At 67.6% G+C, this 56,426-nt stretch carries 55 protein-coding genes and 5 pseudogenes (1 of these 60 running past the window's edge); 21 read left to right on the plus strand and 39 right to left on the minus strand.

What is annotated here, in order from left to right; genetic code table 11:
• The 3 genes and pseudogenes from A5781_RS26105 to A5781_RS07675 form a co-directional block, all read left to right on the plus strand.
• A pseudogene (locus tag A5781_RS26105) lies at positions 1–229 on the plus strand (hypothetical protein); the annotation flags it as partial.
• A gap of 444 nt (positions 230–673) precedes the next feature.
• Positions 674–1,534, plus strand: a complete 861-nt coding sequence (locus tag A5781_RS07670) for a cutinase family protein (RefSeq protein WP_067203470.1) — start codon at positions 674–676, stop codon at positions 1,532–1,534.
• 57 nt (positions 1,535–1,591) lie between these two features.
• Positions 1,592–2,212: a cutinase family protein gene (locus A5781_RS07675; protein WP_067203573.1), complete on the plus strand. Its 621-nt coding sequence runs from the start codon at positions 1,592–1,594 to the stop codon at positions 2,210–2,212.
• On the opposite strand, the gene truA is transcribed toward A5781_RS07675, so the two are convergent.
• From truA to infA, 8 genes are all read right to left on the minus strand, one after another.
• Entirely contained in the window at positions 2,209–3,060 is an 852-nt protein-coding gene (gene truA / locus A5781_RS07680; protein ID WP_156624460.1) for a tRNA pseudouridine(38-40) synthase TruA, read from the minus strand. The two genes, A5781_RS07675 and truA, sit on opposite strands and share 4 nt — an antisense overlap.
• The gene (rplQ, locus tag A5781_RS07685; RefSeq protein ID WP_067203472.1) at positions 3,047–3,685 is read right to left on the minus strand and encodes a 50S ribosomal protein L17; all 639 of its coding nucleotides are present in this window, start codon (positions 3,683–3,685) and stop codon (positions 3,047–3,049) included. The genes truA and rplQ overlap by 14 nt, the downstream gene beginning before the upstream one ends.
• 59 nt (positions 3,686–3,744) lie before the next feature.
• The gene (locus A5781_RS07690) at positions 3,745–4,788 is read right to left on the minus strand and encodes a DNA-directed RNA polymerase subunit alpha (protein WP_067203475.1); all 1,044 of its coding nucleotides are present in this window, start codon (positions 4,786–4,788) and stop codon (positions 3,745–3,747) included.
• Positions 4,789–4,865: 77 nt separating this feature from the next.
• Positions 4,866–5,471, minus strand: a complete 606-nt coding sequence (rpsD, locus tag A5781_RS07695) for a 30S ribosomal protein S4 (protein ID WP_067203477.1) — start codon at positions 5,469–5,471, stop codon at positions 4,866–4,868.
• A 9-nt stretch (positions 5,472–5,480) separates the two neighbouring features.
• Positions 5,481–5,897 carry a 30S ribosomal protein S11 gene (rpsK, locus tag A5781_RS07700; protein ID WP_067203479.1) on the minus strand — a complete coding sequence of 139 codons (417 nt, stop codon included), beginning with the start codon at positions 5,895–5,897 and terminating at the stop codon, positions 5,481–5,483.
• 6 nt (positions 5,898–5,903) lie between these two features.
• Entirely contained in the window at positions 5,904–6,278 is a 375-nt protein-coding gene (gene rpsM, locus A5781_RS07705) for a 30S ribosomal protein S13 (protein ID WP_007167900.1), read from the minus strand.
• A gap of 151 nt (positions 6,279–6,429) precedes the next feature.
• Complete coding sequence (gene rpmJ / locus A5781_RS24875) at positions 6,430–6,543, minus strand: 50S ribosomal protein L36 (protein ID WP_003879483.1); 114 nt, start codon at positions 6,541–6,543, stop codon at positions 6,430–6,432.
• 40 nt (positions 6,544–6,583) lie between these two features.
• Complete coding sequence (gene infA / locus A5781_RS07710; RefSeq protein WP_046182346.1) at positions 6,584–6,805, minus strand: translation initiation factor IF-1; 222 nt, start codon at positions 6,803–6,805, stop codon at positions 6,584–6,586.
• 274 nt (positions 6,806–7,079) lie between these two features.
• On the opposite strand from infA, the gene A5781_RS07715 reads away from it, so the two are divergent.
• From A5781_RS07715 to A5781_RS07750, 9 genes and pseudogenes are all read left to right on the plus strand, one after another.
• Positions 7,080–8,765 carry an FAD-dependent oxidoreductase gene (locus A5781_RS07715; RefSeq protein ID WP_067203481.1) on the plus strand — a complete coding sequence of 562 codons (1,686 nt, stop codon included), beginning with the start codon at positions 7,080–7,082 and terminating at the stop codon, positions 8,763–8,765.
• A 182-nt stretch (positions 8,766–8,947) separates the two neighbouring features.
• A pseudogene (locus A5781_RS26530) lies at positions 8,948–9,073 on the plus strand (hypothetical protein); the annotation flags it as partial.
• Positions 9,074–9,913: 840 nt separating this feature from the next.
• Positions 9,914–10,255, plus strand: a pseudogene (locus A5781_RS26535) (sensor histidine kinase); the annotation flags it as partial.
• A 29-nt stretch (positions 10,256–10,284) separates the two neighbouring features.
• Positions 10,285–11,127, plus strand: a complete 843-nt coding sequence (locus A5781_RS07725; protein ID WP_067203485.1) for an LLM class F420-dependent oxidoreductase — start codon at positions 10,285–10,287, stop codon at positions 11,125–11,127.
• 25 nt (positions 11,128–11,152) lie between these two features.
• Positions 11,153–12,019 (plus strand): LLM class F420-dependent oxidoreductase, encoded by an 867-nt coding sequence (locus tag A5781_RS07730; protein WP_067203487.1) that lies wholly within the window; start codon positions 11,153–11,155, stop codon positions 12,017–12,019.
• Between the two features lie 26 nt (positions 12,020–12,045).
• Complete coding sequence (gene rfbB, locus A5781_RS07735) at positions 12,046–13,041, plus strand: dTDP-glucose 4,6-dehydratase (protein WP_067203489.1); 996 nt, start codon at positions 12,046–12,048, stop codon at positions 13,039–13,041.
• Positions 13,042–13,650, plus strand: a complete 609-nt coding sequence (rfbC, locus tag A5781_RS07740; RefSeq protein ID WP_067203491.1) for a dTDP-4-dehydrorhamnose 3,5-epimerase — start codon at positions 13,042–13,044, stop codon at positions 13,648–13,650.
• Positions 13,651–13,801: 151 nt separating this feature from the next.
• Positions 13,802–14,890 (plus strand): annotated as a pseudogene (locus tag A5781_RS07745) (acyltransferase family protein); the annotation flags it as partial.
• Between the two features lie 686 nt (positions 14,891–15,576).
• On the plus strand, positions 15,577–16,713 hold the full coding sequence (locus tag A5781_RS07750) for an acyltransferase (RefSeq protein ID WP_082939255.1): 1,137 nt from the start codon (positions 15,577–15,579) through the stop codon (positions 16,711–16,713).
• Here A5781_RS07750 and A5781_RS24880 read toward each other — a convergent pair.
• The 15 genes from A5781_RS24880 to A5781_RS07820 all read right to left on the minus strand — a co-directional run bounded on the left by A5781_RS24880 (position 16,598) and on the right by A5781_RS07820 (position 31,691).
• A complete protein-coding gene (locus A5781_RS24880; RefSeq protein ID WP_156624462.1) occupies positions 16,598–17,008 on the minus strand; it encodes a hypothetical protein in 411 nt (136 codons plus the stop codon). The genes A5781_RS07750 and A5781_RS24880 overlap by 116 nt on opposite strands.
• A complete protein-coding gene (locus A5781_RS07755; protein WP_067203496.1) occupies positions 17,005–17,925 on the minus strand; it encodes a metallophosphoesterase in 921 nt (306 codons plus the stop codon). Before A5781_RS07755 ends, A5781_RS24880 begins: the two co-directional genes overlap by 4 nt.
• Positions 17,922–18,326: a cupredoxin family copper-binding protein gene (locus tag A5781_RS07760; RefSeq protein ID WP_067203497.1), complete on the minus strand. Its 405-nt coding sequence runs from the start codon at positions 18,324–18,326 to the stop codon at positions 17,922–17,924. The genes A5781_RS07755 and A5781_RS07760 overlap by 4 nt, the downstream gene beginning before the upstream one ends.
• A 30-nt stretch (positions 18,327–18,356) precedes the next feature.
• The gene (locus tag A5781_RS07765; protein WP_067203498.1) at positions 18,357–19,058 is read right to left on the minus strand and encodes a Rieske (2Fe-2S) protein; all 702 of its coding nucleotides are present in this window, start codon (positions 19,056–19,058) and stop codon (positions 18,357–18,359) included.
• Positions 19,055–19,603, minus strand: a complete 549-nt coding sequence (locus A5781_RS07770; protein ID WP_067203500.1) for an RNA polymerase sigma factor — start codon at positions 19,601–19,603, stop codon at positions 19,055–19,057. The genes A5781_RS07765 and A5781_RS07770 overlap by 4 nt, the downstream gene beginning before the upstream one ends.
• Positions 19,604–19,648: 45 nt before the next feature.
• Positions 19,649–21,076 (minus strand): NAD(P)-binding protein, encoded by a 1,428-nt coding sequence (locus tag A5781_RS07775; RefSeq protein WP_067203502.1) that lies wholly within the window; start codon positions 21,074–21,076, stop codon positions 19,649–19,651.
• Between the two features lie 43 nt (positions 21,077–21,119).
• Positions 21,120–22,223 carry a methyltransferase gene (locus A5781_RS07780; protein ID WP_067203504.1) on the minus strand — a complete coding sequence of 368 codons (1,104 nt, stop codon included), beginning with the start codon at positions 22,221–22,223 and terminating at the stop codon, positions 21,120–21,122.
• The gene (locus tag A5781_RS07785; RefSeq protein WP_231990661.1) at positions 22,216–23,484 is read right to left on the minus strand and encodes an NAD(P)/FAD-dependent oxidoreductase; all 1,269 of its coding nucleotides are present in this window, start codon (positions 23,482–23,484) and stop codon (positions 22,216–22,218) included. The genes A5781_RS07780 and A5781_RS07785 overlap by 8 nt, the downstream gene beginning before the upstream one ends.
• A gap of 127 nt (positions 23,485–23,611) precedes the next feature.
• Positions 23,612–24,646: a histidinol-phosphate transaminase gene (locus tag A5781_RS07790; RefSeq protein WP_067203579.1), complete on the minus strand. Its 1,035-nt coding sequence runs from the start codon at positions 24,644–24,646 to the stop codon at positions 23,612–23,614.
• Positions 24,646–25,665, minus strand: a complete 1,020-nt coding sequence (locus tag A5781_RS07795; RefSeq protein ID WP_067203506.1) for a 3-oxoacyl-ACP synthase III family protein — start codon at positions 25,663–25,665, stop codon at positions 24,646–24,648. Before A5781_RS07795 ends, A5781_RS07790 begins: the two co-directional genes overlap by 1 nt.
• On the minus strand, positions 25,662–26,333 hold the full coding sequence (locus A5781_RS07800) for a hypothetical protein (protein ID WP_067203508.1): 672 nt from the start codon (positions 26,331–26,333) through the stop codon (positions 25,662–25,664). Before A5781_RS07800 ends, A5781_RS07795 begins: the two co-directional genes overlap by 4 nt.
• Complete coding sequence (locus A5781_RS07805; RefSeq protein ID WP_067203510.1) at positions 26,314–28,071, minus strand: thiamine pyrophosphate-binding protein; 1,758 nt, start codon at positions 28,069–28,071, stop codon at positions 26,314–26,316. Before A5781_RS07805 ends, A5781_RS07800 begins: the two co-directional genes overlap by 20 nt.
• Positions 28,072–28,119: 48 nt before the next feature.
• Positions 28,120–28,881: an anti-sigma factor gene (locus A5781_RS07810; protein WP_067203581.1), complete on the minus strand. Its 762-nt coding sequence runs from the start codon at positions 28,879–28,881 to the stop codon at positions 28,120–28,122.
• A 227-nt stretch (positions 28,882–29,108) separates the two neighbouring features.
• Positions 29,109–30,449, minus strand: a complete 1,341-nt coding sequence (locus A5781_RS07815) for an FAD-binding oxidoreductase (protein WP_067203512.1) — start codon at positions 30,447–30,449, stop codon at positions 29,109–29,111.
• A 48-nt stretch (positions 30,450–30,497) separates the two neighbouring features.
• Complete coding sequence (locus tag A5781_RS07820) at positions 30,498–31,691, minus strand: NAD(P)/FAD-dependent oxidoreductase (protein ID WP_067203514.1); 1,194 nt, start codon at positions 31,689–31,691, stop codon at positions 30,498–30,500.
• A 215-nt stretch (positions 31,692–31,906) separates the two neighbouring features.
• Between A5781_RS07820 and A5781_RS07825 the strand changes: the two genes are divergently transcribed.
• The 3 genes from A5781_RS07825 to mmsB are packed head-to-tail and all read left to right on the plus strand — an operon-like array spanning position 31,907 to position 35,490.
• Positions 31,907–33,427 carry a CoA-acylating methylmalonate-semialdehyde dehydrogenase gene (locus A5781_RS07825; protein WP_067203516.1) on the plus strand — a complete coding sequence of 507 codons (1,521 nt, stop codon included), beginning with the start codon at positions 31,907–31,909 and terminating at the stop codon, positions 33,425–33,427.
• Positions 33,428–33,433: 6 nt separating this feature from the next.
• Complete coding sequence (locus A5781_RS07830) at positions 33,434–34,594, plus strand: acyl-CoA dehydrogenase family protein (RefSeq protein ID WP_067203519.1); 1,161 nt, start codon at positions 33,434–33,436, stop codon at positions 34,592–34,594.
• Between the two features lie 11 nt (positions 34,595–34,605).
• Positions 34,606–35,490, plus strand: a complete 885-nt coding sequence (gene mmsB, locus A5781_RS07835; RefSeq protein WP_067203521.1) for a 3-hydroxyisobutyrate dehydrogenase — start codon at positions 34,606–34,608, stop codon at positions 35,488–35,490.
• 98 nt (positions 35,491–35,588) lie between these two features.
• On the opposite strand, the gene A5781_RS07840 is transcribed toward mmsB, so the two are convergent.
• The 5 genes and pseudogenes from A5781_RS07840 to A5781_RS07860 all read right to left on the minus strand — a co-directional run bounded on the left by A5781_RS07840 (position 35,589) and on the right by A5781_RS07860 (position 40,569).
• Positions 35,589–36,101, minus strand: coding sequence for a MarR family transcriptional regulator (locus tag A5781_RS07840; protein ID WP_066945783.1), 513 nt, complete (start codon positions 36,099–36,101; stop codon positions 35,589–35,591).
• Positions 35,999–37,175, minus strand: a pseudogene (locus A5781_RS07845) (histidinol-phosphate transaminase). Before A5781_RS07845 ends, A5781_RS07840 begins: the two are co-directional and overlap by 103 nt.
• Positions 37,175–38,194: a 3-oxoacyl-ACP synthase III family protein gene (locus tag A5781_RS07850; protein WP_067203522.1), complete on the minus strand. Its 1,020-nt coding sequence runs from the start codon at positions 38,192–38,194 to the stop codon at positions 37,175–37,177. Before A5781_RS07850 ends, A5781_RS07845 begins: the two are co-directional and overlap by 1 nt.
• 4 nt (positions 38,195–38,198) lie before the next feature.
• On the minus strand, positions 38,199–38,846 hold the full coding sequence (locus A5781_RS07855) for a hypothetical protein (RefSeq protein ID WP_067203524.1): 648 nt from the start codon (positions 38,844–38,846) through the stop codon (positions 38,199–38,201).
• Positions 38,827–40,569, minus strand: coding sequence for a thiamine pyrophosphate-binding protein (locus tag A5781_RS07860; RefSeq protein ID WP_082939257.1), 1,743 nt, complete (start codon positions 40,567–40,569; stop codon positions 38,827–38,829). The genes A5781_RS07855 and A5781_RS07860 overlap by 20 nt, the downstream gene beginning before the upstream one ends.
• Before the next feature lie 116 nt (positions 40,570–40,685).
• Here A5781_RS07860 and A5781_RS07865 point away from each other — a divergent pair, with 116 nt between their 5' ends.
• Together A5781_RS07865 and A5781_RS07870 are read left to right on the plus strand one after the other, a co-directional pair.
• Positions 40,686–41,381 carry an ABC transporter ATP-binding protein gene (locus tag A5781_RS07865; RefSeq protein ID WP_067203529.1) on the plus strand — a complete coding sequence of 232 codons (696 nt, stop codon included), beginning with the start codon at positions 40,686–40,688 and terminating at the stop codon, positions 41,379–41,381.
• 89 nt (positions 41,382–41,470) lie between these two features.
• Positions 41,471–43,870, plus strand: coding sequence for an FtsX-like permease family protein (locus A5781_RS07870; RefSeq protein ID WP_231990664.1), 2,400 nt, complete (start codon positions 41,471–41,473; stop codon positions 43,868–43,870).
• Here the strand turns inward: A5781_RS07870 and A5781_RS07875 are convergent.
• The 8 genes from A5781_RS07875 to secY form a co-directional block, all read right to left on the minus strand.
• Complete coding sequence (locus A5781_RS07875) at positions 43,857–44,483, minus strand: class I SAM-dependent methyltransferase (protein WP_067203534.1); 627 nt, start codon at positions 44,481–44,483, stop codon at positions 43,857–43,859. The two genes, A5781_RS07870 and A5781_RS07875, sit on opposite strands and share 14 nt — an antisense overlap.
• Complete coding sequence (locus tag A5781_RS07880) at positions 44,470–45,045, minus strand: DUF4389 domain-containing protein (RefSeq protein WP_067203585.1); 576 nt, start codon at positions 45,043–45,045, stop codon at positions 44,470–44,472. Before A5781_RS07880 ends, A5781_RS07875 begins: the two co-directional genes overlap by 14 nt.
• Positions 45,046–45,062: 17 nt before the next feature.
• Positions 45,063–46,274: an NAD(P)/FAD-dependent oxidoreductase gene (locus tag A5781_RS07885; RefSeq protein ID WP_067203536.1), complete on the minus strand. Its 1,212-nt coding sequence runs from the start codon at positions 46,272–46,274 to the stop codon at positions 45,063–45,065.
• A gap of 15 nt (positions 46,275–46,289) precedes the next feature.
• Positions 46,290–47,018, minus strand: a complete 729-nt coding sequence (locus A5781_RS07890; RefSeq protein WP_156624468.1) for an anti-sigma factor — start codon at positions 47,016–47,018, stop codon at positions 46,290–46,292.
• 41 nt (positions 47,019–47,059) lie between these two features.
• On the minus strand, positions 47,060–47,605 hold the full coding sequence (locus A5781_RS07895) for a sigma-70 family RNA polymerase sigma factor (protein ID WP_082939258.1): 546 nt from the start codon (positions 47,603–47,605) through the stop codon (positions 47,060–47,062).
• A 158-nt stretch (positions 47,606–47,763) separates the two neighbouring features.
• Entirely contained in the window at positions 47,764–48,564 is an 801-nt protein-coding gene (map, locus tag A5781_RS07900) for a type I methionyl aminopeptidase (protein WP_067203544.1), read from the minus strand.
• 2 nt (positions 48,565–48,566) lie between these two features.
• Positions 48,567–49,112, minus strand: coding sequence for an adenylate kinase (locus tag A5781_RS07905; protein ID WP_067203546.1), 546 nt, complete (start codon positions 49,110–49,112; stop codon positions 48,567–48,569).
• The gene (secY, locus tag A5781_RS07910) at positions 49,109–50,434 is read right to left on the minus strand and encodes a preprotein translocase subunit SecY (RefSeq protein WP_067203547.1); all 1,326 of its coding nucleotides are present in this window, start codon (positions 50,432–50,434) and stop codon (positions 49,109–49,111) included. The genes A5781_RS07905 and secY overlap by 4 nt, the downstream gene beginning before the upstream one ends.
• A gap of 221 nt (positions 50,435–50,655) precedes the next feature.
• On the opposite strand from secY, the gene A5781_RS07915 reads away from it, so the two are divergent.
• On the plus strand, positions 50,656–51,561 hold the full coding sequence (locus A5781_RS07915) for a class I SAM-dependent methyltransferase (protein ID WP_067203549.1): 906 nt from the start codon (positions 50,656–50,658) through the stop codon (positions 51,559–51,561).
• Between the two features lie 42 nt (positions 51,562–51,603).
• Here A5781_RS07915 and A5781_RS07920 read toward each other — a convergent pair whose 3' ends face one another.
• Both A5781_RS07920 and A5781_RS07925 read right to left on the minus strand, forming a co-directional pair.
• Complete coding sequence (locus A5781_RS07920; RefSeq protein WP_067203551.1) at positions 51,604–52,269, minus strand: GNAT family N-acetyltransferase; 666 nt, start codon at positions 52,267–52,269, stop codon at positions 51,604–51,606.
• Between the two features lie 9 nt (positions 52,270–52,278).
• A complete protein-coding gene (locus tag A5781_RS07925) occupies positions 52,279–53,640 on the minus strand; it encodes an FGGY-family carbohydrate kinase (protein ID WP_067203587.1) in 1,362 nt (453 codons plus the stop codon).
• A 30-nt stretch (positions 53,641–53,670) separates the two neighbouring features.
• Here A5781_RS07925 and A5781_RS07930 point away from each other — a divergent pair, with 30 nt between their 5' ends.
• From A5781_RS07930 to A5781_RS07940, 3 genes are read left to right on the plus strand one after another with little or no spacing between them, the layout of a single operon-like run.
• Positions 53,671–54,651 carry an NAD(P)-dependent oxidoreductase gene (locus A5781_RS07930; RefSeq protein ID WP_067203589.1) on the plus strand — a complete coding sequence of 327 codons (981 nt, stop codon included), beginning with the start codon at positions 53,671–53,673 and terminating at the stop codon, positions 54,649–54,651.
• A complete protein-coding gene (locus tag A5781_RS07935; RefSeq protein WP_156622590.1) occupies positions 54,648–55,310 on the plus strand; it encodes an L-fuculose-phosphate aldolase in 663 nt (220 codons plus the stop codon). The genes A5781_RS07930 and A5781_RS07935 overlap by 4 nt, the downstream gene beginning before the upstream one ends.
• Positions 55,310–56,227 carry an MBL fold metallo-hydrolase gene (locus A5781_RS07940; protein ID WP_067203553.1) on the plus strand — a complete coding sequence of 306 codons (918 nt, stop codon included), beginning with the start codon at positions 55,310–55,312 and terminating at the stop codon, positions 56,225–56,227. Before A5781_RS07935 ends, A5781_RS07940 begins: the two co-directional genes overlap by 1 nt.
• On the opposite strand, the gene A5781_RS07945 is transcribed toward A5781_RS07940, so the two are convergent.
• Positions 56,228–56,426 carry the 3' portion of a cytochrome P450 gene (locus A5781_RS07945; RefSeq protein WP_067203555.1) on the minus strand. Its footprint extends 1,028 nt past the window's final position, so 199 of the gene's 1,227 nt are visible here — the last part of the coding sequence; the start codon falls outside the window, past its right edge — the gene reads right to left on this strand; it ends in the stop codon at positions 56,228–56,230.

Raw genomic sequence — 56,426 nt, forward strand, 5'->3', positions numbered from 1 at the left:
ATGCGATCGTCGGCAGCGTCAGATGTGTATAAGAGACAGGTATTGGAACGAGTACGGCAACGCCAGCCGCCAACTTCGCACCGTGTCCGCGCCAGGAGCCGTGGATTGCAACACTGTCCCCGGCGCCATATGCGACGGCACCAACTTCCTAATGCAATGCGTGGCTTACGGTTCCGACGACTGGATCACATGCACTGGCGGCCGCAGTGCACGTGTTTACCTCTACTAATCTGCCGCCAAGTGTCGCCGCATCGAGACGTCTTCGTTGGAATCGTTAGACCCGTGTTGGTTGGATGCTGATGTTGACATCAAGACCCATTCGCTATCTGCAGTTCGTCCGACCCCGTACGCGATTTAAAGTCGGTTGTCGCAGAGCGCTATTCACTTGCCGATTCTGATCTGGGCAGGCCGAGCCGCGCGCTTTTCCGATGACTACAGTCCGGCGACCGACGCAAGTACCGGTATTGGCACGACGCTTCCGCTAGAAGCAGCTGTAAAAGGCGCGGTTGAACTGACCGACGCTGCTGGAGCTGGAAGTGAACACCCCAGATCGCCCGGAAATTGTCAAATCCGTCTCCTGATTTGGGTTGAAATCGCACGTCCGCGCGAGCGCTTAATTGATCCACAGGTCAGCGAACTTTCGAACCGTGCTTAGGGTAGGTAAAGTTACGGCGTGCGTTCTCACCGGATAGGTCGCTGCGTCGGGCTCGGGGCCTCTGCACTGGTCACCGCGTCTGGCCTGCTGTTGTCCCCCGCCGCGGCGCCCATCGCCTCCGCCTTCGACTGCCCGGACGTCGAGGTCATCTTCGCCCGCGGCACCAACGAGCCGGCCGGCCTGGGCCGCGTCGGCGACGCGTTGGTGGACTCGCTGCGCCAGCAGACCAGCCTGAACATCCTGCCCTACGGGGTGAACTACGCCGCCAGCAAGCTGCAGCTGCACGGCGGCGACGGCGCCAACGACACCATCGACCGCGTCAAGAAGAGCGTGGAGACCTGCCCGAACACCAAGATCGTGCTGGGCGGCTACTCGCAGGGCGCGTCGGTGATGGACATCGTGGCCGGCGTCCCGATCGGCGGCATCAGCTGGGGCAACAAGCTGCCCGCGCAGTACGCCAACAACATCGCGGCCGTCGTCACGTTCGGTGACGTGGCCGACCGCGCCGGCGGCACGCTGCCCAGCCAGAGCGCGCTGCTGGGCTCGAAGGCCGCCGACTATTGCAACCCCAACGACCCGATCTGCCACGCCGGGGCCGGTAACGAGTGGAGCGGGCACACCGAGGGCTACGTCCCCGTGTACACCACCCAGGCCGCGGCGTTCGTCGCCCAGAAACTGGCCGGCTCGAGCCCGTCCAGCCCCGCGTTCGGGCCGCCGCTGGGCCCCGTTCCGAACCAGCCCGGCGGCACGCCGTCACCGGTGTACGGCCAGAACCCGCCCGGGTCGGCGCCGTCGATCCACGGCGGAACCGACCCGGCGCCCGCGCCGGCCGCGCCGGCCGCGCCGACCACGGTGACTCCGCAAGCTCCTCTCGTCTGAATCGTTACCGGCACGAGACCAACGCGCCCCTAACATCGTGGGGTGCGGCTCATTCCATTGACGCTAGGCGCCGGGCTGCTCGCGGGCGCCGCGATAGTGGTTGCTCCCCAACTGCTTCCGCAGGCCTTCGCCTCGTGCCCCGGCGTTGAGGTGGTGTTCGCCCGCGGAACCGACGAACCGCCCGGCGTCGGCAAGGTCGGCGGGGCGTTCGTGAACTCGCTGCGCCAGCAGACCGGCAAAAGCGTTGGCTCATATGGGGTGAACTATCCGGCAAACAAGGACTTCCTGGCCGCCGCGGACGGCGCCAACGACGCCAGCAACCACATCCAGCAGATGGCGGGCAACTGCCCCAACACCAAGCTGGTGCTCGGCGGCTACTCGCAGGGGGCCGCCGTCGTCGACATCGTCACGGCCGCACCGTTGCCCGGCCTGGGCTTTCGCCAGCCGCTGCCGGCGGCGGCCGCCGATCACGTCGCCGCCGTCGCCCTGTTCGGGAATCCGTCGAGCCGGGCGGGCCAGCTGATGAGCGCGCTAACCCCGGAATTCGCCGGCAAGACCATCGACCTGTGCAACCCGGGCGACCCGATCTGCTCGGGCGGCACCCGGTGGGCATCGCACCTGAGCTACGTGCCCGGATTGACCAACCAGGCGGCCAATTTCGTCGCGGCCAAGGTTTAGCGACTGCGCAGGTCCCGGGTGACCTGGTTGCGCGCCTCCAGCTGGTCATCGGGCGGATAGTCGACGCTGACCAGCGTCAGCCCGTGCGCCGGCGCGGCCGCGTAGTCACTGGAACGGCTGGTGGCGGTGAGCAATTCACGACACCACGACACCGGGCGGCGGTGCTCGCCCACGGCCAGCAGCGCCCCCACCAACGAGCGCACCATCTGCCAGCAGAACGCGTCGGCGCTGACGTGCGCGGTGATCAGGTCACCGTCGCGCGACCAGTCCAGGCGCTGCAGGTCGCGGATGGTGGTGGCGTTGGGCCGATGACGGCAGAACCCGGCAAAGTCGTGCAACCCCAACAGGTCTCGCGACGCGGCGGCCATCGCGTCCACATCCAGGGGGCGCGGCCACGCGGTGACGTAGCGGGCCCGCTGCGGCTCCACCCCGTAGGGCGCCGTCGACAGCCGGTACACGTAATGACGCCGCAGCGCCGAGAACCGGGCGTCGAAACCCGCTGGAGCGCGGGCGATGTCGAGCACCCGGACATCGGTGGGTAGGAACCGGCCGAGCCGGCGCACCAGCGGCTCGAATTCCGTTTCCCCGACACGCGACGAGCGCGGGTAGGCGTGCGGCAGCGCGGCCGGCGGCACATCCACGTGGGCCACCTGACCGGTGGCGTGTACCCCGGTGTCGGTGCGCCCGGCCGCCCGCAACCGCATCGACGCACGGAAGACCGTCGTCAGCGCCTCGTCGAGCACTCCGGCGACGGTGCGCTGGCCGGACTGGGGTGCCCAGCCCGCGAATTCCGTTCCGTCGTAGGCGATGTTGAGCCGCAGACGGACGGCGTCGCTAACTCTCGTCAGCCTCGTCGTCCGCCTTCTCGGCGGCCTCGGCTTCGGCCCTCGCGGCGACGGCCTTATCGGCCTTCTCCTCGGCCTTGGCCTGGGCTTCGGTGGTCTCGCCGGCTTCGGCTTCCGACGTCTCGGCCGGCTCGGTCACCTCGTCGGCGGTCGGGCCGACGGCTTCCTCGGGCTCGACCGCCGCCTGAGGCGCCGCCGCGGCCGCGACGGGCGCGTCAGACTTCTTGGAAGACTTCGCCCGGCGCGCCCGGTCGGCCTCCGAGGTCACCGTCTTCTCCAGCACCAGCTGAATCACGGCCATCGGGGCGTTGTCGCCCTTGCGCGGTTCCACCTTGATGATGCGGGTGTATCCGCCGTTGCGGTCGGCGAAGAACGGCCCGATCTCGTCGAACAGCTTGTGCACGACGTCCTTGTCGCGGATCTTCTTCAGCACCTCGCGACGATTGTGCAGCGTGCCCTTTTTCGCATGCGTGATCAGCTTCTCCGCATACGGCCGCAGCGCCCGCGCCTTCGGCTCGGTCGTCTTGATCTGGTTGTGCTCGAAGAGCGATGTCGCCAGGTTGGCCAACAGGGCCTTCTGGTGGGAAGACGACCCGCCGAGACGGGGGCCCTTGGTGGGCTTGGGCATTGCACTATCTCCTCATTGGGGGCCGGCCCCCGTATCAGGTAGGGCCGGGACGGAATTCTTTACAGCTGTTCGGTTTCCGCGTAGTCCTGGTCGTCGTAGGCGCCCTCGGTGGACCAGGTGCCCGTGGCCACGTCGTAGCCCGCGACCTGCGACGGGTCGAAGCTCGGCGGGCTGTCCTTGAGCGACAGGCCCAGCTGGTGCAGCTTGACCTTCACCTCGTCGATGGACTTCTGACCGAAGTTGCGGATGTCGAGCAGGTCGGACTCGGTGCGGCTCACCAGCTCGCCGACGGTGTGCACGCCCTCGCGCTTGAGGCAGTTGTACGACCGCACCGTCAGGTCCAGGTCGTCGATCGGCAGCGCGAACGAGGCGATGTGGTCGGCCTCGGCCGGCGACGGCCCGATCTCGATGCCCTCGGCCTCGACATTGAGTTCGCGTGCCAGGCCGAACAATTCGACCAGGGTCTTACCGGCCGATGCCAGCGCGTCGCGCGGGGTGATCGAACTCTTGGTCTCGACGTCCAGGATCAGCTTGTCGAAGTCGGTGCGCTGCTCGACACGGGTGGCGTCGACTTTGTAGGTCACCTTGAGCACCGGCGAGTAGATGGAATCGACCGGGATGCGGCCGATTTCGGCGCCGGAGGCCCGGTTCTGCACGGCCGGGACGTAACCGCGGCCACGCTCGACGACGAGCTCGACCTCGAGCTTGCCCTTGTCGTTCAGCGTCGCGATGTGCATGTCGGGGTTGTGCACCGTGACACCGGCGGGCGGGACGATGTCACCCGCGGTGACCGCACCCGGGCCCTGCTTGCGCAGGTACATGGTGACCGGCTCGTCCTCCTCGGAGGACACGACCAGGCTCTTGAGGTTCAGGATGATCGCGGTGACGTCTTCCTTCACCCCGGCGACGGTGGTGAACTCGTGCAGCACGCCGTCGATGCGGATGCTGGTGACGGCCGCGCCGGGAATCGACGACAGCAGCGTCCGGCGCAGCGAATTGCCCAGGGTGTAACCGAATCCGGGCTCCAGGGGCTCGATGACGAACTGCGAGCGGCTGTCGGTGAGGACTTCCTCCGACAGTGTGGGTCGCTGAGAGATCAGCATGGTGTTTCTTCTTCTCCTTCTCGGCACCCGCTATTTGATGCCGTTCAGACCTGCACCGGGTTCGGTGCAGGGTGCTCTTACTTCGAGTAGAACTCGACGATCAGCTGCTCGGCGAGCGGCACGTCGATCTGCGCCCGCTCGGGCAGCTGGTGGATCAGGATGCGCTGACGCTCCCCCACCACCTGCAGCCAGCTCGGGATCGGGCGGTCGCCCGCCGTCTCCCGCGCGATCTGGAACGGCACCGTGTTCAGCGAGCCGTCCCGCACATCGATGATGTCGTACTGCGACACCCGGTAGCTGGGGACGTTCACGTGCACGCCGTTGACGCTGAAGTGGCCGTGGCTGACCAGCTGGCGGGCCATCCGGCGCGTGCGGGCCAGCCCGGCGCGGTACACGACGTTGTCCAGTCGGCTTTCCAGGATCTTGAGCAGCTCCTCACCCGTCTTGCCGGACTGCCGGGAAGCCTCTTCGTAGTAGCGGCGGAACTGCTTCTCCATGACGCCGTAGGTGAAGCGGGCCTTCTGCTTCTCCTGCAGCTGCTGCAGGTATTCGCTCTCCTTGATCCGCGCGCGGCCGTGCTGACCCGGCGGGTAGGGGCGCTTCTCGAAGGCCTGGTCGCCACCGATGAGGTCGGTGCGCAGCCGGCGCGACTTGCGGGTGATGGGTCCGGTGTAACGAGCCATGATTGTTTCCTAGACCCTTCTGCGCTTGGGCGGACGGCAGCCGTTGTGGGGCTGCGGGGTGACGTCGGAGATCGCGCCTACCTCGAGGCCCGCGGCCTGCAGCGAGCGGATCGCCGTCTCCCGGCCCGAGCCCGGGCCCTTGACGAACACGTCGACCTTCTTCACGCCGTGCTCCTGCGCCTTGCGCGCGGCGTTCTCGGCGGCGAGCTGCGCGGCGAATGGGGTCGATTTCCGCGAACCCTTGAAGCCGACGTGGCCCGACGACGCCCAGGCGATGACGTTGCCCTGCGGATCGGTGATGCTCACGATCGTGTTGTTGAACGTGCTCTTGATGTGCGCGGCACCGTGCGGGATGTTCTTCTTTTCCCGCTTGCGGGTCTTCTGCCCCTTCTTGGGCGCAGAGGATGCCTTCTTGGCTGGTGGCATGGGCGATTACCTGGCCTTCTTCTTGCCGGCGATGGTGCGCTTGGGGCCCTTGCGGGTGCGCGCATTGGTCTTGGTCCGCTGGCCGCGCACCGGCAGTCCGCGGCGGTGCCGCAGGCCCTGGTAGCAGCCGATCTCGATCTTGCGGCGAATGTCGGCCTGCACCTCGCGGCGCAGGTCACCCTCAACCTTGAGGTTCGCTTCGATGTAGTCACGCAAGTGGGTCAGCTGGTCGTCGGTCAGGTCCCTGGTGCGCAGGTCCTTGTCGATCCCCGTAGCTGCCAGGATCTCGTTCGACCGGGTACGGCCGACGCCGAAGATGTAAGTCAGCGCGATCTCCATCCGCTTGTCACGCGGCAGATCGACGCCTACTAGTCGAGCCATAGGTGGCGTTTCCTCTTTTTCTCGGCGGAGGTCTTTTCCCAGCCCGTTCCCGCTTTGCGGGGCCCGGCCTCCGTCCGGGCGTGGATGAGCGGCCTATCCGCTCAGTGGTGCTGGGAGGTCTGCATTCAGTTGTGTAGCAAGCGCTTAGCGGCTAGCCCTGGCGCTGCTTGTGGCGCGGATCGGAGCAGATCACCATGACCCGCCCATGCCGACGGATCACCCTGCACTTGTCACAGATTGGCTTGACGCTCGGGTTCACCTTCACGGCTGATCGATCCTGTTCTTTCTCGTTGTCAGATTCGGGCTTACTTGTACCGGTACACGATGCGGCCCCGGGACAGGTCGTAGGGAGACAGCTCCACCACCACCCGGTCCTCGGGCAGGATGCGGATGTAGTGCTGCCGCATCTTGCCGCTGATGTGGGCGAGCACCTTGTGACCGTTCTCCAGCTCAATGCGGAACATCGCATTGGGCAGGGGCTCGACCACGCGGCCCTCGACCTCTATGGCGCCTTCCTTCTTGGCCATAACTTCTCAGAAATCCTCGTCTTTGGTTTCGTATCCTTGTGTGCGCCCATATCGGCGCAGCATTCGCCCGACTAGAAACGTGAGCCAAGGGCAGGAAATTCCAGGAAATTCCTAAGACAGGGCACGCAAAAAGTCGGCGCGGATGACGCACCGTTGTCCCACGATACCTGGTCAGCGCCCTGACCCAAAATCGCTGGCAGCGAAATCCAACCGGCCGATAAACCGCCCTCCTCGACCTGCCGCCAGCGCCCTGACGAGGGCATACTTAACCCCGATGACGAGTCCCGCGAGCCCCGCAACCCCCTCAGTTCAGCCTCGCAAGCCGGTCCTGTTGACCGTCGACGACGATCCTTCGGTTTCCCGCGCGGTCGCCCGCGACCTGCGTCGCCAATACGGCGACCGGCACCGGATCGTGCGCGCCGAGTCGGGCCCCGACGCCCTGGAGACGCTCAAGGAGCTCAAGCTGCGGGGCGAGACGGTCGCTGTGCTGATCGCCGACTACCGGATGCCGCAGATGAGCGGCATCGAATTCCTCGAGCAGGCGATGGACCTGTACCCGGCGGCGCGCCGCGTGCTGCTCACCGCCTACGCCGACACCCACGCCGCCATCGACGCGATCAACGTCGTCGACCTGGACCACTACCTACTCAAGCCGTGGGATCCGCCGCAGGAGAAGTTCTACCCCGTCGTCGACGCGCTGCTGGACGCCTGGCGCGCGGCGCCCGAACACCCCATCCCGCACACCAAGGTGATTGGGCACCGCTGGTCGGAGCGGTCGTGGCAGGTGCGCGACTTTCTGGCCCGCAACGGGCTGCACTACTCGTGGTTCATGGCCGACGACCCCGACGGCGAGCGGTTGCTCAAGGCCGCCGGCGAGGACGGCCTGCGGCTGCCCATCGTCGTCACCGAACGCGGCGACACCCTGATCGAGCCCACCGACGCGCAGCTGGCCGACACCCTGGGACTGACCACCACGCCGTCGCAGGAGTTCTACGACCTGATCGTCATCGGCGGCGGGCCGGCGGGCCTGGCCGCCGCCGTGTACGGCGCCTCGGAGGGGCTGCGCACGGTCCTCATCGAACGCACCGCGACGGGCGGCCAGGCGGGTCAGAGCTCACGCATCGAGAACTACCTGGGCTTCCCCGACGGGGTGTCGGGCGGCCAGCTAGCCGACCGGGCCCGCAGGCAGGCCGAGAAGTTCGGCGCCGAACTCATCACCGCCCGCACCGCCACGGCGCTCGAGGTCAACGGCCCCAAGCGCACCGTGCGGTTCGCCGACGGCGGTTCGGTCGACGCGCACGCCGTCATCCTGGCCACCGGCGTCGCCTACCGCCAGCTCCCGGCGGAGGGCTGCGGCGAGCTGACCGGCCGCGGCGTCTACTACGGGGCCGCCGTCTCCATCGCGTCGGAATGCGCGGGCGAGGAGGTCTACGTCGTCGGCGGGGCCAACTCCGCCGGCCAGGCCGCGATGTACCTGTCCCGGGAGGCCAAGTCGGTGACCATCGTGGTTCGCGCGCCGTCGCTGGACGCCTCGATGTCCTACTACCTCATCCAGCAGATCCGGCAACGACCCAACATCACGGTGCGCACCTGCACCGAGGTGCGCCGCGCCGTCGGGGACGACCACCTGGAGCGGCTGACCCTGGTCGACAACCGGACCGGGGACACCGAGGACGTCACCTGCGCCCGCATGTTCATCTTCATCGGCGCCGCGCCGCGCACCGAGTGGCTGGACGGGGTGCTCGCCCGCGACAACCACGGCTTCGTGCTCACGGGGCCGGACCTGCGCAACGTTTGCGGCTGGACGTTGGACCGCCCGCCCCACCACCTCGAGACGAGCGTGCCGGGCGTGTTCGCCACCGGCGACGTGCGGGCCGAGTCCGCCAAGCGCGTCGCGGCCGCCGTCGGCGAGGGATCGATGGCCGTGATGCTGGTGCACCGCTACCTGGCGGAATCGTGACCGCCAAGACGCCGTGCGAGCCCGACGAGCTGCGCAGCCTGTTCCTGTTCGAAGCGCTCACCGACGAGCAGCTGGCGGTGTTGTGCGCCAACGGGCACATCGAGAACTACGAACCGGGCCCGATCTGCGTCGAGGGCGAGCCGGCGACCTGCTTCTACGTCCTCATCGAGGGCGAGCTGACGATGTCCAAGCTCTCCGGCGGCCAGGACATCGAAACCAACCGCACCTCGCAGCGCGGCGTGTATTGCGGAGCGTGGCGGGCGTTCACCGGCGGGAAGCAGAAGAGCTACGACGCCTCGGTGCACGTGACCAAGCCGTCGCGGTTCTTCGTGATGGACGCGCCGGTGTTCGCCCGGTTCATGAAGGACCAGTTCCCGATGGCGGTCCACCTGCTCGACGGCATCGCCGTCGGCACCGACCGGACCCGCCGGATCATCGACAACCGGGAGAAGCTGCTGGCGCTGGGCCGGCTGTCGGCCGGGCTGACGCATCAGCTGAACAACCCCGCGGCGGCCATCGCCCGTGCGGCGGCCGACCTGCGCGGCCGGGTCGCCGGCATGCGGGGCAAGCTGGCGATGCTCGCCGACGGCACGGTCAGTCCCGAGGCGCTCAGCGCGCTGGTCCACCTGCAGCAGGAGGTGGCCGAGCAGGTCGCCAAGTCGGCGTCGGAGCACCTGAGCGCCATGGAAACCGCCGACCGCGAGGACGCCGTCGGCGACTGGTTGGAAGACCACGGCGTCGAGGGCGGGTGGGACATCGCGCCGACCTTCGTCGAAGGCGGCATCGACACCGACTGGCTGGAGCGGATTTCCACGGTCAGTGAGGAACTCGCGTCGACCTCGTTGGAGGAGGCGATCCGGTGGATCAACTACACCATCGAGAGCGAGCTGCTGATGAACCAGGTTTTGGAAGCGAGCAAACGGATTTCGGCGTTGGTCGCCGACGCCAAGCAGTACTCGCAGCTTGATCGGGCCCCGTTCCAGGTGGCCAATGTGCACGAGTTGCTGCGCAGCACGCTGGTGATGTTCGCCGACCGGTTGACCAAGGACGCGAGCAAGGAGGCCGGCAAGCATCCCGTGATCACCGTGGCCAAGGACTTCGACCAATCGCTTCCCGAAATCCCTTGTTACCCAGGCGATCTCAATCAGGTGTGGACCAACGTCATCGACAACGCGATCGCCGCGATGCGCGACACCGGCGGCACGCTGACCATCCGCACCTGCCGGGAGGGCGAGAACATGGCCCGCGTCGAGATCTGCGATACCGGGCCCGGGGTGCCCGAGGACGTGCGCGAGCACATCTTCGAGCCGTTCTTTACTACCAAACCGTTCGGCGAGGGCACCGGCCTCGGACTGGATCTGGCCTTCAACATCGTCGTCAAGAAGCATCGCGGGGATCTGCGCGTGGAATCGACGCCCGGCGATACCCGGTTCATCGTGCTGCTGCCGCTCGAGACGCCGCCGCCCGCGGAGGTAGACCTTCCGGAATAGCCGCACCACGCCCCCGGTTGGGAACAACCATGACCGATGCAGCGAGCAAGCCCAACCTCGGCCGGTTCGGATCGTTCGGACGCGGCGTGACGCCACAACAAGCCAAAGACATCGAATCCCTGGGCTACGGGGCCGTGTGGGTGGGCGGTTCGCCGCCGGCCGAGCTGGCCTGGGTGGAGCCCATCCTCGAAGCGACGACCACCCTGCAGGTGGCCACCGGCATCGTCAACATCTGGACGGCGGCGGCCAAGCCGGTGGCGGAGTCGTTCCACCGCATCGACAAGGCCTACCCCGGCCGCTTCCTGCTGGGCATCGGGGTCGGCCATCCCGAGGCGCACACCGAGTACCGCAAGCCCTACGACGCGCTCGCCGAGTACCTGCAGCAGCTGGACGACTACGGGGTGCCCGCCAACCGCCGGGTGGTGGCCGCCCTGGGCCCGCGCGTCCTCAAGCTGTCGGCCGAGCGCGCCGCCGGGGCGCACCCGTACCTCACCACGCCCGAGCACACCGCTCAGGCGCGCCAGTTGATCGGCCCGTCGGCGTTCCTGGCGCCCGAACACAAGGCGGTGCTGACCACCGACCCAGAGAAGGCCCGTGCGGTAGGTCGCAGGGCGCTCGACATCTATTTCCAGCTCGCCAACTACCGCAACAGCTGGAAGCGGCTCGGTTTCACCGACGAGGAGGTCACCAAGCCGGGCAGCGACCGCCTGGTCGACGCGGTGGTGGCCTACGGCACCCCCGACGCGATCGCGGCAAGGCTGAAAGAGCACCTCGATGCGGGCGCCGACCACGTGCCCGTGCAGGTCCTGACGAAGGATGAAAACCTGGTTGCGGCTCTGGCCGAATTGGCCGGGCCGCTCGGCCTGAGCTAGCAGACGACGCACGAGGGGGACGTAGATGACCGAGCCAGTAGCACTCAAACCCGACCTGGGCCGGTTCGGCGTGTGGCTGCCCACCCGCTCCATCACCCCCGAACTGGCGGCGCGGATCGAGTCGCTGGGTTACGGCGCCGCCTGGATCGGCGGTTCACCGGATGCCGAGCTGTCGTGGGTGGAACCGGCCCTGGAGCGGACGACGTCGCTGCAACTGGCCACCGGGATCGTCAACATCTGGACCGCGCCGGCCCCGGCCGTCGCCGAGTCCTTCAAGCGCATCGAAAACGCCCATCCCGGAAGGTTTTTGCTCGGAGTCGGGGTGGGACACCCCGAGCACACCAAGGAGTACGTCAAGCCGTACGACGCACTGGCCTGCTACCTCGACGAGCTCGACGCGGCGGTGGTGCCCACCAGCCGCCGGGTGCTCGCGGCGCTCGGGCCGCGCGTGCTGCGGCTGGCCGCGCAGCGCAGCGCCGGTGCGCACCCATACCTGACTACCCCGGAACACACGGCCAAGGCGCGCGAACTGATCGGGAACTCCGTGTTCCTCGCGCCCGAACACAAGGTGGTGCTCACCACCGACGCGGACGAAGCCCGCGCCGTCGGCCGCAGGTATGCCGACTTCTACCTCGACCTGAGTAACTATGTGAACAACTGGCTGCGCACAGGCTTCAGCGAGGCCGATGTCCGCAAGCCGGGCAGCGACAAGCTCATCGACGCGGTGGTGGCGTACGGCACCGTCGAGGCCATTGCGCAACGCCTCAACGAACACATCGACGCCGGCGCCGACCACGTGGCGGTCCAAGTGCTCGACGCGGCCGGCGACGACGAGGTGATTCGCGTGCTGAGTGAATTGGCCGGGCCGCTGGGGCTGACTGACGCAAGCTGACCGACTCGCTCGGTTAGGGTTTGGGCATGCGGTTACTGGTCACCGGCGGCGCTGGCTTCATCGGCGCGAATTTCGTGCACAGCACGGTCCGGGAGCACCCGGAAGATTCCGTGACGGTGCTCGACGCCTTGACCTACGCCGGCCGGCGGGAGTCGCTGGCCGGCGTCGAGGACGCCGTCCGGCTGGTGGTGGGCGACATCTGCGACGCCGAGCTGGTCTCCCGGCTGGTCGCCGAGTCCGACGCGGTAGTGCACTTCGCCGCGGAGAGCCACGTGGACAACGCGTTGGACGACCCGGGGCCGTTCCTGCACACCAATGTCGTCGGGACGTTCACCATCCTAGAAGCGGTGCGGCGCCACGGCGTGCGGCTGCACCACATTTCGACCGACGAGGTCTACGGCGACCTCGAGCTCGACGACCCCCACCGATTCACCGAGTCGACGCCGTACAACCCGTCCAGCCCGTACTCGGCCACCAAGGCCGGCGCCGACATGCTGGTGCGGGCCTGGGTGCGGTCCTACGGCGTGCGCGCGACGATCTCGAACTGCTCCAACAATTACGGGCCGTATCAGCACGTCGAGAAGTTCATTCCGCGCCAGATCACCAATGTGCTCACCGGCCGGCGGTGCAAGCTGTACGGCAGCGGCGCCAATGTCCGCGACTGGATCCACGTCGACGACCACAACAGCGCCGTGCGACGGATCCTGGAAAAGGGCGAAATCGGCCGCACGTACCTGATCAGCTCCGAGGGCGAGCGCGACAACCTGAGTGTGCTGCGCACGCTGCTGAAGATGATGGGGCACGAACCCGATGACTTCGACCACGTGACCGACCGCGTCGGTCACGACCTGCGCTATGCCATCGACCCGTCGATGTTGTACGACGAACTTTGTTGGGCCCCAAAGCATACCGATTTTGAAGAGGGATTGAGCGCCACCATCGACTGGTATCGTGCCAACGAATCATGGTGGCGCCCTTTGAAGGACGCTGCGGAAGCCCGTTACGAGGAGCGTGGTCAGTAGATGAAGGTTCGCGAACTCGACATCCCCGGCGCCTGGGAGATCACCCCCACCATTCGCGGTGATTCCCGTGGATTGTTCTTCGAATGGCTCACCGACCGGGGGTTCACCGAGTTCGCCGGTCACCGCTTGGATGTTCGGCAAGCGAACTGTTCGGTTTCGTCGGCCGGTGTGTTGCGCGGCCTGCACTTCGCCCAGCTGCCGCCAAGCCAGGCCAAATATGTGACCTGCGTGCGCGGCTCGGTTTTCGACGTCGTGGTGGACATCCGCGAGGGTTCGCCGACGTTCGGGCAGTGGGACTCGGTATTGCTCGACGACCAGGACCGCAGGACGATTTACCTTTCCGAAGGCCTGGCGCACGGCTTCCTTGCCCTCCAGGATGATTCGACGGTGATGTACCTGTGCTCCGCCGAATACAACCCGCAGCGCGAACACACCATTTGCGCGACCGATCCGGCGATCGGGGTCGACTGGCCGCCGGTGAATGGGGCTGCCCCCAGCCTGTCCGACCGCGACGCTGCCGCGCCCAGCTTGGACGAAGTCCGCGGCGCTGGGCTTTTGCCCAGCTGGAACGAGACGCAGAAGTTCATCGACGGGATGCGCAGCAAATAATCGGCGTCGTTAGGCCATCGAGCCTTTTGAGTCGAAACCGCCCTGCGCGGCGAGGTCGTTGAACGATCTGGAAACCTGAATTCCCTCAATTCGCCGTCGGTGACGATTACGATGGCCCTGGTAGCGAGGTATGGCCGGCGGATGGGGGTTGATGAAACTAGGGCGCGCATTCGATCCGCGGAGCAATGCGCTGAATGCATGGCGGCTAGTGATGGCGGCCGAAGTGATCGTGTGCCACTCCTGGGGGATGACGGGGCGCGTCCCGTCGCTGCGGCCGGCTTATCAGTTGCTTCTTAACGTAGGCGTCGATGGGTTCTTTGCGATTTCGGGATTCCTCATCACCGCTAGTTGGCTCGCCAACCCGCGACTCCGTGAGTTTCTCGGCGCGCGGGCCCTTCGCATCCTTCCCGGGTTTTACGTGTGCCTGCTGGTGACGGCCTTCGTCATCGCCCCGATCGGCGTGGCAATGCAAGGTGGCTCTGGTACGAAGCTGATAACCTCCGGCGCGTCGTTGGAGTTCGTCTTGAAAAACAGCGCGGTGGCGCTGGTCAAGTTCGATATTGGCGGCACGCCGCACGGCATTCCGGCCGGGGGTGCCTGGAATGGATCGCTGTGGTCCCTCATCTGGGAAGTGATGTGCTACCTCGTAGTGGCCGTGATCGGCGTGGTAGGACTCGCCAACCGCCGTTGGATTTCCCCGGCGATATTTGTAGCGGCTCTACTCGGGACCGTCTCCTTGCCGACGATCTCGCTCCCCGAAGGCACGGCTGATCACCAGCAAGGCGGCACGGCCATCGCGCTAATATATCTGGCCGCAAGGGCGGCGATCATGTTCTCGGCGGGCGCATTCCTGTACCAGTGGCGAGATGTGGTCCCCGCTCGGTGGTCACTCGTCGCCGTGAGCGTGGTTATCGTTGCAGCGTCAAGCGTCCTCCCTAACTACCGGATGGTCGCCGCGATCCCGCTTGCCTACGCGGTCATCGTTTCGGGGGCGCTGATCCACAGCCGGCGCCTTCGATTGCGTACGGATCTGTCCTATGGCGTCTACATCTACGCGAGCCCGATGCAGCAGCTGCTGGCCATGAACGGGCTTATCTGGCTTACTCCGTTGGCTTTCGCCGCCCTGTCCATGGCGGTGACGTTGCCGCTTGCCGCGCTGAGCTGGTTCCTGGTGGAGAAGCCAGCACAAGCGTTGAAACATCGATTCAAACGAAAGGGGTTGGCCGCCTCCGACGTCGCCGAAAGTAGCAGCTGTGGCGACCCAGTCGTCGTCACAGACCGGCCGGCCGTCCATGCTGATGCTCTACCACCGCGCCCGTTGGCGCCCGAGGTACTCAGCCCCCAACTGGATGCACCACCCACCAATGGCTTTCGCCCCTGCCCAGAGCAGCTGGAGATCCCGACGGTCCCCAACAACGTCGTCGTACGATTGCGTCCGAATCGCACGGCGACTGGCGGACTCGGATGAAACTCGGGCACGCACTCGATCGATGAATCACGCCGACTGGCGAGCTCCCCCAGCCGCGCAGTCGCCAGACCCCCGCGGCGTGTGGCGCAGGGCCGCCAGCCCTGCTCTGAAAAGGTCAGACCCGCAACCGGTCTAGATCGACCGGACCCCAATCCAGCAGCTGCCGGTCATCGGCGGCCTCAAATGGCTAAATCCGTTCGCGTCTTCGTCGTTGCGACGGCAGCGACCCTGCCGCTGGCCGCGGCAAGCTGGTTTTGGTCGACAACCCAGCGCGGTCTCTCAAACGTCGTCTCAAGCGGAAGTCGACCGCCCCCCGAGAGCAGACAACGCAAACGGTGCTCGTGCTGCCCACCGAGGTTCGAGGTACCGCGCTTCCTCCGGAATTCCGGGGCACCGCCTAGTCACGGCCGATACGATGGCGCCGACGGCGCTGGGTATAAGACGACAGGCGGAGGCGGATGAAGCTCGGACTGGTATTCGATCCGCGGAACAACGCGCTGAACGCATTCCGGTTGGCGCTGGCGGCAGAGGTGATGCTGTTCCACTCCTGGCCGATCACGGGCCGTACGCCGCCCGCGGCGATACTCCAGCTGTTCTTCTCGGTGGGTGTCGACGGGTTCTTTGCGATCTCCGGATTTCTCATTACCGCCAGCTGGCTCAACGACCCACGAGTCCGCGACTATCTCGTCGCTCGAGCCCTTCGCATCCTCCCCGGGTTCTACGTCTGCTTAATCGTGACCGCGTTCGTCATCGCCCCGATAAGTGTGGCGATTCAAGGTGGCTCGGGCGCCAAGCTGCTCCTGTCCAGCGACGCGATCGAGTACGTCTGGAAAAACGCCGCGGTCGCCTACCTTCATCAGAATGTCGGTGCCACACCGAGCGGGATCCCGGATGCGGGCCAATGGAATGCTTCTCTGTGGTCCCTGGTCTGGGAATTGATGTGCTACCTGGTTGTCGCTGTCATCGGCGTCATCGGACTCGCCAATCGCCGTTGGGTGTCCCCTGCAATTTTGGTCCTGGCGGTGCTTGGGGCGTTGTTATTGCCGCCGCTGACATTTCCCGGGGTATGGACTATCCCGCAGTTGGCTGTGCGATCCGCGATCATGTTTGCCGCCGGCGCGGTCCTTTATCAGTGGCGAGACGTGATTCCCGCCCGGTGGTCACTGGTTGCGGTCAGCGTGGTGATCGTCCTGGCGGCAGGTCTACTGCCCGATTACCGCGTGGTGGCTGCCCTTCCGCTGGCTTATGCCGTCATCGTGTCGGGTGCCTTGATCCACAACCAGCGCCTGAGATTACGCACGGATCTGTCCTACGGCGTCTACATTTACGCCTACCCGATGCAGCAGTTGCTGGCGATCTGTGGGCTTATCTGGCTGAATCCGATTGTGTTTTTCCTCGTTTCGGCGCTGGGTACCCTGCCTCTGGCGGCGCTGAGCTGGTATTCGGTCGAGAAGCCGGCGCAGAATCTGAGGTCTCGTCTCAAGCGGAAGTGGTCTGTCCGCGACCTTGCTGAAGTTGGCGAACTCCCCGACCCCGCGCAGTCGCCAGATCCCCCGCCCACAGCAGCACCGTCAACACCTCCGCGGTCACACTGATCGCGGCATGGGGTGCGGGCTGCCAGCCCTGCTCCGAGAAGCCCATAACCCCAATCGTTCTCGATAGGCCGAACGCGATCAGCGAGCCACCCGCCACGGCCGCGCCGGCCCAGCGGAGCCAGCCGGGACCGCCCAGGAGGATCAGCAGGGCTATGGCGAACGACGCACTGGCCTGAACCAGGAAGGCGGCGCCGATATCCGGGATGTGTCGGTAGCCGTGCACATAGAGGTAGGCGTGGCTGGCGGCGCTGACCGCCAGTGACGCGGCCAGCCCGATGCGAAGCAGAAGAGTCATTGCAGCGCCTGCTCTTTCAACGCCAGGGTGGCCTCGCCCCGGGTGTAAGTGACCTCGCGGATGCCGAGGGCATCGCGGAGCTTGCCGGCGGGCAGGGTGACCGGCTTGGGCGCCGGCCCGTCACCCGGCCGCGGCAGCGGGTACGCGGTCGTCGTCCCGCTGTAGAACGTCACGTTGCCTTCCGTCTTGGAAAACAATTGGTGCACATGCCCATTGAGGCAGGTGACCGACGAGAACCGGCGCAGGTAGCTCAGCGCCTGGGCCGCGTCGTCGGTGCCCCAGCCCCAGTTGGGGTACATCGCGAACAACGGGATGTGGCTGAACACGATGATGGGGGTATCGCTCGACAGCCGCGCGACGTCCTTCTCGACGAACTCCAACTGGTCGGCCCCCAAATGTCCGAGCTTGTGCAGGTTCAGCGTGTTGACCAGTGCGATCACGTGCACGCCTGCGGTGTCGAAGCTGTACCAGCCGTCGCCGACGGATCCCGCACCGAAGGCGCTTCGATACTTCTGGCCCGCGTCGTCGACCGAGTCGTGCTCCCCGGGCACGGTGAACACATGCGGCGCCTTCAGGGCAGTCATCATCTGCTTCACCTGGTCGAACTGTTCGGGGCTGGACAGGTGCGTCAGGTCGCCGGTGTGCACGACGAAATCCGGTGTGTAGCCGAGATTGTTGACCTGATCGATCGCATGGCCGAACGTGCCGGCGACGTCCGGGTTGGGCGCCCCGGTGAATCCGATGTGGCTGTCGCTGATCTGGGCGAACCGCAGGGTGGGCCGGGCGTGCGCGTGCTCTGCCGCCGCGGTACCCGCTACATGCGAAATCACTTCGCCGCCAACCACGGCGAAGCCCACCGCCGCCCCGAACCACGCCGTGTGTCGCATCAGCTGGCGGCGACTCATGTTCGGGTTCATCGCGTCACCACCACGCTCCCGCGCATCATCGGATGGATGGAGCAGACGTAGTCGAAAGTTCCGGCGTCGGAGAAGGTGTGGGTGAAAGTCGCCCCCGTCCCCATCCCGGGCGAGTGGAACGAACCGTCGGATGCGGCCACCGTATGCGGTTCTTCGTCGCGGTTGGTCCACGTGACGGTGGTGCCCACGGGGACGGTCAGGGTGGCCGGCGCGAACGCGAACCCGTCGATGTTGACCTGGTTGCCGCTGACCGGCGCCGCCGGTGGGGTCAACGACATGGAGCCCATGGGCATGCTGGTACCGGCACCGGTAGCGGTGCCGGTGGCCGGTCGCGAGGCCGAGCAACCCGCCAGGAGGACTGCGGCGGCCACGGCGACCGCCGAATGTTTTCGAAGCATCATGCCCAGGAATAGGGCGGCGGGTTACACCACTCAGGCGGGCTGGTCGGGACGCGCGGGCGCGAACACCTCGATGACGCCGTCGATCTCACGAACCAGCAACGCCGGCAACGGCTTCGGGGCGATCGGCAGTTGGTGGGTGAGCACCTGCCCGGTGGGCGAGAACGACGTCGAGTGGCAGGGGCAGCGCAGCGTGTCGTCGGGCGCATCGAACCACAGCCGGCACCCTTGGTGGGTGCATACCCCGGAGACGGCCTGCGGCTTACCGTCGACGCGGCGGACGAATCCGCTCACCGAACCCAGGTCGAACGGATGCATGACCCCGTCGGGTACCTGCGAACTGGCCGCCACCCGCTGCCATGTCCCGGCGTTGGGCGTGAGCGGCGCGTTGTCGGCGGCGGGAACCCCGCCGGGGTGGCCGGCGATAACGGCTCGGTCGATGGACACCGCGGTGACCGCGGCGGCCGCCGCGGCCGACGTGCCGACGATGACCTGGCGGCGGGTGCTGCTGTGCTTTTGCGCCGCTTGGGGTCGCGCGTCGGACATCTGCTCGGCGAGGCGACCATGCAGCTCGTCGAGGAATTCCGGGCGCGGGGCCTCGCCCCGGCGCCCGGCCGCGCGCAATTCGATCGCCGTGCGCAGCTGCGCCGCCTCGAAATCGTCGGGGGCGAACGGCCTGGGCCGCCTGCCCCGCAACAGGTCGTCGACGTAGCGGCGCAGCCCTCGCGCGTTCATGGTGAGCCCCCATCGTTGACCTGCGCCGCCAACCGCAGCGCGCGATGCTGGAGCACCTTGGCGTTGGCGACGCTGACCCCGAGTTCCGCGGCGGAATCCTTGATCGAATGCCCTTGCAGGAAGCGTAATTCCAGGATATGCCGGTAGCGGTCCGGCAGGTTGTCCAGAACCCGGGCGACACGCTGCGGCGCGGTGCTGATCGCTTCCTCGCTTTCCGGTGGTTGTTCGATGTCGTCGATCGAGGTTATCTCCCGGCCCAGGGTCTCCCGCCAATGCGCGGCCAGCACCGTTCGCGCGGTGACCCGCAGGTAGGCGCGCACCTCGCCGACGCTCGCGGTCAGCCGCAGCGGCCGCAGCGCGGCGAGGAAGACCTCGGCGGTGAGGTCCTCGGCGTCGGCCCGGTTGCCGACCCGGGCGAACAGCGTGCGGTAGACCCAGGACGCGTTGTCCTGGTATACCGCTTCCCAGTCCGGATAGCCGTCGTCAAGGCCGCTGTCGGGCACTGCCCGCAGCGGTCGTTTGACGGGTTCGCTTTGTGCCGCCACGTGCCTCCTCTACCCGATGAATATCGAGCCGGGTTACACCGGTTATCACGGTGCGGCAAGTGAGGTTTGTTCACTGAGCAGCTGGTCGAGTTTGGTGGCGGTGGCCGAGAACACCGACTTGGCGATGCTCAGCAGCCGGTCGCGCACGCGGGGCTTCGCCGAAGCCGGCGGCAGCAGATGACCGACCAGATGACCGAACAGGTCCAGGCGCGCCGCGGACAGCCAGGCGGTCAGGTCCGGATCGTCGAGCCAGCGCAGCTGATTGCTGTAATCCGCCAGCGCCAATCGCAACCAGTCGACATCGGTGTCCGGGTGGGGCAACGGCACGCACAGCCCGTTCTTCACCCGGTCGTCGGCGTACGCGGCTTCGACGTGGGCGATCAGCGCGGCGCTGAAGATCTGCTGGCATCCGCGCACGCTTTGCAGCGTGATCCGGCCGGCGTCGAAAATGGGTGTTGCCGGCCGCTTTTCGGCACCGTCGGCGGTGCAGTCGATTAACAGGGCGTCGCCGTCGCGCGCCACCGTGCCGTCCTCGAGGACCATCTGGTCCGCGTCGATGCGCAGCAGGTGCCCCTTGCGCACCACGTCGCCGATGCGTCGCAGCTGTTCGAGTTCGGCCCGGGTGACGGTCGCGCAGCGATACATCGTCGGCCGGATCGCCGGATCGATCCGCAGCACGCTGCCGGCGTCCTCGAGCCGGGTGAACAAATCATCGACCGACGCGGCGTCGTTGATCGCGCGCAGCTGCGCGATGAAGCCGGCTTTGATCTTCTCGGCGAACAGCGGTCCCGGCTGCATCGTCGCGCGATCCAGCAGCCAGGAGTCGCGGGGCATGATCCAGGTCAGCCGGTGCGGCGCGATGCCCTGGCCGAGGAGCCACAGGCAGGTGTCGATGCCGGTCTTGCCCGCGCCGACGATCACGTAACGCTCGTGCGCACCCAGTTTCGGCAGGTCGTTGGGCGGCACGCAGGTGATGCCGGGCGCGACGGCGTAGGGCGCCGGCCGCATTGCAGGCACCGTGACGTGCATGTAGGTGGCGTCGACGATGCGGCGCGCCACGCTGACGGTGTGGTCGGCTCCCTCGAGCGTGGTGAAGCGGCCTTTACCGTCGTACTGGCCGCGGTATTCGCTCATCGGGAAGTAGGAGACCCGGCCGCTCGCCAATAGCTGTCGGCGCATCACATGGTCGTAGTAGGCGCACACCTCCGCGGCGGTCGCCAACTCGTAAAGCCCTTGGTTCCAACCGAATTGGTCGATGGAGTCGCTGCCGAGGCGCAGCGAATTGACGCCGTAGAACGCCGAGGGCTGGTGCAGCCGCACGAACGGGTAGGCCATGTTCCAGTGCCCGCCCGGCTGGTGGTTGCGGTCCACCAGCACCACGCGGGCGTCCGTTTCGGACACCAGCGTGTCGACGAACGCCATGCCCATGGCGCCTGCGCCGACCACCAGGTAGTCGGCCTCAATGGTGTGCATTACGGGATAAAGGCTAACCCGGCCGGCGCGGAGCTGGTGGCGGTTATGCCGCTCGGGCCTCGATAACGCTGAGGGGCGAAGCGGTTTGCACCACCCGCGTCACCTGGAATCCGCCTCGACTGAGCAGGTCTCGGTATTCGATGGCGGTGCGTTCGCGGGCCCCCAAGTTCAGCAGCATCTCCAAGTCCACCCATTTGCCCGGGAAGTCCCGATCGTGGTTGGGGATGACCAATTCGACCAGCAACACGGTGGCTCGGGGGCCGGCTGCCCGATGAACGTTCCGCAGGATCTGGACCGCTTTCTCGTCGGGCCAGTCGTGGATGATGTTCTTGAGAATGTACGCGTCACCACCGCCCGGAACGCTATCGAAAAAAGACCCCTCCGCGACGCAGACACGGTCGGCAACGTTATACTTGCGCAACACCTTCGGGGCATCCACGACCACCCCCGGCAGGTCATAAAGGACACCCCGCGACGCCGGCGCGCCCGCCAGGATGACGGCCAGCAGCGTGCCGTGCCCACCGCCCACGTCGACGATTGTGGGGTAAACGCCGAAGTCGTAACCGGCGCCAACCGGCCCGTCTGTCAGCTCCGAAACGCTCGTCATCGTCCGGTTGAAGAGTTTGGCAAGCTCGGGGTACCGGTCGAAGTAGTCGAAACTGGTCTTGCCGCGCAACGCCGGGACGACCGAACTCCCGGTGCGGATCGAGTCGACCAACAGGGTCCAGCGTTCGCGCTGTTCGGCCGACCCGTAGAACTGCGCCGCCCAAGTCATCGAGATCGGCGCGTCCGAACGCAGGGTACCGGCAAGGGAATTCAGCTCATAGCGCCCGTCACGGCGATGACGGAAGATGCCCTTACCGATCAATGCCCGCAGCAGCCGGCCCAGCGCGTCGGCGTCGGCGCCCACCCGGGCGGCCAGCTGCTCGATCGGCAGCGGGCCGTCGGCCAGGGCATCGGCGACTCCTAGTTGGGCCGCCACGGTGATCGCCTGCGATGTCCAGGTGGCAACGATCATCTCCATCATCGCCGCCGGCGCAGGTGTCAGCCTTTGATGGAGCCGATACAGGTAGTGGCGAATCCACTCGACTGCGCGGGCCAACTTGGCGGGTGGCACCTTGGTGGTGGCCGATATCGGGTTAGTCATTGGCATCGACCAGATGGGTGTGCGTCGCGGCGCAGAGGTCTCGGCTGATCTCCGCGGACATCCTGCGGTGACTCACCGAACGAAGAAACGTTGTCAGCACCCAAGTCATCAACCGGCCCGGGATCATCGCCGCCGGCCTGAGGGCGGCCTCGCTGCGGGACACTTGCAGCGTGGTCACCCAGGAGACGGCCTTGACCTTGCGCCGCCTGGTGTCCTCGTACCAGCGCAGCGCGCCCCTGAGATCACGTTGGCCGCGGCACATGCCGTCGCCACTCGTTGCGAAACGCGAAAGCGCCTTGCATAGCACCATCGTGTCGAGCAGGGCCTGATTGGTCCCCTGCGCCAGGGTAGGCGGCATTGTGTGGGCGGCATCGCCAAGCAACGTCGCGGTCCCTCGGCTCGAGCGCGGGATCCGATGCCGGAAGTGCGGGAACGGCGAGCGGGCCAGATCCTCATCGGTCAAAGTCGCGAGTACCCGGTCGGCCGAGTCGGACCAGCCTTCGAAGTGAGACCGGATCATGTCGATCGGGCAGCGCGGCCTGACGAAGTCCGGCGACCACGGCAAGTCGAACCACCACTGCACGTCCGATCCTCCCGCGGGCCACAGGCCGATGCTGCCGTGCTCGCCGATAATCATGTGTGCGACTTGCTTGTCGGTGACGTGGGGAAGGGTGACCAGCCCCTGCCAGCTGCACCAGCCGGTCGGTTCCGCCGGCGGCGCGCCGAGGATGCCGCGCACCATCGAATGCAGACCATCGGCACCGATCAACAGATCTCCTTCGGCCGACCCGCCGTCTTCGAACTCGAGCGAAACTCCGCCTTCCCGGTCAACGACCCCGGTCGCCCGCGCATTGCACCGAATGCGTTCGGACGGAAAGCCTTCCAGCAGCCGCTCCAGCAGGACTCGACGTGGAACCATCCGAACCGGTGCCCCCAGCCGGTCCACGATCGACGTCAAATCCACGGTGGTGACCCGACGACCCGCGGCTGTCATGACCCGCAGGGTGGACAGCGACTGACCGGCCCCCTCCATATCGACCCCCAGCTGCCCCAAAACGGTCGAGCCATTGGACCAGATGGTTACCGCACCGCCGCCCGCCTGCACGTCCGGCCGACGTTCGAAGACGGTGACGTCATGCCCATCCCGCAACAATCCGCGGGCGATGGAAATGCCGCCCACACCGGCGCCGACAACGAGGATCCGAAGGGGCCGTGCCGACGTCGCGTCGGGCACCGGCCTCAGCTTCGCAGAATTACCCACTTCAGTCCTCTGCGCGCCGTTCATACGACCATAGCCCGAGTCGCGTCTGCGGGTGCGTCAGGCCTACTCCAGCGACCGCCATGACCACTGAAAAGCAAAGCGTCAGCATCGGATTCATCCCCCGTTGTTACTTGGCCACTGCGGCCAGCACCGCTCGGGTGGACATGCGCGTTCCGATCGTGATCCGAGCGGCGCCGTCGGAGTAGTGGCGGGCCTTCAGCCCGCTGTCGCCGAAGACCTCTCGCCATCCGCGCCCGATGGCCGGAAGGTAGACGAAGTTCGCGTGCCCATCGGTGGTGTATACGCCCTTTGCACGAAGGCGCCGGCGCAGGTAATCGCGCTCGCCGTTGATTCGCAGAGCGCGTCGCCGCAATTGGTCTTCGGCGTCGTAGCACGCCGCCACCGCGACCAGGCTGGTGATGCCCATGCCGAAGGGCAATTGCATCCCCCACAGTGTCGTGGACAAGTCGGGTGAGGAGAATCCGTACCCAATGCGAAGTCCGGCCAACCCATAGGCCTTCGAGAACGTCCGCAAAATAACGACATTCGGAAAGCGCCGGATCAGGTCGGGCCCGTCGATGCGATGCTGGGGGGCGACATACTCGATGTAGGCCTCGTCGAGCAGCACGATCGTGTCGACCGGCACCCGCCGCAGGAATCGATTCACATCCGCGACGGGTTCCAGGGTGCCGGTCGGGTTGTGGGGCCGGCACAGGACGACGACGCGTGCGTCCGCTGCCGCTTCGGCCATCGCCTCCAGGTCGTGGTGGCCGTGCTTGTCGAGCGGAACAATGATCGATGTCAGGCGGGCCATCCGGGCGAAGATCGGATACCCGTCAAAAGTCGGCTCGCTCAGCATAATCCGGTCACCGGGCTGGGTCACCGCGTGCAGGACCTGCATCACCACCCCGCTCGCACCCGATCCCAGCACCACTTGCTCGTCGCGGACCCCGATATGACCGGCGATCAAGCGGCGCAGCCGTTCGGGCAGAAACTCCGGATACCGGTTGGCGACGTCGATCGAGCGGATCAGCGCCGAGCGCACCGCCGGCAACGGTGGAAACGGGTTCTCGTTGAGCGACAATGCGAACGGATCGGTCGCGTTTGGCAGCGCATCGTGGATCTCCGCGGCGGCAGAGCTCGCCTGCACAAGGGGCAGCATCAGCTTCGCCCGCCCCACCGGACCGCCGCCGCACCCGCGAAGTCACCGGCGTGCGCGAAGGCGGCCATCATCACGACGTCGCCGTCCTTGACCTGGCCGTCCGATATCGCACGATCCAGGTTGATCGGGATCCCGGCGCCGAACAGGTTGCCGCATTCGTCAAACGTGTCGCGATGACGTTCGGGCGGCACCTCGAGCGCTTCGCGCCAGTTGCGCAGGAACACCCGGTTGGGCTGGTTGGTGACCAGCAGGTCGATATCCTTGGACGGCAGGCCGATTCGATCGCAAACTGCGAGCGCCACTTCGGGGACCTGCCGATTGCCCCGCGCCAGCACCTTGGCGATCTGGGTTTCGGTGAACCCGATGGAGGCCTCACCGGGGCCGGCCTGCCACCACTTGCGTGGTGGGTCGATGACGAGTGTCATGTCGCCCGCGTATTCGCCGTAGGTGCGGCACTCGATGCCAAGGATGGGTGATCGATCCGAGAGTGTCACCAATGCGACGCCGGCACCGTCACCGGGAACTGCGGCCTGCGCCTTGCGGCGCACCCCGGGCTGGTCGAATGCCTGCCCGGCGGCGTTCTGGGCGATCGCGATCAGCGCGGTGCTCCCCTCCCCCGACGCGAGTAGCTGGCGGGCCACATTGAGACCCAGCAAGAACGCGGCACACCCGCCGTTATGCAGATCCAGCACCCAGTTGGGGCGCATGCCCAGCCGGTTCGCGATGGCGCCACCCCCGCCGTAGAACGGCATGTCGGGCATTTGGGCGTGGGTGATCAGCACGTCGACGTTGGCGATGACATCTTGGCCGTGCCGTTCGATCAGACCCTGTGCGGCTCGCTCGATCATGTCGGTCGCCGTTTCGTCCGGCCCGACGTGATGGCGGAACTTCGGCGCGCGGAACATCAGGTTGGCCGCGAGGTCGTCTGAGCCGGCGAACCGCGCGTAGTAGTCGGCGCCGATGGGTTCGCCCGGCAGATACGTGGAAACGTCCGTGAGGCTGACGCTGGGTTGTTTCATGATGTACTCATCCAGGACGGCGTGACGGGCAGCCCGTTACGGTGGCGGTATTCGACGATTGACTTGAGGTTGTTCAGTTCCAGCCCATGACCGGCACCGAAGATGTCCCAGAAGTCGCCCACCCAGCCCGTCCGATCCGGCGGGGCGGCCTCGGGATACGGGTTGTGGTCGTAGAACGGGTGGCGGCAATTGGTCCACAGCACAACGGAACCGGGCTTGCCAAGCACCGGCTGCGCGTCGATCACCCGCATAAGGTAGATCATCCACAGGTGCTCGCCCTGGTCCCAGGCGCAGTGGTAGTCGACGGTGCGGGCCCCGGCGTTGGCCACCGTGCGCGTGTAGATCTTGGTATCCGGAAGCAACCGGTCGTAGGCCAGCCACAGCCCGGGCTGCTCGGTCGGCGTGAAGTCACGCAGGGTATAGGTCCACTCCTCGAGGCTGCGGGTGTGGGCCAGGTACTCGAACAGCTCGTCGGGCGGGCAATCGACGTAGTCGTTGACCGTGCAGTACTGGCCGAAGACCTGGTCGTGCGGGTAGACCGACCGCATCTTCGCCATGAACGCCGGGGCGGTCTCCTCAAGCGGCGAGGTCTCGATACGTACCACTCCCTCGATCGGCTCGCTGCTGCCGCTGTGAACGGCGATATCGTCAAGCGCTGCTGCGGACATGGAATTGGTTCTCCTTCTGCGTTGTGATCTGTTGTTCGACAACGTGGTTGGTGGGTTGTCTGTTCAGGAATGCTGCGAACGGCGGGATTTCGTCGGCGGCGCACTCGACGCTGACCACGGATGGACCGTCGACGGCCATCGCCCGTTCCAGCGCTGCCGGCAGTGCGGCGATATCTGCCACGTCGACCGAGGACAGCCCGGGGAACATGCCCGCCAGACCGGCTCCCAGCCGGCTGGGAGCGAACCGGTTGTAGCTGTACAGGTCGTCGTAGAACAGCTGCTCGCGCGTGACGCACATGGCGTGGGCGTTGTTGTTGAACAACACGAACGTCACCGGAAGCCGGTACTGCACCGCGGTGTGCACCTCCATGCCGTGCATGAAGAATGCACCGTCCCCGGCGATCACCACGGTGCGACCGCCGCTGCGTCCGCTGTTGGCACGGCCGAAGGCCATCCCGATACCGGCACCGAAGCTGTAGCCCATGCCGCCCATGCCAAGCGCGACCGCGAACCGACCGCCCCGGCGAACGGACAGGTGATGGATCGCGGCCGCGCCGGTGTTGCCGGCATCGACGACGATGTCGGTTCCGTCGGGCAACACGCGATCGAGCGTGACCATGGCATCGCGGTAGCGCACGCCCCCACCCGCGAAGGGGGGTGGACTGAGTTCGGCTTCTGCGACGAAATCGGGCACGCGTAGCCACCTCGGCCGACCTGGCCCGGACAACGCCCGGGTCAGCTTCCGCAGCGACCCTCGCAGGTCTTCGGTGTGCACATGCGTGCACGGCAGGTACGGCGGTGCTGAGCCGATGGAGATCGTCTGCACCACCGCGAGCGCGTCATCGAGGCCGGTGCGGGCGGTCACCGAAAGTCGGGTGCCGACCACCAGACACACGGCGCTGGCCGCCACCGCGTCGGCCACGCCGGGATGGCCCATCACACCGGTCACGCCGAGCGCCGACGACGAACCGGAACCCGGTGTGCCGGCGGCATCTTTGGCGTCGGGCACACACGCCACCCGTGCGCGCAGCAGGGCGCGCAGCTCCTCGAGTTCGGCCCGGGCATCGTCACGCGCTACCTGCTCGCCGGCGATGATCGTGACGGCTCCAGTCGCTCGGCGCAGGGCGCGCACAATCGCGTGTGGATCCCCGATCCGTCGGCCTGGGCACGCGAGGCCATGGTGGTCGTTACCGCCGTAGCCGTTGATGCCGATCCTCGCTTGCTGAATATCCTTGGGTAGTAATAAAACCGCGGGGCCTCCGGTACGTGCCGCCGCGATGGCGCTGGGCAACGCCGAAACGATGTCGGCGGGTGTCAACACCCGCCGACAAAAGACCGATACCGCCGAAAACAATGCTTCTGCATTCATTGATCCGTTGCGGCCACTGGTGTCTTGAAAGCTGCCCCGACCGTCCATCGTGCTTGCGGGCTGACCGACCAATGCCAACACCGGCACTCGACTGGACAATGATTCGCCAAGGCCCGGAATGAGATTGAGCGCACCTCCGCCCGACGTCGCCGCCACCACCCCCAAACCGGCGCCGCTACGACTGTACCCATCGGCCATCGTGGCCGCGGAAAACTCGTGTTTGGCCAACACCGCGGTGATGTCCGAACTGAAATATGCTGCGTCGTAAATATCTTCGATGTTGGCGCCGTCGACACCGAATATGTGACCGCCGCCGATTCTCGCGAGGTGCTCGACGATATGATCGACCACTCTGTGTTGCCTTGGCATGTGTCACCTAACGTGTGTAGCTGCCAGTGACACGAGTCGCGAGTGAGTTCAGTTCACCCGGGGGGCGAAAACTCCCAGTGGACGCTCGAGGAGAACCCGGCCGTCGTCAGCGGAAACCACTTGTACAGAGGCGATTTGATCGACACGTGTTGAAGTACGGCCAGCGGGCGATGCCGTATGGCCCGGATTCGCCACCCAGGTGGCCAATCGGGTGCGGCTGCCGTCGCGACCTACCACGACCATCGCTAACCCATCGTGATGGGCGTCCAGCGGGGCCAGACAGACACAGTTCATCGAGATGGACGTTCCCCACCGCTGGCTGGTGAGCGAGACCGTCGAGGCCAGCTTGTCGGTCCCGACCTGTGCCATGGGCTGAGCCGACACGCTCGCCAGCGGCGGCATCGGCGCGGATGTCGAGGATTGGCCCGCAAGGCCGACGAGCACACCGATCGCCAGCACCGCGGCTGCGACGGCCCCGGCGGTCCAACTCACGATGCGGCGCTGGCGCCGCCGCCAGCTCACCTGGGCCAGCAGCGACGGCAGCAAGTGCTTGGGCGGCTCCGCGACCCGGATGTCGGTCTCGTCGATCCGCGCCACCTCGTCGCGATCCAATTGCGACCACAAGGCCGGGATGACGTTGAGCTCGCCAACGGCGTTACGGCACAACAGGCAGTCGGCCAGGTGCGCTTCGAATTCCCGCCGTTCGACGGGCGACAGTGATCCCAGCACGTATGCGGCATCCCACATCGCGTACTCGCCATGCCCGGATGAGTCGCCGTCGGCCGGCGTCCCGGGCCGCCTTTGCGGCATCATCGTGTAAGTTCCCTCCTGGGGAATTCCTTGGTATGTAGGGCATTCGTCGCCGGTGGCCGTTCGGATGGCCGGTAGTGTCGGCGATCGGCCGTCAATCCAGGCTGACTTGCTTGCAGCCCGTTCGCTACGGCTCTGCTAAATGGCTTATGTTGCTTGCTGGTGAAACGATCGAGGGTCCTGTTTGGTTCACGCGTGGCGCACGACCACCGTTCGCCGGGTAGTCCTCAGGCGCCGCCCATCCAGCTGTGGAAGCGGCCATCCGGATCGTAGGCCGAGCGCACCTTGTCGAGGCGCGCCATGTTCGATTCGGTGATGAACCGCGCCGGACGCCGGCAGAGATTCTCGTCGGCGAGCGAGCTGCCGGTCGCCAAGTGCGACATCGCCGCCATGTTGGACGCGGCCCAGTCGCGATACCGGTGATCGTCGGCCGGGTCTTGCCAGATGGTGTAGAGCGCCATGTAGACCTCGTCTTCCAAGCCGTACACCATGTCCGCGCGCTCTGGGGACGTGTTCCAACCCGTGAAGATGAAGTGCGAGGGGTGCGGTGGCATGGTTTCGATGATCTTGCGGATGCCCGGCAGTAGCTCTTGGGCGGAGGCCGACGTGAACATGTTGTCCGCGATATAGCGGTACCCCTTCGGGTAGCTGGTCATTACGGCGGTGTACCAATTCGCCAAAGTTGTCGGGGCATAGGGAAGACTGACGATAGCTTTATCGATGACCGGGCAACTGCCAAGCAGGGCAAGGGCTTTCATGGCCTCGTCCTCCGAGTCGGCGAAGACCGGCGAAGCGATCGTGATGCCGGGCTGGTCGAGCCCGGCTCCCGGAAAGCTGCGCGCGGTGTGGATCTGCAATTCGACCCGGTCGTCGATCTCGGGAATGATCGAGCGCCCCCAGGTGAACACCTCGTCGGCCACCTCGATCGGATACATGTACAGGCAGGTGCCCCAGACCGCGGGACGTGGGTGAACCCGTAGTTTGAAGGCGGTGACCACACCGAAGAAGCCCGGCCCAGCGCCGCGAGCCGCCCAATACATGTCGGGATGGTTCTCGGGGTCGCAGTAGATCTTGTCCCCGTCGGCGGTGACAACTTCCAGTCCGAGCACGCTCTCGCAAGCCGGACCGAGCACCGGACTGTTCCAGCCGTATCCGCCCTGCAGGAGATAGCCACCGAGGCAAATGCCTTCGCAGTGGCCGGCCGGAAAGAACAGCCCTTGGGCGTCCAGTTCCGCCGCGAAGACGCTGGCGACCTTGCCCGGGCCGACGTCGGCGGTCATCCCGTCCGGTTCGACGGTGCAGTGATCGAGGCGGCTGACGTCCAGCAGCAGACCACCGTCGCGTAGGTGACTGGCCGTCCAGCTGTGCCCCCCGGAACGCACACCGACAGGGTATCCGTGGGTCCGGGCATAGCGGATCGCCGCGACGACGTCGTCGGTGTCGTGTGCCTGCACGATTACCTCGGGAAAGCGGTCCGGGAGAAGGCCGTTCCATACCGTTTCCCGACGGGCCAGTTCGTACCCGTCCGCGCCCCGGAAGAAGGTCTTTTCGGCGGTAAGTAAAATCATTGCATCCCTTTATTTTTCGCGGAAGTCCTGATTAAGAAGACACCGCAGTCAAACGTTCGAAACCGCTGCTACACGTGGCGTCCGCGCGGATAGCGGTATCCGCTCCAGATAGACCGCGATCTCGCGGGCCAATGGTGTCGCCCTCATGCGGATCGCCCGCAGCGGGCCGTTGGGCGGAATGCCGTATCCGATCGCGAACATTCCGTCGCCGAGGTGCGACGCGAAGCCGCCGCGGGGTTTGCCGTGCTCGTCGAGGACGCCAAGGTGTCCGACCAGGCGATCGAGATCCGAGCCGAACCCGGTGGCGGCGACGATCACCTGCGGCGCCACGGACGCGCCGTCGGCGAGGATCACGGCGTCGGATTCGACCCCCTCGACGGCGCCGACGACCTCGACGCGCCCGATCCGCACAAGGTCGATGAGCTCGTCGGCCAGCGTCGGGATTCGGCCTCGCGTCTCCACCGTCGCCTTGAGGCCGAGGGTCGGCCGGTCGAAACCGTAGGCGGACAGGTCACCCCACATCAGGCGGTTCATGCGCGCGATCACCGGATCGACCACGCGCGCGGGAACTCTCGAGAACAGCTCGAGGAAGATGTCCGATGGAAACGGCCCGATGGCCCGACGCACGAGATGGGGAGGTGTGCGAACCGCAAGCCAGATCCGTCGCGCGCCGTCGTTAGCGAGCTGAACAGCGATGTCGGCGGCCGAATTGCCCGCGCCGACGACCAGGACGTCGCGGCCGCGGTAGGGCCACGCGTTGGTGAAGTCACCGGAGTGGACGATCTCGCCGTCGAAACGGCCGAGTCCGGGCCATGCGGGGATGGTGGGTGAAGCGTAGTTTCCCGTCGCGAGAACGATAGCCGGGGTCCGGATTTCACCCGACGAGGTGGCGAGTCGCCAGAGAGCACCCACACGGTCGATGCGGTGGACTTCACATCCGAGCATGATCGCGATGTGCTGGCGCGCGACGTAGCTATCGAAATAGCGGACCATGTCCTCCTTGGTCGGCCAGCGCCCGGCGGTCCAGGGAATCCGTTGTCCGGGAAGATGCGACAAGAACCCGGTCGTGTTGAGGCGGAAGTTGTCATAGCGCGTACGCCACGAGATCGCGGGGGCCGCCGCGCGGTCGACGACGAGCGCTGTGATGCCGTGCTGATGATCGAGTTGGCGTGCGACCGCCAGACCCGCGGGCCCCGCGCCGATGACGACCGCGTCGGGACTGACCCGGATCTGCGTCGTCATCCGCGCTTCTCCTGTCATGTCACCCGGGTGCCGCGAACCTCGGGCCCCCAGCACTGACACGATCCGCAACCGCGCGCGGTTCACGAGGGCAGACGGGACTGGCCGCATCCGGGGTGGCTCCGCCCGCCTGAACCGCCGGCCTTGCGACGCCCGTCCGCGGTTACTAGGATATCCAAGTATATCCGCCTCTCACGTGCGTACAACTCGAGGACACCATGACCACACAGATCCCCCACTTCATCGATGGGCAGCGGACCGCCGGCCAGTCCACCCGCAGCGCCGACGTCTTCAACCCCAGCACCGGCGAGGTGCAGGCGCAGGTGCCGATGGCCGGCAAGGCCGACATCGATGCCGCGGTGGCCTCGGCCGTCGAGGCACAAAAGGGTTGGGCGGCGTGGAATCCGCAGCGGCGCGCGCGGGTGCTGATGCGATTCGTCGAGCTGGTCAACGACAATATGGACGAGCTCGCCGAGCTGCTGTCCCTCGAGCACGGCAAGACGGTGGCCGACGCGCGCGGCGACGTCCAGCGCGGCATCGAGGTCATCGAGTTCGCCATCGGCATCCCCCACCTGCTCAAGGGCGAGTACAGCGAAGGCGCCGGCCCGGGCATCGACGTTTACTCGCTGCGCCAGCCGCTGGGGGTGGTCGCCGGCATCACCCCGTTCAACTTCCCGGCCATGATCCCGCTGTGGAAGGCCGGGCCCGCCCTCGCGTGCGGCAACGCCTTCGTGCTCAAGCCCAGCGAGCGCGACCCGTCGGTTCCGGTGCGACTGGCCGAACTGTTCTTGGAAGCGGGCCTGCCGCCCGGTGTGTTCCAGGTCGTGCACGGCGACAAGGAGGCCGTCGACGCCATCCTGCACCACCCCGACATCCAGGCGGTGGGTTTCGTCGGCAGCTCCGACATCGCCCAGTACATCTACGCGACGGCCGCTGCCACGGGCAAACGGTCGCAGTGCTTCGGTGGCGCCAAGAACCACATGATCGTGATGCCCGATGCCGACCTGGACCAGGCCGTCGACGCGCTGATCGGCGCCGGGTACGGCAGCGCGGGCGAACGGTGCATGGCGATCAGCGTCGCAGTGCCCGTCGGCGAGCGGACCGCGGAACGGTTGCGCGCCAGGCTCATTGACCGGATCAATAACCTGCGCGTCGGGCACAGCCTGGACCCCAAGGCCGACTACGGCCCGCTGGTCACCGAGGCCGCATTGGCGCGGGTGCGCGACTACATCGGCCAGGGCGTCGAGGCGGGCGCCGAATTGGTGATCGACGGCCGCGAGCGCGCCAGCGACGACCTGACGTTCGACGATGTCAGCCTCGAGGGCGGATTCTTCATCGGCCCAACGCTGTTCGACCACGTCACTTCCGACATGTCGATCTACACCGACGAGATCTTCGGGCCGGTGCTGTGCATCGTGCGCGCCCACGATTACGAAGAGGCGCTGCGGTTGCCTTCGGAGCACGAGTACGGCAACGGCGTGGCGGTCTTCACCCGCGACGGCGACGCCGCCCGCGACTTCATCTCCCGGGTGCAGGTGGGCATGGTCGGTGTGAACGTGCCGATCCCGGTTCCGGTGGCCTACCACACCTTTGGCGGTTGGAAGCGCTCCGGTTTCGGCGACCTCAACCAGCATGGCCCGTCGTCCATCATCTTCTACACCAAGACCAAGACGGTGACGTCTCGGTGGCCGTCCGGCATCAAGGATGGCGCCGAATTCGTCATCCCCACAATGGATTAGGACTCGATGTTCACCCTCAACGACGACGAGCGGGTCATCACCGAGACGGCGGCCGCGTTCGCCGCCAAACGCCTCGCCCCGCACGCCCTGGAATGGGACGCCGCCAAACACTTTCCGACCGACGTGTTGCGCGAGTCGGCCGAGCTCGGCATGGCGGCGATCTACTGCCGCGAGGACGTCGGCGGCAGCGGCCTGCGCCGGCTCGACGGGGTCCGCATCTTCGAGCAGCTGGCCATCGCCGACCCGACGACCGCAGCGTTCCTGTCCATCCACAACATGTGCGCGTGGATGATCGACAAGTTCGGCACCGCCGAACAGCGCAAGGCGTGGGTGCCGCGGCTGGCCTCGATGGACGTCATCGCGAGTTACTGCCTCACCGAGCCAGGCGCCGGCTCGGACGCCAGCGCGTTGAGCACCCGGGCCGTCCGGGAGGGCGGCGACTACGTGCTCGACGGCGTCAAGCAGTTCATCTCCGGCGCCGGGGCCTCGGACGTCTACGTGGTGATGGCCAGGACCGGCGGTGAGGGCCCGCGCGGAATCTCGGCCTTCGTCATCGAAAAGGGCGCTCCCGGGCTCAGTTTCGGGGCGCTGGAAGAGAAGATGGGCTGGCATGCCCAGCCCACCGCACAGGTGATCCTGGAGGGCGTGCGGGTACCCGCCGAGGCCATGCTGGGCGGCGCGGAGGGCGAGGGCGCCGGATTCGGCATCGCGATGAACGGCCTCAACGGCGGCCGGCTCAACATCGCGGCGTGCTCGCTGGGCGGCGCCCAGTCCGCCTTCGACAAGGCGGGCGCCTACGTCCGGGAACGACAAGCGTTCGGCAAGGCACTGCTCGACGAGCCCACCATCCGGTTCACCCTGGCCGATATGGCCACCGGGCTGGAAACGTCGCGAATGATGTTGTGGCGGGCCGCGGATGCGTTGGACAACGACGACCCCGACAAGGTCGAGCTGTGCGCGATGGCCAAGCGCTACGTCACCGACACCTGCTTCGAGGTGGCCGACAAGGCCCTTCAGCTACACGGCGGCTACGGGTATCTGCGTGAGTATGGTCTGGAAAAGATCGTCCGCGATCTGCGGGTGCATCGAATCCTGGAAGGGACCAACGAAATCATGCGGGTGGTCATCGGCAGGGCCGAGGCCGCGCGCGTGCAGGCGAGCGCGTAGAAGGGTCGGCGATGACCGAGCACCTGACGGTGGCTTTCCTGGGTCTGGGCAATATGGGTGGACCGATGTCGGCGAACCTTGTTGCCGCCAAACATGCGGTGCGCGGGTTCGACCCCGTGCCCGCCGCCGTCGCGGCGGCGGCAGGCAACGGGGTCACGACGTTCGACAGCGCGGCCGACGCGGTGACGGGGGCCGACGTGGTGATTACCATGCTGCCCAACGGCGACCTGGTGAAGCGGTGCTACGCCGACGTGCTGCCGGCCGCCCGGTCGGGCGCACTGTTCATCGACAGCTCCACGATCTCGGTCAACGACGCCCGCGAGGTGCACGCGCTCGCCGAATCGCACGGGGTTGCGCAGCTGGACGCGCCCGTCTCCGGCGGCGTGAAGGGCGCCGTCGCCGGGACGCTGGCGTTCATGGTCGGCGGTGACGAGGCCGCCCTGGAGCGCGCCCGGCTCGTGCTGGAACCCATGGCGGGCAAGGTTATTCACTGCGGCGCAGCCGGGGCCGGCCAGGCGGCCAAGGTGTGCAACAACATGGTGCTGGCGGTGCAGCAGATCGCCGTCGGCGAGGCCTTCGTGCTGGCCGAAAAGCTCGGGCTTTCGGCGCAATCCCTCTTCGACGTCATCACCGGCGCGACCGGCAATTGCTGGGCCGTGCACACCAATTGCCCGGTGCCGGGACCGGTGCCGACATCGCCGGCCAACAACGACTTCAAGCCGGGTTTCGCGACCGCACTGATGAACAAGGACCTGGGCCTGGCCATGGACGCGGTGACCTCGACCGGGTCGGCCGCGCCGCTGGGCAGGCACGCCGCCGAGATCTACGCCAAATTCGCGGCCGACCACGCCGACAAGGACTTCAGCGCGGTGATCGAAATGCTGCGCGACGGCTAGATCGGGCTCAGCGGCGCGCCGAGCGTGTACTCACTGCGAAATAATGCGGGAAAAATCGCACTCAGTGCACGTTCGGCGAAGGATGGCCTTCTTCTCGTTCAATCCGCGAAGTCGCCCGCGTCTCGGCGGAGTGTTTCGATCGATGAAACCAGCGCCCGCGCTTCGGTTTCGGACATCCCGATATCGGCGAACACCTGCTCGTTGAGCGTCACCGTGGCGTCCTCGACCGTCGAGCGGCCCAGGTCGGTGATCTGCACCAGGGTGGTGCGCCCATCGGTGGGGTGCGGCACCCGCTGCACCAGCCCGTCGGCTTCCAGCCGGCGGATCGCATGCGTCACGCTGGTGACGTGGACCTGCAGCCGATCCGACGCCTTGGTGATGGGCAGCGCGCCGGTCCGGCTGAACGCCAGCAGGCGCAGCAACTCGTAGCGGGAGAAACTCAGGTCGTAGGGACGCAACGCCGTCTCGACGCGGGCCAGCAGGATCTGGTGCGCCCGCATCACCGATGTCACCGCGACCATGCCCTGCGCCACGTCGCTCCAACCGGAGCGCTCCCAGTTGTCGCGCGCCGCGGCGATCGGGTCACGCTTCGGCGGTCGTGAGGCGGCCACGCCCCTTCATACCGCACTTGGCGCGCGAGCGTGGCCTTTCCCCAGCGCCGACAGCACCGCCAGTGTCGAGGTGCGGTTGCCCACAGTGATCCGCGCACCACCGTCCGGGTAGCACCGCACCCGCAGCCGGTCGTCGGCGAAAACCTCATGCCACGGCACACCCCGCCCATCCTTCTTCGCGGGCAGATACATGAAGTTCGCGTGCGCGTTCGTCGTGTAGATCCCCAGCGCGCTGAGGCGCATCCGCAGATAACAGCGTTCGGCGTTGATCAACCGGACCCGGTGCAGCAGTTGGTCTTCCGCCGCGTAGGACGCGGCGACCGCGACCAGACTGGTGATCGGCGCGCCGAACGGCAGCTGATGGGACCACAGCGTGGCGGCCAGCTCCCGCGACGCCACGCCGTAACCGATCCGCAGCCCCGCCAGGCCGTAGGCCTTGGAGAAGGTCCGCACCACCACCACATTGGGGAAGCGGGTGACCAACGCCGACACGGCGATGCGGTGCTCGGGCGCGGCGAACTCGATGTAGGCCTCGTCGAGGAGGACGACGGTGTCACGCGGCACGCGGCGCAGGAACGCCGAAACGGCGGCCGCGGATTCCACCGTTCCGGTGGGGTTGTGCGGCCGGCACAGGACGACCACCCGGGCATCGGCGGCGGCGCGGGCCAACCCGTCGAGGTCGTGGTGGCCATGCGCATCCAGGGGAACTGTCCGCGTCTTCAGCCGCGCCATCCGCGCGAGGATCGGGTAACCGTCGAAGGTCGGCGTCGCCATCGCCACCGTGTCGCCCGCAGCGGTCAGTGCCTGTAAGGCCAGCAGCACGATGCCCGTCGCGCCGGCGCCCGGCACCACCCGGGAGGCGGGCACCCCGATGTGGTCGGCGATCACGCCGCGCAGCCGCTCGGGCAGGAACTCGGGGTAGCGGTTGACGGCGTGGACGGACCGCATCAACGCCGACCGCACCGCCGACAACGGCGGGAACGGATTCTCGTTGAGCGACAACGCAAACGGATCCACCGCGTCGGGCAGCGCGTCGCAGCCGTCGCCGGCCACCGGGCTCGGGGCGGGCTGCATCATCCTCGCCCGCCCCAGCGCACCGCCGCCGCACCGGCGAAGTCGCCGGCATGCGCGAAGGCGGCCATCATGACGACATCCCCGGCCTCGGCCTGCCCATCGGAGATCGCGCGATCCAGGTTGATCGGGATCCCGGCGCCGAACAGGTTGCCGCACTCGTCAAAGGTGTCTCGATGGCGTTCGGGCGGCAACTCGAGCGCCTCGCGCCAGTTGCGCAGGAAAACCCGGTTCGGCTGGTTGGTGACGAGCAGATCGATATCCTTGGCGGGCAGGCCTATTCGGTCGCATACCGTCAGCGCCACCTCGGGGACCTGCCGGTTGCCGCGGGCCAGCACCTTGGTGATCTTGCTTTCGGTGAAGCCGATGCTGCCCTCGCCGGCCCCGGCCTGCCACCATTTGCGGGGCGGGTCGTAGGACAGCGTCATCTCGCCGGCGTATTCACCGTAGGTGCGGCACTCGACGTCGAGGATGGGTGATTGGTCGCTGAGCGTGACCAGACCCACCGCCGCACCGTCCCCGGGCACCGCGGACTGTGCCTTGCGGCGGATGGTCGGCTGATCGAAGAACTGACCGGCCGCGTTTTGGGTGATGGCGATCAGCGCGGTGTGCCCGTTACCGGAGGCCAGCAGTTTGCGAGCCACGTTGAGCGCCAACACGAACGCCGCGCAGCCGCCGTTGTTGAGGTCGAGCACCCAGGACGGCCGCATGCCCAGCCGGTGTGCGATGCCGCCGCCTTGCCCGTAAAAGGCCATGTCCGGCACCTGGGTGTGGGTGATGAGCACGTCGGCGCCCTCGACCACGTCGTGGCCGTGCCGCTCGATCAGGCCCTGCGCCGCGCGTTCGATCATGTCGATCGAACTCTCGTCAGGCCCGACGTGGTGGCGAAACTTCGGGGCGCGGAACATCACGTTCTCGCGCAGGTCGTCGGATTCGGCGAATTGCGCGTAGTAGTCGGCGCCGATGGGCTCGCCGGGCAGATAGGTGGAAACGTCGATCAGGCTGACGCTCGGTTGGCTCATGTTGCTACCTCATCCATTTCGGCGTCACCGGCAGGCCGTTACGGTGCCGGTATTCGGCGATCGCCTTGAGGTTCTGCAGCTCCAGCGCGTGGCCGGCGCCGAACATGTCCCAGAAGTCGCCGACCCACACCGGCCGCTGCTCAGGTGCGGTCTCCGGGTACGGGTTGTGGTCATAGAACGGGTGGTGGCAGTTTGTCCACAGCACAACCGATCCCGGCTTGTCGAGGACCACCTGTGCGTCGACGACGCGCATCAGATAGATCATCCACAGGTGCTTGCCCTGATCCCACGCGCAGTGGTAGTCGACGGTTCGCGCCGCCGCGTTGGCGATGGTCCGGGTATAGATCTCGGTCTCCGAGCCGAGGCGGTCGTAGGCCAGCCACAGGCCGGGTTCGTCGGTGGGCGTGAAACCGCGCAGGCTGTACGTCCACTCCTCGAGGCTGCGGGTGTCGGCCAGGTACTCGTACAACTCATCGGGCGGGCACGCAACGTAATCGTTGACCGTGCAGTACTCCCCGAAGACCTGATCGTGCGGGTAGACCGACCGCATCATCTCCATGATGATCGGGGTCGCCTTCTCCCGCGGGCTGGTTTCGATGCGGACCACCCCGTCGATGGGAGTGGGGATATCCTCAAGCGCTGGCAACGACATCGGACCGGTTCTCCTTCGCGGTCGAAAACTGTTCTGTGACAGCCGCACTGCCTGACAGCGCGGCGAGAAATGGAGCAAACGGCGGGATTTCGTCGGCGTCGCATTCGACGCTGACCACCGCCGGGCCCTCGATGTCCAGCGCCTCCCGAAGCGCCGCGGCAAGTTGGGCGGGGTCGCTGACATCGACCGATGTCAGCCCGGGAAACATCGCCGCCAGACCGGTGCCCAGCGCGCTGGGCCGGAAGCGGTTGTAGCTGTAGCGGTTCTCGTAGAACAGCTGCTCACGGGTCACGCACATCGCGTGGGCGTTGTTGTTGAACAACACGAACGTCACGGGAAGCCGGTACTGCACCGCGGTGTGCACTTCCAGCCCGTGCATGAAAAAGGCGCCGTCCCCGGCGATCACCACGGTGCGGCCGCCCGGCCGGCCGCCGTTCGCCCGCCCGAACGCCATGCCGATCCCGGCCCCGAAGCTGTAGCCCATGCCGCCCATCCCGAGCGCGGCGACGAACCTGCCGCCGCGCCGCGCCGGCAGGTAGTGAATCGCGGCCGCGCCGGTGTTGCCTGCGTCGACGACGATGTCGGCACCGTCGGGCAGGGCGCGGTCCAGCACCGCCATGGCGTCGCGGTACCGCACGCCCGGCCCGTCGCAGTCCCTGGGCGTCAGCTCGGTGCGCCGCACCAGATCGGGCACTCGCACGCCGTTCGGGCGTCCGTGACCGCGCAGCGCCTGGGTCAGCAGGCGCAACGAGCCACGCAGGTCGTCGGTGTGCACGTGCGTGCAGTGCGGATAGGGCCGCGCCGACCCGATGGATACCGTTCGCACCGCCGCCAGCGCGTCGTCCAGGCCGCCGCGCGCGGTTACCGTGAGCCGGGTGCCGACGATGAGGCACAGGGCGCTGGCGGCCAGCGTTTCGGCCACGCTCGGGTGGCCCATGACGCCGGTCACGCCGAGGGCCGACGACGATCCGAAACCCGGTGTGCCGGCGACGTCTTTGGCGTCGGGCACGGTGGCCACCCGCGCGCGCAGCAGCGCCCGCAGGTCCTCGAGTTCGGCCCGGGCGTCGTCGCGGGCCACCTGCTCGCCGGCGATGATCGTGACCTGACCGGTCGTCTGGCGCAGTTCCCGGGCGATGAGATGCGGGTTGCCGATCGACGCGCTGAAACCGAAATGCTCGGGGCTGCCGTCGACGGCGATGAATTCCTGCTGAATGTCCTTGGGCAGCAACAACACCGCCGGGCCACCGGCGCGCGCAGCGCAGATCGCCCTGGGCAATGCCGACACGATGTCCGCCGGCGAAACCAGCCGCTCGCAAAACACCGACACCGCCGAGAACAGTGCCCGGGCATCCAGCGATCCATTGCGACCGCTGGTGTCCTGGAAGCTGCCCCGGCCGTCCATCGTGGTCGCGGGCTGGCCGACCAGGGCCAGCACCGGAACCCGGCTCGCGAACGACTCGCCCAGGCCGGCGACGAGGTTCAGCGCTCCCCCACCGGACGTCGCCGCCACCACGCCCAGTCCGGCGCCGCTGCGGCTGTATCCGTCGGCCATGGTGGCCGCCGAGAATTCGTGCTTGGCCAGCACGGCGGTGACCTCCGGCCGGAAGTGCGCGGCGTCGTACAGATCCTCGATGTTGGCGCCGTCGACACCGAAGACGTGGTCCACCCCGAGCGACGCGAGGTGCCCGACGATGTGATCGACCACCCGGTGCTTGCCGAACATGTGCTGACGCTCCTGACGCCACAAAGGGCCGTGCATTCACCCGATGACACGAGCCCGGCACTTGATCGGTTCACCCCGCAGGTGAACCGCGTGCCGCCGGCCCTCGTGGTGTCTAGATGACCATCGAACTGCGCAACGTGGTGCGCGAGTATCGGGTCGGCGGTCAAACGGTCCGGGCGCTCGACGGGATCACCCTGTGCCTCGGGGGCGGTCAGTTCGTGTCGGTGGTCGGACCCTCCGGCGCGGGTAAGAGCACGCTGCTTCACCTCCTCGGCGCGCTGGACTCCCCCGATTCCGGCTCGATCACGTTCGATGGCGAGGAGATCGGCCGCCTGGGCGACCAGCAGCAGTCGGAGTTCCGCCATCACCGGGTGGGTTTCATCTTCCAATTCTTCAACCTGTTGCCGACCTTGTCGGCGTGGGAGAACGTCGCGGTACCCAAACTGCTCGACGGTGTCCGGCTGGGCAGGGCCAAACCTGATGCGATTCGGTTGCTGGACCGCGTCGGGCTCGGCAACCGGACCGAGCACCGGCCGGCGGAACTGTCCGGCGGCCAGATGCAGCGCGTCGCGGTGGCGCGCGCGTTGATGATGGACCCGCCGCTCATCCTCGCCGACGAGCCCACCGGCAACCTCGACTCCGCGACCGGCGCAGCGATCTTGGAGCTGCTCGCCGAGGTGGCACACGAAGACGGCCGCGGCCGGTTAGTGGTGATGGTGACCCACAATGCGGAGGCCGCCGCGGCGACCGATCGGGTGATCACGCTGCAGGACGGTCGCGTCGGTTCGGACCTACCGGCGGTCCCTGCGTGAAAATCACGGCGGCGGCCAGCCGACTGCGCGTGTTCAGCCTGCGTGAGCTCGCCGTGCATCGCCGTCGCACGCTCGCGTCGATCGCCGTAATGGCCGTTTCCGCAACGTATCTGGTCGCGATATTCGGCATCTTCGGCTCGATCACCGGATCGGTCAACCGGCTGGCCGACGGGATCGCCGGCGTGGCCGCGCTCGAGGTATCGGGCATCACCGACGCGGGGTTCCCCGAAACGATACTGGCCGACGTCGCCGCGGTACCGGGCGTCGCCACCGCGGCGCCGATGATCCGAACCTCCGCGTCCACGGCGACGGGACCGGTGCTGCTGCTCGGCGCGGACGCGAGCACAGCCGCACTGGGCGGCGCACTGAAGGACGCGGTCTCACGACCGGTGCAGGCGCTGTCCTCGACGCCCAACGGCGTCCAGGTGGGGCCGCGGATGGGATATGCGAAAGGACAGCCGCTGCAACTGGGCTCGGGCTCGGTCACGGTGAGCGAGGTGCTCTCGGACAAGCAGTTCGCGGACCTCAACGGCGGGCACTACGTCCTCGCCCCACTGGCGTTGGCGCAGAATGTCACCGACCGCCCCGGACAGCTCGACTCGATCCTGATCACCACCAGACCGGGCGCCGACGCGGACGCCGTCCGCGCCGCGGTCACCGCCGCGGTGCACGGCCGCGCCATCGTCGCCGCCCCGAGCCTGCGGGCGGCCCGGGCCGGCGACGGCGTCAAGCTGATGAACTACATGGCCCTGCTGGGCGCGGCGGTCGCGTTGGTGGTCGGCGCATTTCTGATCTACACCACGATGACCATGGCGATCACCCAGCGCCGGCCGGTCATCTCCATGCTGCGCGCGATCGGCGGCCGACGCGTCACCATCGTCGGCGACATGCTCGGGGAGGCGGCGGTCCTCGGGCTCCTCGGGGGCGCCATCGGCTCGGCCATCGGAATCCTGGCCGGCCGCACGGCAATTCGCCGACTTCCCCCGGCGATGACCCAGGGGCTCGAGGCCCGCGTCCAGTATTGGCTGCCCGGCTATGCGATCCCGCTGGCCCTCGCGGCCACGGCGCTCACCAGCGTGGTCGCGTCGGTGATGGCCGCACGCCAGGTGTACAAGGTCGCGCCCATCGAGGCGCTGGCGCCGGTCGGGGCGTCGGCGGCGGACGTCGTGCCCCGATGGCTGCGGGTCATTGCCGGGGTGGGCGCACTCGCGGTGTTCGCGGTGTCCATCTGGGTGGTCCTCGGCCAACACGGCACCTTCGCGTTCGCCGCGATGGCCGCGCTGCTGAGCGCCGAGATCGCCCTCGGCTTCGCGCTCACAACACCCATCGTCAAAGCCACGGCCGCGGTGGCCCGCGTCTTCGGGCCGTTCGGGGCACTCGCGGCGGCCACCGTCGAACGCGCGCCGCGGCGAGTGTGGGCCACCGTGATGACCGTGCTCATCGGGGTGGTCACCACGGTGGTGATCACCGGCACCAACGCCGACATGATCCGCTCGGCCCGCGCCATGTTCGCTCCCGCCGCCGGCGTCGACGTGTGGGTGAGCGCGAACCCTCCCGACAGCTATCCCACCGACGCACTGCCGCAAGGCCTTTCGGAAAAGGTGGCCGCGGTGCCCGGGGTGGCGCGGGTGACCGAGGGCGCGTTCGGGTTCGCCGTCGTCGGCGGCACACGCGTCCTGCTCGACGGCTTCTCCGGCGGAACCCACGATTCGCTGTTCCGCGCGCTCGACGAACGGGTGCGCGCCGACGTTCTGGCCGGTCGCGGCGTGGTGCTCACGCAGAATCTGGGCGCCACTCTGCACGTCCGCGCCGGCGACCGGCTGCAGCTGCAGACGCCACACGGCCCGCGACAGACGACGGTGCTGGCCCTGGTGCCCTTCTTCTCGACCGTGATCGGAACGGTCGGAATCGATCTCGGGCAGATGCGGGCGTGGTTCGATCGCCCGGCGGCGACGACCCTGCAGATCACCGCGGCCCCGGGAGTGGACGCGCGGCGCCTGTTGACGGAGGTGCGCCGGGTGGTGCCCGCAGCCAACCACGTGTACGACGGCCGCGCGGCGCTGGCGGGGCTGGAAGCCCCGCTGCATCAGAGCATGTTCATCGCCAACGCCGTGTGGGTCATCGTCGTGGCCGTGGCCGCCGTCGCGCTGCTCAACACCCTGACGTTGTCGGTGCTGGAACGCCGCCGCGAGATCGGCGTGCTGCGGGCCATGGGGTCCAGCCGCCGGTTCACCCTGCGGACGGTCCTGGCCGAGGCGGCCGGAATCGGTTTCGTCGGCGGCTTTTTGGGGCTGCTGTTCGGCCTGACCGACCAGTGGCTGTTCAGCCTCATCAGCGGGGAGATCATGAATTTCCAGGTCGGCTTCCGCCTGAGCCCGATGTCCCTGGCCTTCACCGCAGGGGCGCTGGCGATCTGCCTGCTCGGCTCGCTCCCACCCGCCCGGCGGGCCGCGCGGCTGAACATCATCGAGGCCGTCAGCGTGGAGTGAGGATGGCGAACCCCTGCAAATGGGGTTTGCACGGGAAGGGCACCGGCGTGCGCGGAATGGTGCGCAGCGCAGTCGTGTCGAACCCGGCGGCGGCGATGGAATCCAGGGTTCGGCGGTTCGGCTCACAGCCCCCCGCAAACCACGACCACGGCTTGGCGACCAGGTCCTGGAGCCGGCCGGTCGCGCCGACCCCGCGCACATGCTCGAGAACCACCAGCCTGCCCCCGGGTGTGAGCACGCGCCGGATCTCGCCGAGCGTGGCGGCCACATCTTCGACCGAGCAGAGCACCAGCCCGATGTGCACCGAGTCGAAAGCGTTGTCCGGGAAGGGAATCGATTCGCCGGTTCCCTCGACGATGTCGACGGCGACGCCGCGGCGGCGGGCCAGCCGGGAAGCCATCCGCCGGAACGGCGCCGCCGGCTCCACGGCGGCGACCGACGTCACCGCGGCGGGCAGGAACCTCAAGTCGTTGCCCGGACCCAAGCCGAGCATCAGCAGCCGGCCCGTCGCGTTGCTGAGCGCCTCGCGGCGATAGCGGTGGTAGAAGAGCCGGTCGAAGACCGGCTGGCCGAATCTGTACACGTACGGGAAGAAGGGATTACGGCGCGTCACTGACACCCAAATCCATTCGGAACGGCGGGTATTCGTCACGCATCAGGGACACGTACACGGCCACCCGATAGCGCCATCGGACGATGCCCAGCAGAAGATCGAACATGCCCGCCGGGATGGTCCCCGTGCACAACAACGACACCGCGGCGATCACGCACAGCACCTGCAGGAGCGGCTCCATCGACCAGCAAAGCAGCACCTGAGGGATGGCCAACAGCCACTTCACCAGCACGGTCCAGTTCCTCAGCCGCTCCGGATAGTCGACCTGCAGATCACCGGGGTAGTCGGGCCGCGACGCGAGCGTGAAAGGCGGGTACCTGTCCGTGCTGTTCATCGGGAACCGGAAATTCATCACACGCCACGACCAGCGCAGCACGCCGACGTTGAAGTCGAAGATGGGCCGCGGATACCGCCCGGTGAACAGGATGGCGACGCCGGCCACGACGGTCGACAGCGGATATATCAGGTAGAGCCCGATCAAGATCGGGTAGTGCGGGAACGCCAGCACGCACCACTTCAACAGCCAGAGCCAGCGTGAGGGTGCATCGAATTCGCCTCGCACCCTGATGAATTCGTCGTTCATGGGCTGGATCTGCTGGTCGTCGCCGCCCCCAGTTCTCGGCTGATCTCCGCGGACATCCGCGGGTGACTCGTCCAGCGCAGAAACATCGTCAGTGCGCGGGCCTGCAGCCGGTCGGGGATCAGAGCGGCCGGGCGCAGCACGAACTCACCGTGCGAGACCGGCAGTGACGCCACCCTGGATACGGCCATCACCTTGTGCCGGCGGGTCTTCTCATACCAGCGCAGCGCGCTCTGCACGTCGCCTGTGGAGGCGCTGCCTTGAAGACCCGACAGCGCCTTGCACAGCACCATGGTGTCGAGCAGCGCCTGGTTGGTCCCCTGCGCCAGGGTGGGTGGCATCGTGTGGGCGGCGTCGCCGAGCAGCGTCACCGGGCCCCGGCCCGCCGGGGGTATCGGATGCCGGAAATGCGGATACGGCGAGTGCGCCAGATCATCGTCGGTCAGGGCCGCCAGCACCCGGTCGACGGCGTCCGACCATCCGGCGAAGTGGGACCGGATCGTTTCGATCGGACGTTGCGGCCGCACGAAGTCGTAGGACCACGGCAGGTCGAACCACCACTGCACCTCGGAGCCCCCGGCCGGCCACAGGCCAAGGTTTCCGCGGTCGCCGATGACCATGAGTGCGGTGTCCTTCTCCGAGATCTCCGCCAGGGCGATGAGCCCCTGCCAGCTGCACCAGCCGGTGGGTTTCGCCTGCCGCCCGCCGACGCTGTCCCGGACCATCGAGTGCAGGCCGTCGGCGCCGATCAACAGGTCTCCCTCGGCGCAGCTGCCGTCGTCGAACCCGACCCGCACGGCGTCGCCCGTAGCGGCCAACGCGATCGCGCGGGCCCCGCATCGAATGCGGTCGGCCGGAAACCCGTCCAGCAACCGCTCCAGCAGGACCCGGCGCGGAACCATCCGGACGGGCGCGCCGAGCCGATCCGCCATCGCGGACACGTCGAGCGTGGCAAGCGGATGGCCCGTGGCCGTCACGGCCCGCACGGTCGACAGCGGCTGACCGGCCCGGTCCATGTCGACGCCCAGCTGCCGAAGCACCGTCTCGCCGTTGGACCAGATCGTCACCGCACCGCCGGCAGCCCGCACCTCCGGTCGGCGCTCGAAGACGGTGACGTCGTGTCCGTCCCGCGACAATCCGCGGGCAACGGCAATCCCGCCGACGCCGGCGCCCACCACCAGCGCCCGCAGTGGACGCCCGTGGCCAGACACCGTAGCTCCCGACCCCTAGAGCGAACGCTGCAACAGGACCTGGCCGCTATCGGCGGCCACCACCTGCACGGCCGCGATCTGGTCGACCGGCGTCGAGATGCTGCCCGCGGGCGTCGCGGTGTGGCCGGGTTCGGCCACCCAGGTCGCCAGCCGGGTCTGGCTGCCGTCGCGACCCACCACGACCATCGCCAGCGTGTCGTGGTGCGCGTTGAGCGGGGCCAGGCACACGCACCGCAGGTTGATGGAGGTTCCCCAGTGCTGGCTGGCCAGCTCGACCGTCGACGCCAGCAGGGTGGTGCCCACCTGCGCCATGGGCGCCGAGGACGCGGTCACCTGCTGCGACGGGGACGAGGAATACCCCTGCACCCCGACGAACACGCCGATCGCCAGCACCACCGCCGCGGCCGACGAGGCCACCCAGGTCACTATCCGCGTGCGGCGCCGGCGCCAGCTCACCTTGGCCAGCAACGACGTCAAGAGCTCCGGCGACATCTCCGGTGTCGCCGACCATCCGGCGGCCGGGTTTGAGTCGTTGATCGCCGCCACCTCGTCCGGGCCGAGCTGCGAGAGCAGCGCCGGCACGCCGCTCAGGTCGGCGACGGCCCCCCGGCACGCCGGGCAGTGCGCCAGGTGCGCCTCGAATTCGCGTCGCTCCACGGCCGACAACGAGCCCAAGACATATGCGGCATCCCACATCACGTACGGATCGTCCGGCGGGCCGATGCCCCGCAGCGGCGTCTTCATGTCATCCATTTCCTTCGCACCCTTCAAGCTTTCGGAGCCCCTCAGCGGGTAACTCCAAGTTCCTGCAGAGTGAGTCGCAACGCCCGCACGGCGTAGTGTAATCGCGACTTCACGGTTCCCTCCGCAATCCCGAGGTCTGCAGCAATCTGCGCGGTGGTCCATCCGCGGTAGTACGACCGGTCGATCACGGCCCGGTGTTCGGCGGAGAGCTGCGCCATCGCGTCGGCGATCAGCAGCTTGTCCAGCGCCGCGTTCACCTCGTCCGGCGTCGACCGTTCGGGTGCCCCCGCCTCGTCGGTCGAAGCGACGACGTTGCGGAACCGTGCGCTGCGCCGGTCGTCGATGATCATGTTGCGCGCGACGGTGAACAGCCAGGCCCGCGCCGAGCGCTCGGTATCCCCGACGACCTCCGGATGCTGCCAGGCCCGCAGCAACGTCTCCTGCACGACGTCCTCGGACTGGCTCGCATCCCCGGTGAGCCGGAGCGCGTAACGCCACAAAACCGCTGCGTGTTCGTCGTACAGCGCCTTCATCAGGGCGGCTTCGGCGGTCCCGGACGCCCTCCAATTCCCTGCAACACGGGCCACTCCATCACCTCCGACTACTGAAACGAGTCGAACGGCTGCTCGGTTCAATGGCCACGACCCGCTTCACCCGGCTCCGCCGCGCTCGCGATCGCGGCCGGTTCAATGGCCACGACCCGCTTCACCCGCCTCCGCCGCGCTCGCGATCGCGGGTGGTGACGCTAAGCCAGGGTCAGGATGCGCGGCCCGGCGTCGGTGACCGCGACGGTGTGCTCCCAGTGTGCCGCACGGGACCCGTCGGAGGTGGTGACGGTCCACGCGTCGTCGAGCACCACGGTCTTGCCCGTCCCGAGGGTCAGCATCGGTTCGATCGCCAGCACCGACCCGGGGGCGAGCAGCGGGCCGCGCCCGGGTGAGCCCTCGTTGGGCAGGAAGGGGTCCATGTGCATGTGCCGCCCGATGCCGTGGCCGCCGTAGCCCTCCACGATCCCGAACGCGCGCCCGTGCCGGTCGGCCGCCGCGCGCGTGCCCGTTTCGATGGCGTGCGAGACGTCGGTCAGCCGGTTGCCGGGGACCATCGCCGCGATGCCGGCTTCGAGCGATTCCCTGGTGGCGTCGCAGAGCGCCTGGTCGGCCGCGTCGAGGGTGCCGACGCCGAACGTGATTGCGGCGTCACCGTGCCAGCCGTCCAGGATCGCGCCACAGTCGATGGACACCAGGTCGCCGGGGGCCAAGATCTCGGCGGCCGACGGAATCCCATGCACCACCCGCTCGTTGACCGACGCGCAGATCGACGCGGGGTAACCGTGATAGCCGAGGAACGACGGTATCGCGCCCGCCTCCCGGATCACCGACTCGGCGATCTGGTCGAGGCCCAGCGTCGACACCCCGGGCACCGCGGCCGCCCGCACCGCCTGCAGCGCGGCCGCGACCACCGCCCCTGCCGCCGCCATCGCGTCCAGCTCACCGGCGGTGCGCTGCGGCACGACTTTGCGACTCCGCAGCCGCGCCAGCGCGCTCATGATTACTTGCCCAGCGCTTGCAGGGCGCGGGCGAACACTTCGTCCAAGGTGCCGATGGCGTCGACCGTCTTGAGTTCGTCGCGGTAGTACTCGAGCAGCGGCGCGGTCTCGTCGCGGTATACCTTCATCCGGTTCAGGATGATGTCGTCGGTGTCGTCGGCGCGGCCACGGGCTTTGAGCCGTTGCAGCAGCTCGTCCTCCGAGACGCGGAACTCCAGCACCGCGTCGATGTCGGTGCCGCGGCGTTCGAGCATTTCGTGCAGCGCCTTGGCCTGCTCCGTCGACCGCGGATACCCGTCCAGGACGAAGCCGGCAGCCGCGTCGGCATCGCTGAGGCGGTCGTCGACGAGCTGGTTGGTCAACTCCGAGGGCACCAGGTCGCCGGCGTCCAGATAGCGCTTCGCCTCCAGGCCGAGTTTGGTCCCGTTCTCGATGTTGCTGCGGAAGAGCTCACCGGTGGAGATGTGCGGGATCCCGAGCTTTTCGGAGAGCTTCTGGGCCTGCGTTCCCTTGCCCGCCCCCGGCGGGCCCAGCAAAACGACTCTCACTTCAGGAACCCTTCATAGTTGCGCTGCATCAGCTGGCTCTCGATCTGCTTGACCGTATCCAAGCCGACGCCAATCATGATCAAAACCGCGGTACCGCCGAACGGCAAATTCTGAACCGCTCCGCCATTGCCGATTTGCAGGAACACGTTGGGCAGCACCGAGATGGCGCCGAGGTAGATCGAGCCCGGCAGGGTAATCCGGCTCAGCACATAACGCAGGTAGTCGGCGGTGGGCTTGCCCGGCCGGATGCCCGGAATGAACCCGCCGAACTTCTTCATCTCGTCGGCACGTTCGTCGGGGTTGAACGTGATGGACACGTAGAAGTACGTGAAGAAAATGATCAGCCCGAAATAGATGCTGATGTAGATGGGATCGCTGGGATCGGACAGGTAACTGCCGACGAACTTGTCCCACCAGCTGTTGCCCACTCCACCGCTGCCGCTGCGGATCAGCTGCGTGATCAGGTGCGGAATGTAGATGAGCGACGACGCGAAGATGACGGGGATGACGCCGGCCTGGTTGACCTTGAGCGGCAGGTAGGTCGACGTTCCGCCGTACATGCGCCGGCCCACCATGCGCTTGGCGTATTGCACCGGGATGCGGCGCTGCCCCTGCTCGACGAACACCACGCCGACGATGATGACCAGGGCGGCGACGCAGACTGCGGCGAAGATCATCCCGCCGCGGCTGTCCAGGATGGTCTTGCCCTCGGACGGGATGCGCGCCGCGATGCCGACGAAGATCAGCAACGACATGCCGTTGCCGATGCCCCGCTCGGTGATCAGCTCGCCCATCCACATGACCAGCGCCGCTCCGGCCGTCATCACCATCACGATGACGACCAGCGTGAAGATGCTCTGGTCGGCGATGATGTCCAGCGAGCAGCCCTGTAGCAACCCGCCGTTGGCCGCCAGCGCCACGATGCTGGTCGCCTGCAGGACCGCCAGCGCGATGGCCAGATAGCGGGTGTACTGCGTCATTTTGGCCTGGCCGGACTGGCCCTCCTTGCGCAGTTCCTCGAACCGCGGGATGACCACCGTGAGCAGCTGCACGATGATGCTGGCGGTGATGTAGGGCATCACCCCGACCGCGAACACCGTCAGCTTCAGCAGCGCACCGCCGGAGAACAGGTTGATCAGCGAATAGATCTGTCCGGCCGCGCCGCCGCTGGCCTCCTTGATGCACTGCTGGACGTTCGGGAAATTGACGCCAGGGGACGGCAAAGCAGCGCCCAGCCGATAGAGAACGACGATTCCCAGCGTGAAGAGGATCTTCCGTCTCAGGTCGACTGTCCGCAGCGATGAGATGAAAGCCGAAAGCACTCTTCCTCCTGCGAGCCGGGGGTCTCCTGCATTACGCGCCCAACACCCGCAGGCCAGGACGTACGGCGTCGCGCGTCAAACCGTGTACGAGACTAACAGCTGGTCTGGGCAGCTCCGTCCAGGGCCGTCAACGACGACCCATAAAAAGCACAGGGAGCCGCAAGCCGTGGGGCGTAGAGTGCTCTTCGTTCGTTGCATTTGCTAAGTAAATGGGGAGCAGCATGACACGCACTGACCAAGACAGTTGGGACTTGGCCTCCAGTGTCGGCGCCACGGCCACGATGGTCGCCGCGGCCCGCGCGCTGGCCAGCGAGGGCACCGACCCGATCATCGACGACCCGTTCGCGGCGCCGCTGGTGCGAGCTGTCGGCCTGGAATTCTTCCGCCAACTGGTCGACGGTGAAGTGGCCCCTACGGACGCGCAGGACGGCGAACGGGATCTGCAGCTGGAAACGGATTCGATCGCGGTGCGCACGCGCTTCTTCGACGACTTCTTTCTCAACGCCGCCCGGGATGGGATCCGCCAGTCGGTGATCCTGGCCGCCGGCCTCGACGCTCGCGCGTACCGGCTGAGCTGGCCGCCCGGGAGCGTCGTCTACGAGGTGGATCAGCCCAAGGTCGTCGAGTTCAAGACCGCCGCCATGACCGATTTGGGCGCCTCCCCGACCGCCGAGCGGCGCACCGTGAGTGTCGATCTGCGCGACGATTGGCCGGAAGCGTTGCGGCGCAGCGGTTTCGACCCGGCGCAACCGACGTCGTGGAGCGCCGAGGGGCTGCTCATGTACCTGCCGCCCGAAGCCCAGGACCGGCTCTTCGACAACATCACCGAGCTCAGCGCGCCCGGGAGCACGCTGGCCACCGAATTCCACGGCGACTCCGGCCGGACGATGAGCGAACGCGCGCGGCAGTTCAACGAGCGGTGGGCAAACCTGGGATGCGACATCGACCTGTCGGGTCTGTTCTTCGACGGGGAGCGCAGCAACGTCGTGGAGTACCTGACCGGCCGCGGTTGGCGGGTGAGCACCCGGGAGCGGCGCGAGTACTTCGCCGACTACGGCCTCGTCTTCCCGGACGACGAGACGTCCCAGCTGCGCAACATCGTCGCCGTCACGGCGACGTTGAGCTAGGCGCCCGCGAAAGCCCTACGCCGCCAACGGCTTTGCCGTAGCTCAGGCGGGCCTGGCGGACGGCGCGCGCACCACCATCGGCACGGCGGGGAAGCACCAGGCCATCTCGGTGCGCGATTTGCGCAGGGCGGCCGTGCCGTAACCCTTCTTGCGGTGCTCCGGGTGGATCCAGATGCGCACGTTGACCTCGCCCCCGAGCAGCTCGCCGAACACCATCCCGACCTTCTCCCCGCAATCGACGGCCACGAACCACGCCGCCTCCTCGTCGTCGAGGCGCCCAAGCGCCGCGCCGATCTCGTCGTCGAGGTTGCCGGCCGGGCCGCCGGACCCGTCCCCGGCGGCACCCATGTCCTCGGTGCGGGCGGCGAAGATGTCGCGGTCGTTTTCCGCCGAGAAGGGCCGCAGCTCCAGGGTCTCGCCCAAGCTGGCCGGACGCTCGCCGAGGGTGAAGCTGAGCTGTTTGTTGAGGTCCTCGAGCTCGGACAGGATCTTGCGGCGCGAGTCGATGGTGAGCTGATCGAACGACATCCCCATCACCGCTTCTGCGGCCACGTGGGAGGTGTCGAGCAGTCGGACGATCGCCTCGACCGCGGCCGCCTTGTTCTCGGACTCCACCACGACGTCGGCGATTTCATGGCGCCGTTCAAGAGCTTTCAGCAGGGCATCGGCAATCTCGCGACGGGCGGCTTTGCGATCGTGGTCGGTCATTGCACCAGCCTAGAACGCCGCCGGAGGGAGCGCGCTACATCCCCGGTTTCCCAGCTCCAGGAACCGCTGGTAGCGGTCCTCGACCGCGGCGGCCCAGGCGGCATCGGGTTCGACGACCCGCTCGGTGGAGACCCAGCGGGCGGCGTCGGCGATCGAGGTTTCCAGGCCGGCCGCCATGCGCCCGAGGAAGGCCGCGCCCAGCGCCGCCCCCTCGGGCACCGCCGACACCTCCACCGGCCGCCCGGTGGCGTCGGCGATGGCCTGCATCCACGGTCCGACCCGGGTGCCGCCGCCCGTGGCGACGATCCGTGCCACCGGCGCCCCGCTCAGCTCGATGAGCTGACGGACCACGAAGCCCGACGCCTCGTAGGCGGCCCGGCGCAGCGCGGCCGCGTCGTGGGTGAGGTCCAGCGCGTCGAGCACGGCCCGCCGATCCGGGTCATGGAACGGGGTGCGCTCCCCGCGAATGTAGGGCGACCACACCGGCACCCGCCCGGGCTGCGCGGCGGCCGGGTCACCGGATGCGACCACGCGGTCCACCCAGCCGAGGAACAGCCCGCCGGCATTGCTCGCCCCACCGATCTGGCTCTTGCCCGCGGCGGTATGGGGGATGGTCCACAGGCCCGGCACCTGCCGGGCCTCGGGGATGGTGGTCCACACGATCAAGGTGGTGCCGCACAGCACCAGCACGTCGCCGTCGCGGTCGGCGCCCGCCACGATCTGCTCGCACAACGCGTCGATCGCGCCGATTCCCAGCGCGGCGCCGCTGCCGTGCACCTGCCCCACGGCGGCCCCCATGCTCTCCACCCGCGGCATCTGCTCGGGCCGCGCGCCGCGCTCGGCGCACGCCTCGGGGTTCCAGCCCGTCCCGTCGAACAGCGGGTACGCGGTCGCAGCGGTGGCGAAGTCGATCACCGCCTCGCCCGCAAGGGCGTGGTTGGCCACCGCCGGTGCCGGCCAGTACCCGGCCGCGTCCGGCGCCTGCGCCGCCGTCCAGCGCAGGAACTCGGCGGCCTCGCCCAGGGCCGGCAGCGGCTGCACCGATTGTTCCGGTGTTCGGCCCCGTTCGTCGCCGTACAACAGTCCCGGCGTCGTCGGCACGCCCGCGGCGTCGACGGCCGTCAGCGACGGCACCATCGCCGATACGGCCACCGCGCGGACGTTCGGCCCGGGGTTCAGCTGGTTCAGCGCCGCCACCGGCCCCCGCCGCCACGCCTCGCCGGCGTCGTGCTCGAGCCGGCCGGGCGCCGGCACCCGTAGCTGGTGCGGGATCCGCGCCCGCGCCGTCACCCGGCCGTCGGCGTCCGCGGCGACGGCTTTGACCGCGGTGCTCCCGACGTCGATGCCGATTGTGACGACTTCACGTGACACGGGCGTCACCGTACGCCAGCATTGGGGTTCGTGACGTCAAGACCGCGCGCGTTGGTGACGGCCCCGCTGCGGGGACCGGGCTTCGCCAAGCTGAAGCAGCTGGCCGACGTGGTGTACGACCCGTGGATCGAGCAGACCCCGCTGCGGATCTACAGCGCCGAACAACTGGCCGAACGCATCACCACCGAGGCCGCCGATGTCGTTGTGGTGGAAAGCGACTCGGTCGGCGGGCCGGTGTTCGACTTGGGCCTGCGGGTGATCGCCTCGACCCGCGGCGACCCCAACAACGTCGACATCGCGGGGGCCACCGCGGCCGGGGTCCCGGTGCTGAACACCCCGGGCCGCAACGCCGACGCGGTCGCCGAGATGACGGTCGCGCTGCTGCTGGCCGTCACCCGCCAGCTCCTGCCCGCCGACGCGGATGTCCGCAGCGGCAACATCTTTCGCGATGGCAGCATCCCCTATCAGCGGTTCCGCGGCTGGGAGGTCGCCGGGCGCACGGCCGGTCTGGTGGGCCTCGGCGCCGTCGGCCGCGCCACCGCATGGCGGCTGTCCGGGCTGGGCCTGCGGGTCATCGCCCACGACCCCTACAACGACGACGCCCGGCACGGCCTGGACGAGCTGCTGGGCGAGGCCGACGTCGTCTCCCTGCACGCGCCCGTCACCGACGACACGGTCGGCATGATCGGGGCGCCGCAGTTCGCCGCCATGCGTGACGGCGTGGTCTTCCTCAACACCGCCCGCGCCCAGCTGCACGACACCGACGCGCTCGTCGACGCGCTGCGCGACGGCAAGGTGTCCGCCGCCGGCCTGGACCACTTCGTCGGCGAATGGCTGCCCACCGACCACCCGCTGGTCGGCATGCCCAATGTCGTGCTGACGCCTCACATCGGCGGCGCCACGTGGAACACTGAGGCTCGGCAGGCGCAGATGGTGGCCGACGACCTGGAAGCGCTGCTGGCCGGCGGGATGCCCGCCCACATCGTCAACCCGGAGGTGCTCGGCCCATGACGTCCGTGAAATCGGTGGCCCACCCCGAAACGGCGGTGCTCGACGCGGCCAAGGACATGCTGCGCCGGGGCCTGGTCGAGGGAACCGCGGGCAACATCTCCGCGCGGCGCTCCGACGGCAACATCGTCATCACCCCGTCGTCGGTCGACTACCGCGACATGCAGCTCGACGACCTCGTGCTCATAGACCCGGACGGCGCCGTGCTGCACGCCGCGGACGGCCGCTCGCCGTCCTCGGAGATGCAGCTGCACCTGGCCTGCTACCGCGCGTTCGACGACATCGGCAGCGTCATTCACAGCCACCCGGTGTGGGCGACCATGTTCGCCATTGCGCACCAATCGATTCCGGCGTGCATCGATGAGTTCGCGGTGTACTGCGGCGGGGACGTCCGCTGCACCGAGTACGCCGCCTCCGGCACCCCCGACGTCGGCGCCAACGCCGTCAAGGCGCTCGACGGCCGGGGCGCCGCGTTGATCGCCAACCACGGCCTGGTGGCCGTGGGGCCACGACCGGACAAGGTGCTGCACATCACCGCCCTGGTGGAGCGCACCGCCCAAATCGTTTGGGGCGCAAGGGCGCTCGGCGGCCCGGTGCCCATCCCCGAGGACGTCAACCGCAACTTCGCCGGCGTATACGGCTACCTGCGCGCGAACGCCTGATGCGCTCGGTCCGGTTCGGCCACGCGCGCGTGGCGCGGGTCCTCGAACTCCAATTCGACCTGACGACACGCCTTTTCGCGCAAACACCGCCGTCCGGCTGGCAAGACAACGCCGACCTGCTGGTGCCGGACTTCTTCGACCCATCGACCGATCAGTGGCACATCGCGATCCAAAGCTGGGTCATCGAGGTCGACGGGTTGACCGTCGTCGTGGACACCGGTGTCGGCAACGACCGCCAACGCCCGCACATGCCACCCCTGGACCACCTCAACACCGGATTCCTGGCCGCCCTGCGGTCCGCGGGCGTCGACCGCGCCGCCGTGGACGTGGTAGTCAACACCCACGTCCACTCCGACCATGTCGGGTGGAACACTATGCTGGACAACGATTCCTGGGTGCCGACGTTTCCCAACGCCCGATACGTGGTGCCGGCCGCCGACTACCAGCACTTCGCACCCGATGGGCCCGCGGCGAGGCGATCGCCGCGCAGCGAGGAGGAAGCGGCTCAGCAGCGCGGCGACCAGCTCGTGTTCGCGGACAGCGTCGCACCGATCGCGGCGGCGGGACAGCTCGTCCAATGGTCGGACGATTACCAGATCAGCCCGTCGCTGCGGCTGCGGCCCGCCCCCGGGCACACGCCGGGCTCCTCGGTGCTGTGGCTGGATGCGGGTCAGCCGGCCGTCTTCGTCGGCGATCTCACCCACAGCCCGCTGCAGTTGCGTCGCCCCGCCGACGCCTGCGCCTTCGACGTGGACGGCCCCGCCGCCGCGGTGACCCGCCGCCGGATCTTCACCGAGGCAGTCCAGGCGAAGGCCGCCGTGATTCCCGCGCACTACCCCGGACGCGGTGGTGCGACGATCCTCGCCGCCGAGGACCGATTCGACGTCGACCGCTGGCTGGACATCGAATCCCTCTGACTAGCTAAAGCGGACCCGCAGCGATTCGTACACCGTCATGTTGTTCGTCAGGTCGGGAAGCACCATGGTCGGCTCGCCGACCTCGATCAGGTCGGTGTTCAACAAGATCTCGTCCAGGGCGGCCCGGACTTCCGCTCGGGCCAGCATGGCCCCCAGGCAGTGATGGGCGCCGCCACCGCCAAACGACTGGTGCGGATTG

The organism is Mycobacterium sp. 852002-30065_SCH5024008, from assembly GCF_001665645.1.
Taxonomy (GTDB): domain Bacteria; phylum Actinomycetota; class Actinomycetes; order Mycobacteriales; family Mycobacteriaceae; genus Mycobacterium; species Mycobacterium paraffinicum.

Excerpts from the sequence above, each read along its gene's own strand:
- rplQ (WP_067203472.1), bottom strand. The coding sequence starts at position 3,685 with ATGCCCAAGCCCACCAAGGGCCCCCGTCTCGGCGGGTCGTCTTCCCAC.
- A5781_RS07690 (WP_067203475.1), bottom strand. The coding sequence starts at position 4,788 with ATGCTGATCTCTCAGCGACCCACACTGTCGGAGGAAGTCCTCACCGAC.
- rpsD (WP_067203477.1), bottom strand. The coding sequence starts at position 5,471 with ATGGCTCGTTACACCGGACCCATCACCCGCAAGTCGCGCCGGCTGCGC.
- rpsK (WP_067203479.1), bottom strand. The coding sequence starts at position 5,897 with ATGCCACCAGCCAAGAAGGCATCCTCTGCGCCCAAGAAGGGGCAGAAG.
- rpsM (WP_007167900.1), bottom strand. The coding sequence starts at position 6,278 with ATGGCTCGACTAGTAGGCGTCGATCTGCCGCGTGACAAGCGGATGGAG.
- infA (WP_046182346.1), bottom strand. The coding sequence starts at position 6,805 with ATGGCCAAGAAGGAAGGCGCCATAGAGGTCGAGGGCCGCGTGGTCGAG.
- A5781_RS07715 (WP_067203481.1), top strand. The coding sequence starts at position 7,080 with ATGACGAGTCCCGCGAGCCCCGCAACCCCCTCAGTTCAGCCTCGCAAG.
- A5781_RS07725 (WP_067203485.1), top strand. The coding sequence starts at position 10,285 with ATGACCGATGCAGCGAGCAAGCCCAACCTCGGCCGGTTCGGATCGTTC.
- A5781_RS07730 (WP_067203487.1), top strand. The coding sequence starts at position 11,153 with ATGACCGAGCCAGTAGCACTCAAACCCGACCTGGGCCGGTTCGGCGTG.
- rfbB (WP_067203489.1), top strand. The coding sequence starts at position 12,046 with ATGCGGTTACTGGTCACCGGCGGCGCTGGCTTCATCGGCGCGAATTTC.
- rfbC (WP_067203491.1), top strand. The coding sequence starts at position 13,042 with ATGAAGGTTCGCGAACTCGACATCCCCGGCGCCTGGGAGATCACCCCC.
- A5781_RS07750 (WP_082939255.1), top strand. The coding sequence starts at position 15,577 with ATGAAGCTCGGACTGGTATTCGATCCGCGGAACAACGCGCTGAACGCA.
- A5781_RS24880 (WP_156624462.1), bottom strand. The coding sequence starts at position 17,008 with ATGACTCTTCTGCTTCGCATCGGGCTGGCCGCGTCACTGGCGGTCAGC.
- A5781_RS07755 (WP_067203496.1), bottom strand. The coding sequence starts at position 17,925 with ATGAACCCGAACATGAGTCGCCGCCAGCTGATGCGACACACGGCGTGG.
- A5781_RS07760 (WP_067203497.1), bottom strand. The coding sequence starts at position 18,326 with ATGATGCTTCGAAAACATTCGGCGGTCGCCGTGGCCGCCGCAGTCCTC.
- A5781_RS07765 (WP_067203498.1), bottom strand. The coding sequence starts at position 19,058 with ATGAACGCGCGAGGGCTGCGCCGCTACGTCGACGACCTGTTGCGGGGC.
- A5781_RS07775 (WP_067203502.1), bottom strand. The coding sequence starts at position 21,076 with ATGCACACCATTGAGGCCGACTACCTGGTGGTCGGCGCAGGCGCCATG.
- A5781_RS07780 (WP_067203504.1), bottom strand. The coding sequence starts at position 22,223 with ATGACTAACCCGATATCGGCCACCACCAAGGTGCCACCCGCCAAGTTG.
- A5781_RS07790 (WP_067203579.1), bottom strand. The coding sequence starts at position 24,646 with ATGCTGCCCCTTGTGCAGGCGAGCTCTGCCGCCGCGGAGATCCACGAT.
- A5781_RS07795 (WP_067203506.1), bottom strand. The coding sequence starts at position 25,665 with ATGAAACAACCCAGCGTCAGCCTCACGGACGTTTCCACGTATCTGCCG.
- A5781_RS07800 (WP_067203508.1), bottom strand. The coding sequence starts at position 26,333 with ATGTCCGCAGCAGCGCTTGACGATATCGCCGTTCACAGCGGCAGCAGC.
- A5781_RS07805 (WP_067203510.1), bottom strand. The coding sequence starts at position 28,071 with ATGCCAAGGCAACACAGAGTGGTCGATCATATCGTCGAGCACCTCGCG.
- A5781_RS07810 (WP_067203581.1), bottom strand. The coding sequence starts at position 28,881 with ATGCCGCAAAGGCGGCCCGGGACGCCGGCCGACGGCGACTCATCCGGG.
- A5781_RS07815 (WP_067203512.1), bottom strand. The coding sequence starts at position 30,449 with ATGATTTTACTTACCGCCGAAAAGACCTTCTTCCGGGGCGCGGACGGG.
- A5781_RS07820 (WP_067203514.1), bottom strand. The coding sequence starts at position 31,691 with ATGACGACGCAGATCCGGGTCAGTCCCGACGCGGTCGTCATCGGCGCG.
- A5781_RS07825 (WP_067203516.1), top strand. The coding sequence starts at position 31,907 with ATGACCACACAGATCCCCCACTTCATCGATGGGCAGCGGACCGCCGGC.
- A5781_RS07830 (WP_067203519.1), top strand. The coding sequence starts at position 33,434 with ATGTTCACCCTCAACGACGACGAGCGGGTCATCACCGAGACGGCGGCC.
- mmsB (WP_067203521.1), top strand. The coding sequence starts at position 34,606 with ATGACCGAGCACCTGACGGTGGCTTTCCTGGGTCTGGGCAATATGGGT.
- A5781_RS07850 (WP_067203522.1), bottom strand. The coding sequence starts at position 38,194 with ATGAGCCAACCGAGCGTCAGCCTGATCGACGTTTCCACCTATCTGCCC.
- A5781_RS07855 (WP_067203524.1), bottom strand. The coding sequence starts at position 38,846 with ATGTCGTTGCCAGCGCTTGAGGATATCCCCACTCCCATCGACGGGGTG.
- A5781_RS07860 (WP_082939257.1), bottom strand. The coding sequence starts at position 40,569 with ATGTTCGGCAAGCACCGGGTGGTCGATCACATCGTCGGGCACCTCGCG.
- A5781_RS07865 (WP_067203529.1), top strand. The coding sequence starts at position 40,686 with ATGACCATCGAACTGCGCAACGTGGTGCGCGAGTATCGGGTCGGCGGT.
- A5781_RS07870 (WP_231990664.1), top strand. The coding sequence starts at position 41,471 with ATGGCCGTTTCCGCAACGTATCTGGTCGCGATATTCGGCATCTTCGGC.
- A5781_RS07890 (WP_156624468.1), bottom strand. The coding sequence starts at position 47,018 with ATGAAGACGCCGCTGCGGGGCATCGGCCCGCCGGACGATCCGTACGTG.
- map (WP_067203544.1), bottom strand. The coding sequence starts at position 48,564 with ATGAGCGCGCTGGCGCGGCTGCGGAGTCGCAAAGTCGTGCCGCAGCGC.
- A5781_RS07915 (WP_067203549.1), top strand. The coding sequence starts at position 50,656 with ATGACACGCACTGACCAAGACAGTTGGGACTTGGCCTCCAGTGTCGGC.
- A5781_RS07920 (WP_067203551.1), bottom strand. The coding sequence starts at position 52,269 with ATGACCGACCACGATCGCAAAGCCGCCCGTCGCGAGATTGCCGATGCC.
- A5781_RS07935 (WP_156622590.1), top strand. The coding sequence starts at position 54,648 with ATGACGTCCGTGAAATCGGTGGCCCACCCCGAAACGGCGGTGCTCGAC.
- A5781_RS07940 (WP_067203553.1), top strand. The coding sequence starts at position 55,310 with ATGCGCTCGGTCCGGTTCGGCCACGCGCGCGTGGCGCGGGTCCTCGAA.